Source organism: Streptococcus varani, assembly GCF_001375655.1.
Classification (GTDB): domain Bacteria; phylum Bacillota; class Bacilli; order Lactobacillales; family Streptococcaceae; genus Streptococcus; species Streptococcus varani.
In genome coordinates this window covers 1-51,989 of sequence record NZ_CTEN01000008.1, presented here as the reverse complement: position 1 = coordinate 51,989, position 51,989 = coordinate 1, and the positions used below count along the sequence as shown (strand labels likewise).

The 51,989-nt window shown below is 41.6% G+C and carries 63 protein-coding genes and 16 tRNA genes; 77 read left to right on the top strand and 2 right to left on the bottom strand.

Annotation, left to right across the window (positions count from 1 at the left end):
• The first annotated feature begins 50 nt into the window (after positions 1-50).
• From BN1356_RS12200 to BN1356_RS12700, 37 genes are all read left to right on the top strand, one after another.
• Positions 51-123: transfer RNA gene (locus BN1356_RS12200), tRNA-Val, on the top strand.
• 22 nt (positions 124-145) lie between these two features.
• Positions 146-218: transfer RNA gene (locus BN1356_RS12195), tRNA-Asp, on the top strand.
• Positions 219-246: 28 nt separating this feature from the next.
• Positions 247-319, top strand: a tRNA-Lys gene (locus BN1356_RS12190).
• A gap of 6 nt (positions 320-325) precedes the next feature.
• Positions 326-407 (top strand) — tRNA-Leu (locus tag BN1356_RS12185).
• Positions 408-421: 14 nt separating this feature from the next.
• Positions 422-494 (top strand) — tRNA-Thr (locus BN1356_RS12180).
• Positions 495-507: 13 nt separating this feature from the next.
• A tRNA-Gly gene (locus BN1356_RS12175) sits at positions 508-579 on the top strand.
• 7 nt (positions 580-586) lie between these two features.
• Positions 587-670 (top strand) — tRNA-Leu (locus BN1356_RS12170).
• 7 nt (positions 671-677) lie between these two features.
• Positions 678-751: transfer RNA gene (locus tag BN1356_RS12165), tRNA-Arg, on the top strand.
• 65 nt (positions 752-816) lie between these two features.
• Positions 817-890: transfer RNA gene (locus BN1356_RS12160), tRNA-Pro, on the top strand.
• A gap of 5 nt (positions 891-895) precedes the next feature.
• Positions 896-969 (top strand) — tRNA-Met (locus BN1356_RS12155).
• A 22-nt stretch (positions 970-991) separates the two neighbouring features.
• A tRNA-Ile gene (locus BN1356_RS12150) sits at positions 992-1,065 on the top strand.
• A 6-nt stretch (positions 1,066-1,071) separates the two neighbouring features.
• Positions 1,072-1,161: transfer RNA gene (locus BN1356_RS12145), tRNA-Ser, on the top strand.
• Between the two features lie 14 nt (positions 1,162-1,175).
• Positions 1,176-1,249: transfer RNA gene (locus tag BN1356_RS12140), tRNA-Met, on the top strand.
• Between the two features lie 9 nt (positions 1,250-1,258).
• A tRNA-Phe gene (locus BN1356_RS12135) sits at positions 1,259-1,331 on the top strand.
• A 32-nt stretch (positions 1,332-1,363) separates the two neighbouring features.
• Positions 1,364-1,437 (top strand) — tRNA-Ile (locus tag BN1356_RS12130).
• A gap of 15 nt (positions 1,438-1,452) precedes the next feature.
• Positions 1,453-1,540, top strand: a tRNA-Ser gene (locus BN1356_RS12125).
• A 61-nt stretch (positions 1,541-1,601) separates the two neighbouring features.
• Entirely contained in the window at positions 1,602-2,432 is an 831-nt protein-coding gene (mreC, locus tag BN1356_RS12120; RefSeq protein WP_093651632.1) for a rod shape-determining protein MreC, read from the top strand.
• 15 nt (positions 2,433-2,447) lie between these two features.
• A complete protein-coding gene (mreD, locus tag BN1356_RS12115) occupies positions 2,448-2,951 on the top strand; it encodes a rod shape-determining protein MreD (protein WP_245620351.1) in 504 nt (167 codons plus the stop codon).
• Positions 2,952-3,034: 83 nt separating this feature from the next.
• Positions 3,035-4,225 carry a peptidoglycan hydrolase PcsB gene (gene pcsB, locus BN1356_RS12110; RefSeq protein ID WP_093651630.1) on the top strand — a complete coding sequence of 397 codons (1,191 nt, stop codon included), beginning with the start codon at positions 3,035-3,037 and terminating at the stop codon, positions 4,223-4,225.
• A 105-nt stretch (positions 4,226-4,330) separates the two neighbouring features.
• A complete protein-coding gene (locus BN1356_RS12105; RefSeq protein ID WP_093651629.1) occupies positions 4,331-5,287 on the top strand; it encodes a ribose-phosphate diphosphokinase in 957 nt (318 codons plus the stop codon).
• A gap of 218 nt (positions 5,288-5,505) precedes the next feature.
• Positions 5,506-6,681, top strand: coding sequence for a pyridoxal phosphate-dependent aminotransferase (locus BN1356_RS12100; protein WP_093651628.1), 1,176 nt, complete (start codon positions 5,506-5,508; stop codon positions 6,679-6,681).
• A complete protein-coding gene (gene recO, locus BN1356_RS12095) occupies positions 6,669-7,442 on the top strand; it encodes a DNA repair protein RecO (RefSeq protein WP_093651627.1) in 774 nt (257 codons plus the stop codon). Before BN1356_RS12100 ends, recO begins: the two co-directional genes overlap by 13 nt.
• Before the next feature lie 93 nt (positions 7,443-7,535).
• Positions 7,536-8,540, top strand: a complete 1,005-nt coding sequence (gene plsX, locus BN1356_RS12090; RefSeq protein WP_093651626.1) for a phosphate acyltransferase PlsX — start codon at positions 7,536-7,538, stop codon at positions 8,538-8,540.
• Positions 8,537-8,779 (top strand): phosphopantetheine-binding protein, encoded by a 243-nt coding sequence (locus tag BN1356_RS12085; protein WP_093651625.1) that lies wholly within the window; start codon positions 8,537-8,539, stop codon positions 8,777-8,779. The genes plsX and BN1356_RS12085 overlap by 4 nt, the downstream gene beginning before the upstream one ends.
• 107 nt (positions 8,780-8,886) lie before the next feature.
• Positions 8,887-9,594 (top strand): phosphoribosylaminoimidazolesuccinocarboxamide synthase, encoded by a 708-nt coding sequence (gene purC / locus BN1356_RS12080; RefSeq protein WP_093651624.1) that lies wholly within the window; start codon positions 8,887-8,889, stop codon positions 9,592-9,594.
• Positions 9,595-9,939: 345 nt separating this feature from the next.
• A complete protein-coding gene (locus tag BN1356_RS12075; protein ID WP_093651623.1) occupies positions 9,940-13,665 on the top strand; it encodes a phosphoribosylformylglycinamidine synthase in 3,726 nt (1,241 codons plus the stop codon).
• A gap of 98 nt (positions 13,666-13,763) precedes the next feature.
• The gene (purF, locus tag BN1356_RS12070; protein ID WP_093651622.1) at positions 13,764-15,212 is read left to right on the top strand and encodes an amidophosphoribosyltransferase; all 1,449 of its coding nucleotides are present in this window, start codon (positions 13,764-13,766) and stop codon (positions 15,210-15,212) included.
• A 13-nt stretch (positions 15,213-15,225) separates the two neighbouring features.
• Positions 15,226-16,248, top strand: coding sequence for a phosphoribosylformylglycinamidine cyclo-ligase (gene purM, locus BN1356_RS12065; RefSeq protein ID WP_093651621.1), 1,023 nt, complete (start codon positions 15,226-15,228; stop codon positions 16,246-16,248).
• On the top strand, positions 16,248-16,793 hold the full coding sequence (gene purN / locus BN1356_RS12060; protein ID WP_093651620.1) for a phosphoribosylglycinamide formyltransferase: 546 nt from the start codon (positions 16,248-16,250) through the stop codon (positions 16,791-16,793). The genes purM and purN overlap by 1 nt, the downstream gene beginning before the upstream one ends.
• Positions 16,786-17,568, top strand: coding sequence for a GNAT family N-acetyltransferase (locus tag BN1356_RS12055; RefSeq protein WP_093651619.1), 783 nt, complete (start codon positions 16,786-16,788; stop codon positions 17,566-17,568). The genes purN and BN1356_RS12055 overlap by 8 nt, the downstream gene beginning before the upstream one ends.
• 72 nt (positions 17,569-17,640) lie before the next feature.
• Positions 17,641-18,150, top strand: a complete 510-nt coding sequence (locus BN1356_RS12050) for a VanZ family protein (RefSeq protein ID WP_093651618.1) — start codon at positions 17,641-17,643, stop codon at positions 18,148-18,150.
• Between the two features lie 21 nt (positions 18,151-18,171).
• On the top strand, positions 18,172-19,719 hold the full coding sequence (purH, locus tag BN1356_RS12045) for a bifunctional phosphoribosylaminoimidazolecarboxamide formyltransferase/IMP cyclohydrolase (protein ID WP_093651617.1): 1,548 nt from the start codon (positions 18,172-18,174) through the stop codon (positions 19,717-19,719).
• A 771-nt stretch (positions 19,720-20,490) separates the two neighbouring features.
• The gene (locus tag BN1356_RS12035; RefSeq protein ID WP_093651615.1) at positions 20,491-21,465 is read left to right on the top strand and encodes a LysM peptidoglycan-binding domain-containing protein; all 975 of its coding nucleotides are present in this window, start codon (positions 20,491-20,493) and stop codon (positions 21,463-21,465) included.
• 394 nt (positions 21,466-21,859) lie between these two features.
• Positions 21,860-23,125 (top strand): phosphoribosylamine--glycine ligase, encoded by a 1,266-nt coding sequence (gene purD / locus BN1356_RS12030; RefSeq protein ID WP_093651614.1) that lies wholly within the window; start codon positions 21,860-21,862, stop codon positions 23,123-23,125.
• A 206-nt stretch (positions 23,126-23,331) separates the two neighbouring features.
• Positions 23,332-23,820, top strand: coding sequence for a 5-(carboxyamino)imidazole ribonucleotide mutase (gene purE / locus BN1356_RS12025; protein ID WP_093651613.1), 489 nt, complete (start codon positions 23,332-23,334; stop codon positions 23,818-23,820).
• On the top strand, positions 23,807-24,889 hold the full coding sequence (gene purK, locus BN1356_RS12020) for a 5-(carboxyamino)imidazole ribonucleotide synthase (protein WP_093651612.1): 1,083 nt from the start codon (positions 23,807-23,809) through the stop codon (positions 24,887-24,889). The genes purE and purK overlap by 14 nt, the downstream gene beginning before the upstream one ends.
• Before the next feature lie 11 nt (positions 24,890-24,900).
• Positions 24,901-25,365 (top strand): hypothetical protein, encoded by a 465-nt coding sequence (locus tag BN1356_RS12700; RefSeq protein ID WP_176694288.1) that lies wholly within the window; start codon positions 24,901-24,903, stop codon positions 25,363-25,365.
• Positions 25,366-25,503: 138 nt separating this feature from the next.
• Here the strand turns inward: BN1356_RS12700 and BN1356_RS12010 are convergent, their stop codons facing one another.
• Positions 25,504-26,526 (bottom strand): IS30 family transposase, encoded by a 1,023-nt coding sequence (locus BN1356_RS12010; protein WP_141651815.1) that lies wholly within the window; start codon positions 26,524-26,526, stop codon positions 25,504-25,506.
• A 51-nt stretch (positions 26,527-26,577) separates the two neighbouring features.
• Here BN1356_RS12010 and BN1356_RS12695 point away from each other — a divergent pair, with 51 nt between their 5' ends.
• Positions 26,578-26,718, top strand: a complete 141-nt coding sequence (locus BN1356_RS12695; protein ID WP_176694287.1) for a hypothetical protein — start codon at positions 26,578-26,580, stop codon at positions 26,716-26,718.
• An 11-nt stretch (positions 26,719-26,729) separates the two neighbouring features.
• Here the strand turns inward: BN1356_RS12695 and BN1356_RS12005 are convergent, their stop codons facing one another.
• The gene (locus tag BN1356_RS12005) at positions 26,730-27,752 is read right to left on the bottom strand and encodes an IS30 family transposase (protein ID WP_141651815.1); all 1,023 of its coding nucleotides are present in this window, start codon (positions 27,750-27,752) and stop codon (positions 26,730-26,732) included.
• 23 nt (positions 27,753-27,775) lie between these two features.
• Between BN1356_RS12005 and BN1356_RS12000 the strand changes: the two genes are divergently transcribed.
• The 39 genes from BN1356_RS12000 (at position 27,776) to BN1356_RS11815 (ending at position 51,933) form a co-directional block, all read left to right on the top strand.
• Positions 27,776-28,459, top strand: coding sequence for a hypothetical protein (locus BN1356_RS12000; RefSeq protein WP_141651849.1), 684 nt, complete (start codon positions 27,776-27,778; stop codon positions 28,457-28,459).
• A gap of 1 nt (position 28,460) precedes the next feature.
• A complete protein-coding gene (locus tag BN1356_RS12690; protein WP_176694286.1) occupies positions 28,461-28,610 on the top strand; it encodes a hypothetical protein in 150 nt (49 codons plus the stop codon).
• A gap of 92 nt (positions 28,611-28,702) precedes the next feature.
• A complete protein-coding gene (locus tag BN1356_RS11995; protein WP_093651611.1) occupies positions 28,703-30,175 on the top strand; it encodes a hypothetical protein in 1,473 nt (490 codons plus the stop codon).
• Between the two features lie 17 nt (positions 30,176-30,192).
• The gene (gene purB / locus BN1356_RS11990) at positions 30,193-31,491 is read left to right on the top strand and encodes an adenylosuccinate lyase (RefSeq protein WP_093651610.1); all 1,299 of its coding nucleotides are present in this window, start codon (positions 30,193-30,195) and stop codon (positions 31,489-31,491) included.
• 152 nt (positions 31,492-31,643) lie between these two features.
• The gene (locus BN1356_RS11985; RefSeq protein WP_093651609.1) at positions 31,644-32,555 is read left to right on the top strand and encodes a helix-turn-helix domain-containing protein; all 912 of its coding nucleotides are present in this window, start codon (positions 31,644-31,646) and stop codon (positions 32,553-32,555) included.
• A 209-nt stretch (positions 32,556-32,764) separates the two neighbouring features.
• Positions 32,765-33,763, top strand: a complete 999-nt coding sequence (gene ruvB, locus BN1356_RS11980) for a Holliday junction branch migration DNA helicase RuvB (protein ID WP_093651608.1) — start codon at positions 32,765-32,767, stop codon at positions 33,761-33,763.
• Positions 33,764-33,772: 9 nt separating this feature from the next.
• Entirely contained in the window at positions 33,773-34,387 is a 615-nt protein-coding gene (locus tag BN1356_RS11975) for an HAD-IA family hydrolase (RefSeq protein ID WP_093651607.1), read from the top strand.
• A 115-nt stretch (positions 34,388-34,502) separates the two neighbouring features.
• Positions 34,503-35,069, top strand: coding sequence for a nucleotidyltransferase family protein (locus tag BN1356_RS11970; protein ID WP_245620350.1), 567 nt, complete (start codon positions 34,503-34,505; stop codon positions 35,067-35,069).
• Between the two features lie 230 nt (positions 35,070-35,299).
• On the top strand, positions 35,300-35,608 hold the full coding sequence (rpsJ, locus tag BN1356_RS11965) for a 30S ribosomal protein S10 (protein WP_093651606.1): 309 nt from the start codon (positions 35,300-35,302) through the stop codon (positions 35,606-35,608).
• A gap of 102 nt (positions 35,609-35,710) precedes the next feature.
• Complete coding sequence (gene rplC, locus BN1356_RS11960) at positions 35,711-36,337, top strand: 50S ribosomal protein L3 (RefSeq protein WP_093651605.1); 627 nt, start codon at positions 35,711-35,713, stop codon at positions 36,335-36,337.
• A 24-nt stretch (positions 36,338-36,361) separates the two neighbouring features.
• Positions 36,362-36,985 carry a 50S ribosomal protein L4 gene (gene rplD, locus BN1356_RS11955; RefSeq protein WP_093651604.1) on the top strand — a complete coding sequence of 208 codons (624 nt, stop codon included), beginning with the start codon at positions 36,362-36,364 and terminating at the stop codon, positions 36,983-36,985.
• On the top strand, positions 36,985-37,281 hold the full coding sequence (locus BN1356_RS11950) for a 50S ribosomal protein L23 (protein ID WP_018166199.1): 297 nt from the start codon (positions 36,985-36,987) through the stop codon (positions 37,279-37,281). The genes rplD and BN1356_RS11950 overlap by 1 nt, the downstream gene beginning before the upstream one ends.
• A gap of 17 nt (positions 37,282-37,298) precedes the next feature.
• Positions 37,299-38,132 carry a 50S ribosomal protein L2 gene (gene rplB, locus BN1356_RS11945; RefSeq protein ID WP_093651603.1) on the top strand — a complete coding sequence of 278 codons (834 nt, stop codon included), beginning with the start codon at positions 37,299-37,301 and terminating at the stop codon, positions 38,130-38,132.
• 91 nt (positions 38,133-38,223) lie between these two features.
• Complete coding sequence (rpsS, locus tag BN1356_RS11940) at positions 38,224-38,505, top strand: 30S ribosomal protein S19 (protein ID WP_000533766.1); 282 nt, start codon at positions 38,224-38,226, stop codon at positions 38,503-38,505.
• Between the two features lie 15 nt (positions 38,506-38,520).
• Positions 38,521-38,865, top strand: a complete 345-nt coding sequence (gene rplV, locus BN1356_RS11935) for a 50S ribosomal protein L22 (RefSeq protein ID WP_093651602.1) — start codon at positions 38,521-38,523, stop codon at positions 38,863-38,865.
• A 12-nt stretch (positions 38,866-38,877) separates the two neighbouring features.
• Positions 38,878-39,531 carry a 30S ribosomal protein S3 gene (gene rpsC, locus BN1356_RS11930; RefSeq protein ID WP_093651601.1) on the top strand — a complete coding sequence of 218 codons (654 nt, stop codon included), beginning with the start codon at positions 38,878-38,880 and terminating at the stop codon, positions 39,529-39,531.
• Between the two features lie 3 nt (positions 39,532-39,534).
• On the top strand, positions 39,535-39,948 hold the full coding sequence (gene rplP / locus BN1356_RS11925; protein WP_093651600.1) for a 50S ribosomal protein L16: 414 nt from the start codon (positions 39,535-39,537) through the stop codon (positions 39,946-39,948).
• Positions 39,949-39,957: 9 nt separating this feature from the next.
• Positions 39,958-40,164, top strand: a complete 207-nt coding sequence (rpmC, locus tag BN1356_RS11920; protein ID WP_093651599.1) for a 50S ribosomal protein L29 — start codon at positions 39,958-39,960, stop codon at positions 40,162-40,164.
• 23 nt (positions 40,165-40,187) lie between these two features.
• Positions 40,188-40,448 (top strand): 30S ribosomal protein S17, encoded by a 261-nt coding sequence (gene rpsQ / locus BN1356_RS11915; protein ID WP_093651598.1) that lies wholly within the window; start codon positions 40,188-40,190, stop codon positions 40,446-40,448.
• 24 nt (positions 40,449-40,472) lie between these two features.
• Complete coding sequence (rplN, locus tag BN1356_RS11910; RefSeq protein ID WP_018166206.1) at positions 40,473-40,841, top strand: 50S ribosomal protein L14; 369 nt, start codon at positions 40,473-40,475, stop codon at positions 40,839-40,841.
• 73 nt (positions 40,842-40,914) lie between these two features.
• Positions 40,915-41,220 (top strand): 50S ribosomal protein L24, encoded by a 306-nt coding sequence (gene rplX / locus BN1356_RS11905; RefSeq protein ID WP_093651597.1) that lies wholly within the window; start codon positions 40,915-40,917, stop codon positions 41,218-41,220.
• Between the two features lie 23 nt (positions 41,221-41,243).
• Positions 41,244-41,786, top strand: a complete 543-nt coding sequence (rplE, locus tag BN1356_RS11900) for a 50S ribosomal protein L5 (protein WP_093651596.1) — start codon at positions 41,244-41,246, stop codon at positions 41,784-41,786.
• Between the two features lie 14 nt (positions 41,787-41,800).
• Positions 41,801-41,986, top strand: coding sequence for a type Z 30S ribosomal protein S14 (locus tag BN1356_RS11895; RefSeq protein WP_002936651.1), 186 nt, complete (start codon positions 41,801-41,803; stop codon positions 41,984-41,986).
• Between the two features lie 111 nt (positions 41,987-42,097).
• A complete protein-coding gene (rpsH, locus tag BN1356_RS11890; protein ID WP_093651595.1) occupies positions 42,098-42,496 on the top strand; it encodes a 30S ribosomal protein S8 in 399 nt (132 codons plus the stop codon).
• 296 nt (positions 42,497-42,792) lie between these two features.
• Positions 42,793-43,329 (top strand): 50S ribosomal protein L6, encoded by a 537-nt coding sequence (gene rplF / locus BN1356_RS11885; protein ID WP_093651594.1) that lies wholly within the window; start codon positions 42,793-42,795, stop codon positions 43,327-43,329.
• A gap of 92 nt (positions 43,330-43,421) precedes the next feature.
• Positions 43,422-43,778: a 50S ribosomal protein L18 gene (gene rplR / locus BN1356_RS11880; RefSeq protein WP_093651593.1), complete on the top strand. Its 357-nt coding sequence runs from the start codon at positions 43,422-43,424 to the stop codon at positions 43,776-43,778.
• 17 nt (positions 43,779-43,795) lie between these two features.
• Complete coding sequence (gene rpsE / locus BN1356_RS11875) at positions 43,796-44,290, top strand: 30S ribosomal protein S5 (protein ID WP_093651592.1); 495 nt, start codon at positions 43,796-43,798, stop codon at positions 44,288-44,290.
• 13 nt (positions 44,291-44,303) lie between these two features.
• Positions 44,304-44,486: a 50S ribosomal protein L30 gene (gene rpmD, locus BN1356_RS11870; RefSeq protein ID WP_093651591.1), complete on the top strand. Its 183-nt coding sequence runs from the start codon at positions 44,304-44,306 to the stop codon at positions 44,484-44,486.
• A 134-nt stretch (positions 44,487-44,620) separates the two neighbouring features.
• Positions 44,621-45,061 (top strand): 50S ribosomal protein L15, encoded by a 441-nt coding sequence (gene rplO, locus BN1356_RS11865; RefSeq protein ID WP_093651590.1) that lies wholly within the window; start codon positions 44,621-44,623, stop codon positions 45,059-45,061.
• Positions 45,062-45,074: 13 nt separating this feature from the next.
• Positions 45,075-46,385 carry a preprotein translocase subunit SecY gene (gene secY / locus BN1356_RS11860; RefSeq protein WP_093651589.1) on the top strand — a complete coding sequence of 437 codons (1,311 nt, stop codon included), beginning with the start codon at positions 45,075-45,077 and terminating at the stop codon, positions 46,383-46,385.
• Positions 46,386-46,528: 143 nt separating this feature from the next.
• Positions 46,529-47,170 (top strand): adenylate kinase, encoded by a 642-nt coding sequence (locus BN1356_RS11855; protein WP_093651588.1) that lies wholly within the window; start codon positions 46,529-46,531, stop codon positions 47,168-47,170.
• Positions 47,171-47,290: 120 nt separating this feature from the next.
• Positions 47,291-47,509, top strand: a complete 219-nt coding sequence (gene infA / locus BN1356_RS11850) for a translation initiation factor IF-1 (protein ID WP_002936627.1) — start codon at positions 47,291-47,293, stop codon at positions 47,507-47,509.
• Between the two features lie 24 nt (positions 47,510-47,533).
• A complete protein-coding gene (gene rpmJ, locus BN1356_RS11845) occupies positions 47,534-47,650 on the top strand; it encodes a 50S ribosomal protein L36 (protein ID WP_093651587.1) in 117 nt (38 codons plus the stop codon).
• An 18-nt stretch (positions 47,651-47,668) separates the two neighbouring features.
• The gene (rpsM, locus tag BN1356_RS11840; RefSeq protein ID WP_093651586.1) at positions 47,669-48,034 is read left to right on the top strand and encodes a 30S ribosomal protein S13; all 366 of its coding nucleotides are present in this window, start codon (positions 47,669-47,671) and stop codon (positions 48,032-48,034) included.
• Between the two features lie 17 nt (positions 48,035-48,051).
• Positions 48,052-48,435 carry a 30S ribosomal protein S11 gene (gene rpsK, locus BN1356_RS11835; RefSeq protein WP_093651585.1) on the top strand — a complete coding sequence of 128 codons (384 nt, stop codon included), beginning with the start codon at positions 48,052-48,054 and terminating at the stop codon, positions 48,433-48,435.
• A gap of 43 nt (positions 48,436-48,478) precedes the next feature.
• The gene (locus BN1356_RS11830; protein WP_093651584.1) at positions 48,479-49,417 is read left to right on the top strand and encodes a DNA-directed RNA polymerase subunit alpha; all 939 of its coding nucleotides are present in this window, start codon (positions 48,479-48,481) and stop codon (positions 49,415-49,417) included.
• Positions 49,418-49,431: 14 nt separating this feature from the next.
• Positions 49,432-49,818, top strand: coding sequence for a 50S ribosomal protein L17 (gene rplQ / locus BN1356_RS11825; protein WP_093651583.1), 387 nt, complete (start codon positions 49,432-49,434; stop codon positions 49,816-49,818).
• Positions 49,819-50,060: 242 nt separating this feature from the next.
• Positions 50,061-50,762, top strand: a complete 702-nt coding sequence (locus BN1356_RS11820) for a hypothetical protein (RefSeq protein ID WP_245620349.1) — start codon at positions 50,061-50,063, stop codon at positions 50,760-50,762.
• Between the two features lie 148 nt (positions 50,763-50,910).
• Complete coding sequence (locus BN1356_RS11815; protein WP_141651815.1) at positions 50,911-51,933, top strand: IS30 family transposase; 1,023 nt, start codon at positions 50,911-50,913, stop codon at positions 51,931-51,933.
• The last annotated feature ends 56 nt before the right edge of the window (positions 51,934-51,989 follow it).

Genomic DNA, 51,989 nt, shown 5'->3' with positions numbered 1-51,989 from the left:
ATACGGTAGTCGCTTAGCAGAATAAACAGACAGCAGTGTCTGTTTCCCAAGGGAGTTTAGCTCAGCTGGGAGAGCATCTGCCTTACAAGCAGAGGGTCAGCGGTTCGATCCCGTTAACTCCCATTTTCTTTTTTATGGAAGAAGAGGTCCTGTAGTGTAGCGGTTATCACGTCGCCCTGTCACGGCGAAGATCGCGGGTTCGATTCCCGTCAGGACCGTCGAAACAGAGTTTCGAAGAAAAGGTAAGACTCGTTAGCTCAGTTGGTAGAGCAATTGACTTTTAATCAATGGGTCGCTGGTTCGAGCCCAGCACGGGTCATTTTATGCGGGTTTGGCGGAATTGGCAGACGCACCAGATTTAGGATCTGGCGCTTTCGGGCGTGGGGGTTCAAGTCCCTTAACCCGCATAGTAAAGAAATAGGCCGGCTTAGCTCAGTTGGTAGAGCATCTGATTTGTAATCAGAGGGTCGCGTGTTCAAGTCATGTAGCCGGCATAAGAGGAAAGATGCGAACGTAGTTCAGTGGTAGAACACCACCTTGCCAAGGTGGGGGTCGCGGGTTCGAATCCCGTCGTTCGCTTTAAGAGGCCGGGGTGGCGGAACAGGCAGACGCACAGGACTTAAAATCCTGCGATGGCAACATCGTACCGGTTCGATTCCGGTCCTCGGCATAAGAGCGCACCCTTAGCTCAATTGGATAGAGTACCTGACTACGAATCAGGCGGTTAGAGGTTCGACTCCTCTAGGGTGCATGACTCGCTTAATGGAGACATTAGGGGAGGTTTATTTTTACTAGCCACTAGTAAAGAAGAGATATCGGGAAGTAGCTCAGCTTGGTAGAGCACTTGGTTTGGGACCAAGGGGTCGCAGGTTCGAATCCTGTCTTCCCGATTAATGGCGGTGTAGCTCAGCTGGCTAGAGCGTCCGGTTCATACCCGGGAGGTCGGGGGTTCGATCCCCTTCGCCGCTATTTTTTTACCTTGTTGGTTGTTGGACCTTTAGCTCAGCTGGTTAGAGCTCTCGGCTCATAACCGAGTGGCCGTAGGTTCAAGTCCTACAAGGTCCATTATTTGGAGGATTACCCAAGTCCGGCTGAAGGGAACGGTCTTGAAAACCGTCAGGCGTGTAAAAGCGTGCGTGGGTTCGAATCCCACATCCTCCTTAAAATATTGTTAACGCGGGATGGAGCAGCTAGGTAGCTCGTCGGGCTCATAACCCGAAGGTCGTAGGTTCAAATCCTGCTCCCGCAATTAAATTATGGCTCGGTAGCTCAGTTGGTAGAGCAATGGATTGAAGCTCCATGTGTCGGCGGTTCGATTCCGTCTCGCGCCATTGGTATTTTTATATCAATCCAAGTTATACTTGGGCGCGTAGCTCAGATGGTTAGAGCGCACGCCTGATAAGCGTGAGGTCGGTGGTTCGATTCCACTCGTGCCCATTAGTTTTAAGAGATGGAGAATTACTCAAGAGGCTGAAGAGGACGGTTTGCTAAATCGTTAGGTCGGGCAACTGGCGCAAGGGTTCGAATCCCTTATTCTCCGTAGTTAACGAGATTATCTTAGGATATTCTCGTTTTATTGTATCTAAATATTGAGGTGCTATATGAATCCCTACAAAAAATCTAAATTAGTTGTTGTTTTTTCTATTTTGTTGGTTTTTTCTTTATCTTTTCTCTTCTTAACTGTTAAACAGGATATGAAAATTCCCTATTTAACAGATGGGATTAGGCAGTCTATGTCAAGTATTGATGATATTATTTCTAAACCATCTCATTTTTTTTCTAATCAAAAAGATGTTGTAAACGAACTGATGTTTGCTTATAAGGAGAATCAAGAATTAAAAGAAACTTTAGCTGGTTTGGAAAATAGTATTTCTGAGATGGAATCGTTAAAGAAGGAAAATGAGAGTTTACGTCAAAATTTAAATATGAAAGAGCAGCATATGGATAAGCCTTTGTTTTCTGCTTTAGTCTCTGTTCGAAGTCCTAAATCTTGGAATCAAGAACTCATTTTAAATATTGGTCAAAATGCTGGTTTAAAGGATGACATGTTAATTGTTGCAAACGGTTCTTTGATTGGAACTATTGAATCTTTGGCTAGTGATTCGACTAAAGTTAAATTATTGACGAATTCTGATGATTTTTCTAAAATTCCTGTCAAAATTTCTCTTGAATCAACGGAAGTTTATGGTATTCTTTCAGGTTATGACACTGATACTCATTCATTTATTGTTAATCAATTAAATAGTGATGTGCACATCTCTGAGGGATCTAGTGTGGTTACTAGTGATTTGGATGGGGGGACGCCTTCTAATATTCCTGTTGGAAAAGTTTCTTCAGTGAGGACTAGTTCTAGTAATTTGAATAGAGAATTATTCATTCAGCCTTCTGCTAATTTTTCTAATATATATGCTGTGACAGTAGTGGGGCAATAAGGAATGAATAGAAAAATGATTACTTACCTAGCTCCCCTAATTGTCTTTTTAGCTTTTCTCTTGGATGGCCAGTTGACAACACTTCTCATCAATTTGGCACCTGGTTCTATTTCCATTTCAAGTCATATTCTTTTGATGGTAGGTATCTTTCTTTCCTTCCATCTGCCGTTGGCGTATAGTTTGATTTTATTTAGTATTATTGGTATGATTTATGATCTCTATTACTTAGGGATTATTGGTATTGCTATTACTTTGATGCCCTTATCGCTCTATCTAATCTATTATTTTTATCAAAATATGAAATACAGCATGGTCACTAATCAAATTATATTAATAGTCATCATCTTTATTTTTGATTTTTTTGCATTTTTGTTAGCTAGACTTTTCTTTTTAACAAATTTGTCTATGTTTATCTTTGTTTTTTATGATTTGATGCCAACCTTGCTCTTTAATTTTCTTTTTCTCCTTTTCTTGCAACCCTTATTAAGACGAGTTTTTTTAATCACAAACAAGACATAGAATTGTAATAAACGCGTAACATATAAACGCGTTTTTTCTGTTAGAATAATAAAGTCAGAAAGAATAGAGGAGTTTATCTATACATGAAGAAAAAAATCTTAGCAGCCCTTTTATTGACTACTGTTGCTTTGTCAAATCTTGGCAATGTTGCGTTGGTAAAAGCTAATGATACGGATAGCCAAATTGCGGCTCAAGATAGTAAAATCAATGAAATTGCTGGTAAACAAGAAGCAGCTCAAACAGAAGTTGATGCGATTCAATCAAAAGTAGACACCATTCGTGCTGAGCAAAGTCGTTTGACAGCTGAAAACGAAAAATTAGAAGCAGAATCAAAGAAATTGATTGCTGAGATTGAACAATTAACTGCTGATATTGTTTCACGTGACTCAGCTCTCAAAGAGCAAGCTCGTAGTGCGCAAACAGATGCTTCAGCTTCTAGTTATATTAATACCATCTTGGACTCTAAATCGGTTGTGGATGTAGTTTCTCGTGTAAATGCAATGCGAGAGATTGTTACAGCAAACAATCGCATGTTGGAAAAACAAAAAGTAGATAAAGAAGAACTAGCTAAAAAACAAGAAGAAAATCAAAAAGCGATTAATATTGTTTGGGAAAACCAACAAAAGTTAGCTGATGATAAGAAAGTTCTTGAAACACAAGAAGCAGCCCTCAAAGTTGCACAATTAAGTTTAGCAGCTGAGAAAGCTACTGCTGAAGATAAAAAAGCAGAACTAGTTGCTCAAAAAGAAGCAGCCGAAGCAGCAGCTAGAGAAGCAGCAGCTCGCCAAGCTGCTTATGAGGAAGAGCAAAGACAAGTACGCTTGCAACAACAGCAAGCAGTTGCACCAGTAGCTAGCTCTGTAGTAGCGACACCGGCAGCACCAGTAGTAACGCCAGTTGTATCTACACCAGCTGAGACTCCAGCTCCAGCCGCTCCAATCGTTTATAGTGCAGGTAACACTTATCCAGTTGGCGAATGTACTTGGGGTGCTAAGGCTGTGGCTCCGTGGGTTGGAAACTACTGGGGCAATGGTGGTCAATGGCTTGGTAGTGCCCGTGCTGCAGGCTTCCGTACAGGTTCTACACCACAAGTTGGTGCTGTAGCAGTATGGACAGGTGGCTATTATGGTCACGTAGCCGTTGTTACAGATGTAAATGGTTCACAAATTCAAGTGGTCGAATCAAATTATGCAGGAAACAGATCAGTAGGTAACTACCGTGGTTGGTTTAACCCAGCTGCTGACGGAGTTACAGGTTACATCTATCCAAATTAAGATTATTACAGATAAAAAATGTGGTTCGCCACATTTTTTTTGATTTAATTGAAAAATGATTAAAAAAGCGTTAAAATAGTATAGAAGAAAAAATAGGAGGCTATCATGGCGTTTTCTGACTTAAAGTTGTTTGCACTTTCGTCAAATCAAGAGTTGGCAGCGAAGGTTGCAAAGCAAATTGGACTTTCACTTGGGAAGTCTACAGTTCGTCAATTTTCAGATGGTGAAATTTCGGTCAATATTGAAGAATCAATTCGTGGCAGTCACGTTTACATTCTCCAATCAACGAGTTCACCTGTTAATGATCATTTAATGGAAATTTTGATCATGGTAGATGCCTTGAAACGAGCATCTGCTGAGTCAGTGAATGTTGTTATTCCTTATTATGGATATGCACGTCAAGATCGTAAGGCACGGGCACGTGAACCAATTACGTCAAAATTGGTTGCCAATATGTTGGAAACTGCTGGTGTTGATCGGCTATTGACGATTGATTTACATGCGGCACAGATTCAAGGTTTTTTTGATATTCCTGTTGATCATTTGATGGGCGCTCCCCTGATTGCAGATTATTTTGAGCGTCGTGGAATGATGGGAGAGGGCTATGTTGTCGTTTCTCCAGATCATGGTGGTGTGACTCGTGCTCGTAAGTTGGCTCAATTTTTGAAAACACCAATTGCTATTATTGATAAACGCCGTAGTGTCAATAAGATGAACACTTCTGAGGTGATGAATATCATTGGAAATATCGAGGGCAAGACTTGTATCTTAATCGATGATATGATTGACACGGCTGGCACTATTTGTCATGCGGCCGATGCTCTTCAAGAAGCTGGTGCAGTGGAAGTATATGCTTCTTGTACCCATCCGGTTTTATCAGGTCCCGCTATGGATAATATTTCTAAATCAGCTATTAAGAAATTGGTTGTTTTGGATACGATTGAAATTCCTGAGGAACGGTTGATTGATAAAATTGAACTGATTTCAACAGCGGATCTATTAGCAGAAGCCATTATTCGGATTCATGAGAAGCGTCCTTTATCTCCTCTATTTAACAACTAGAGAACAATTTAAAGTGAGAAGAGTTTTAACCCTTGGTTAGCTCTTCTTTTTATAGTTTTAATTTTCTGAAAATTGTATTATAATAGAAAGGCGAAAGTAATACTCAAAGAAAATCAAAAATAGATGAGGCAAAGCGACGCAGACATACCTAGCGGTAGGTAAGGAGTTTTAACAAAATCTAATTTTGATTTTCAAAGAGTATAAAGTGAGGTAGTAGAATGGATTTGAACCAACGTTTTAACAAACAATTAGATCGGATTGAAGTTTCTATGATTCGTCAATTTGATCAGTCGATTTCAGATATTCCTGGTATTTTGAAACTGACTTTGGGAGAGCCTGATTTTACGATTCCTGAGCATGTGAAGAACGCTGCAAAGGCTGCTATAGAGGCTAATGAGGGTCACTATACGGGTATGGCAGGGCTCTTGGAATTGCGACAAGCTACATCAGAGTTTCTCAAAGAAAAATATAATTTATCCTATGCCGCCGATCAGCAGATTTTGGTCACTATCGGTGCGACCGAGGCCCTATCAGCATCACTTGTTGGCATCTTGGAAGCAGGGGATACCGTTCTTCTTCCAGCACCAGCTTATCCTGGCTATGAGCCTATTGTCAATATGGTTGGAGCTGACATCGTTGAAATCGATACAACAGGAAATGATTTTGTCCTGACACCTGATATGTTGGAAGCAGCTATTTTGGAGCAAGGAGACAAGCTTAAGGCAGTCATTCTTAACTATCCAGCTAATCCAACTGGGGTCACCTATTCCCGTCACCAAATCAAAGCTTTTGCTCAGATCTTAAAGAAATACCCTATTTTCGTCCTTTCTGATGAGGTTTATGCCGAGCTAAACTATACAGAGGATTCTCATGTATCCATTGCGGAATACTTGCCAGAGCAGACAATCTTGATTCAAAGTTTATCAAAATCTCATGCCATGACCGGTTGGCGAATTGGGATGATTTGTTCCTCACCGATGATTATTCGTCAATTGATTAAGAGTCATCAGTATTTGGTTACTGCTGCAGCAACACCTATGCAGTTTGGTGCTATCGAAGCCCTAAAAAACGGGAAGGATGATGCTTTGCCAATGCGGGATGAGTATCGGGTCCGCAGGGATTATATCATTGAGAAAATGACGGAATTAGGTTACCATATTATTAAACCAGATGGGGCTTTCTATATTTTTGCTAAAATTCCAGCTGATTACAATCAGGATTCGTTTGCTTTCTTGCAGGATTTTGCGCGTAAAAAAGCAGTGGCCATGATTCCAGGTGCCGCCTTTGGCAAATATGGGGAGGGCTATATCAGACTTTCTTATGCAGCTAGCATGGAAACGATCAAAGAAGCAATGAAGCGTCTTAAGGAATACATGGAAGAATGCAAGGGATAGAAACAAAGGGCTTGGTCCTTTACAATCGAAACTTTCGTGAGGATGATAAGCTGGTCAAGATTTTTACGGAGCAGGCTGGCAAACGCATGTTTTTTGTTAAACACGCGAGGAAGTCTAAGCTGATAGCAGGAATCCAGCCCTTAACTGTAGCGGATTATAGTCTGAAGTTAAATGAAGAGGGCTTGGGCTATATCGATGATGTTCATCAAATCAAGACCTTTAAACGGATTCATGAAGATATCTTTACCTTGTCCTATGCTTCTTATATTGTGTCTTTAGCTGATGCTTGTATGCAGGATGGCATCGCTGATGCCGGACTCTTTGCCTTTCTGGAGAGGACCTTGGATTTGATGGAATCTGGATTGGATGCGGAAGTTCTGACCAATATCTTTGAGATTCAGATTTTGGGTCGTTTTGGTGTTTCGCTGAACTTTCATGAATGTGCCTTTTGCCATCGCGTCGGTCTTCCTTTTGATTATTCTTATCAGTATTCAGGGGTGCTTTGTCCCCAGCATCTTCATGAGGATCCGAGACGGTCACATATAGATCCTAATGTTCTCTACTTGCTGGATCAGTTTCAATCGATTTCTTTTGCAGATTTAGAGACCATTTCTATCAAAGCAGAGATGAAGCAGAAATTGCGGATTTTTATTGATCAACTCTATGAGGAATATGTCGGGATTCATTTAAAAAGTAAGAAATTCATTGATGATTTGGATAAGTGGGCTCATATTATGAAAACAAAAGAGGATAAAAAATAGATTAGATTGCTTGTGTGGGCAATCTTTTTAAAAACGAAAATGTCCAGGAAATATGCTATAATATAGCCAGTAGTTTTAGTGAGGAGTCTAAGAATGAAGAAAATTGCCGTTGACGCTATGGGCGGCGACCATGCCCCAAAAGCCATTGTAGAAGGGGTTAATCAAGCCCTAGCCATTTTTTCAGATATTGAAATCCAACTTTATGGGGATGAGGCGAAGATCAAGCACTATTTGACAGCGACTGAGCGGGTCAGTATCATCCATACAGATGAAAAAATTAATTCGGATGATGAACCTGCCAAAGCTATTCGTCGCAAGAAAAATGCTTCTATGGTATTGGCGGCCCGTGCGGTGAAAGAAGGAAGGGCCGATGCGGTCTTGTCTGCTGGGAATACTGGAGCCCTTCTGGCAGCTGGACTTTTTGTAGTCGGCCGTATCAAGGGGATTGAGCGTCCTGGTTTGCTATCAACCTTACCGACAGTCGATGGTCAAGGTTTTGATATGTTAGACTTGGGTGCTAATGCGGAAAATACAGCTAGCCATCTCCACCAGTATGCCGTCTTAGGTTCCTTTTACGCGGAAAATGTTCGTGGGATTGCTAAGCCTCGTGTTGGTTTGCTCAATAATGGAACAGAAGAAAGTAAGGGCGATCCTTTACGGAAAGAAACCTATGCCCTTTTACTAGCTGAAGATAGTATCCACTTTGTAGGTAATGTGGAGGCGCGTGAACTCTTAAATGGTGTCGCAGATGTGATTGTAGCGGATGGTTTCACGGGAAACGCTGTTTTAAAAACAGTTGAGGGAACAGCTATGTCCATTATGGGGCAGCTCAAATCTGCCATTGAAAAGGGTGGTTGGAAAGCTAAGATTGGCTATCTTTTCATGAAAGACGCCTTGCGTTCATTGAAGAAAACCTTGGATTATTCAGATGCTGGCGGAGCAGTCCTCTTTGGTCTGAATGCCCCAGTTGTTAAGGCCCATGGGTCTAGTGATGCCAAATCTATTTTCAGTACGATCAAACAAGTTCGGACTATGTTAGATAGTCAAGTTGTCAAAAAGTCGGTTGAAAAATTTTCGATCAAGGAGGATTCACAATGACAAAAGATGAAATTTATGCCAGAATTCAAAAAATCTTAGTAGAGCAAAAAGGAGAAGACTTCCTTATCAGCCCAGACCTATCTTTGAACGATCAGATTGCTGAAGATTCTGTGGAAGTGATGGAATTTGTCATTAGTTTGGAAGATGAATTTGGAATGGATATTTCGGATCATGATATTGAAAATCTGACAACTCTTTCAGATATTGTTTCCTACATCCAAAATAAAAACGTACGCTAAAAACGTACGTTTTTTATTATATAACAACTTATATTCTGTTTATTATTTTAATTTGTTTATCAGTGTGGTATAATCAAGAAAAAATATAAGTTAAAGGCGAACGATAATTGAAAAAAGAATTGATTTATTCGGGGAAGGCAAAAGATCTCTATAGTTCAGAAGATGAGAATTTGATTGTTTCGGTTTACAAAGACCAGGCAACGATGCTTAATGGTGCTCGTAAAGAGGCTATTGTTGGCAAGGGAGCTCTTACCAATCAGATCTCATCTCTTATTTTCCAAAGATTAGCGCATGCAGGTGTGGCGACGCATTTTGTTAAGCAGTTATCTGATAGGGAGCAAATGAATCAAAAAGTTGATATCATTCCCTTAGAAGTGGTTTTGCGAAATGTTTCTGCTGGTTCCTTTGCTAAGCGTTTTGGGATGGAGGAAGGCGAGCCATTGGAGCAGCCAATCATTGAGTTTTATTACAAAAGCGATGAGCTGGATGACCCTTTTATCAATGATGATCATATTCGACTATTGAAGATTGCAAATCAGGAAGAAATCTCTTACCTTAAATCAGAAACCTATCGCATCAACGAACTGTTGAAGGATTGGTTTTCACAGGTTGGGCTCAATCTCATTGACTTTAAATTGGAGTTTGGCAAAGATAGGGATGGAAAGATTATCTTAGCAGATGAGTTTTCACCTGACAATTGCCGTCTCTGGGATGAAAATGGAAACCACTTGGATAAGGATGTTTTTCGTAGAAACCTAGGTTCCTTAACCGATGTTTATAAAATGGTTTTGGAAAAATTGAAGGAACTGGATTAGAGAAAGGAAGAAAGCCCTTAAAATAAAAGAGAAAATCAGTATAGAGATTGCTTCTACTAAGAATTAGAAACAATCTCCGTACTATAGTCAAATGAATTAACTTTAGAACTAGGAACTGAGGTGCAGGCAGCTCCAACAGTCAGGGAAGTGACTGTTGGAGACGGGAAATAAAAACTGCCGAAAGTCAGTTCACCTTACAGTCAGGGGAGTGACCGTTGGAGGTTGGTAATAGAAGGAACTCAGTTTCTCTCAACTGAAGTATGGCAAGCCGATAGTGACACCGTATTAAAGTTAATTCAAAAGACTATATTTTGGTTATTATCTTGATGGGCCGGGTATCTTAAAATGAACAAACGGATTTTTGTCGAGAAAAAAGACAGTTTTTCTATTAAATCACAAGCTCTTTTAAAAGAACTGATTCATCATTTGCAACTGTCTAGTTTGACTGACTTACGGATAGTGCAGGTTTACGATGTGTTCAATCTAGCAGCTGATTTGGTTGATCAGGTAGAACAGCATATTTTTTCCGAACAGGTGACGGACAATCTGTTAGAGGAGGCGGTTCTCCAAGCCGACTTGGCCAACTATGCCTTTTTTGCCATTGAATCGTTGCCTGGTCAATTCGACCAGCGAGCTGCTAGTTCTCAAGAAGCCTTGCTTCTGCTTGGTTCTTCAAATGATGTGAAAGTGCATACGGCTCAACTTTATTTGGTCAATAACGATATCACTGAACCTGAGTTGGCCGCAATCAAACATTATTTGCTCAATCCAGTTGATTCTCGCTTTAAAGATATTGAAGCTGGAATAAAAGAACATGCTTTTTCGGAATCGGATAAAAGGATTCCAAGTTTGGATTTCTTTGCTACCTATTCAGCTGATGATTTTACAAACTACAAGAGCCAAGAAGGTTTGGCTATGGAAGTGGACGACCTCCTGTTCATTCAAGAGTATTTTAAGTCCCTTGGTCGCGTGCCAACGGAGACAGAGTTGAAAGTTTTGGATACCTACTGGTCTGATCACTGCCGTCATACCACTTTTGAAACTGAGTTGAAGCAGATTAACTTTTCTGCTTCAAAATTTCAAACTCACCTGCAGGCTACCTATGATAAATACTTGGCCATGCGTGAGGAATTGGGACGTTCGGATAAACCACAGACCCTTATGGATATGGCGACTATTTTTGGTCGTTATGAGCGTGCCAATGGGCGTTTGGATGATATGGAAGTATCGGATGAAATCAACGCCTGCTCGGTAGAAATTGAAGTAGATGTGGATGGAGTCAAGGAAGCTTGGCTTCTCATGTTCAAGAATGAAACGCACAATCATCCGACAGAAATTGAACCATTTGGTGGAGCTGCGACTTGTATTGGCGGAGCTATCCGTGATCCCTTGTCAGGACGGGCCTATGTTTATCAGGCGATGCGTATTTCTGGTGCAGGGGATATTACCAAAACGTTGACAGAGACAAGACCAGGGAAACTGCCACAACAGGTCATTTCCAAAACAGCGGCGCACGGTTATTCTTCCTATGGGAATCAAATCGGTTTGGCCACGACCTATGTGAGGGAGTATTTCCATCCAGGTTTTGTTGCCAAACGCATGGAGTTAGGAGCCGTTGTGGCTGCAGCTCCTAAGGGCAATGTGGTTCGGGAGAAGCCTGTCGCTGGTGACCTGGTTATTCTACTTGGTGGAAAGACGGGTCGTGACGGGATTGGTGGAGCTACTGGATCTTCAAAAGTTCAAACAGCGGAATCAGTTGAAACGGCTGGTGCAGAAGTGCAAAAAGGGAATGCTATTGAGGAGCGCAAGATCCAACGTCTCTTCCGTAATGGAGATGTGACGCGCCTCATCAAAAAATCCAATGACTTCGGTGCAGGTGGTGTTTGTGTAGCCATCGGTGAGTTGGCGGACGGTCTGGAAATTGATTTGGACAAGGTACCGCTTAAGTATCAGGGGCTCAATGGTACGGAAATTGCTATTTCTGAATCACAGGAGCGCATGTCTGTGGTGGTAAAACCTGAGCATGCGACTATTTTTATCGCAGCATGTGCTAAGGAAAATATTGATGCGGTGGTAGTTGCTAAGGTCACGGAAAAACCTCATCTAGTTATGACTTGGAACGGACAAACCATTGTGGATATCGAGCGTTCTTTCTTAGATACTAATGGCGTGCGCGTGGTAGTGGATGCTAATGTGGTAGATAGCTCAGTAGAAATGCCTGAGGTGCGAACTACTTCGCTGGAAAATTTAGAAAGTGATATTCTGGCCGTCTTGTCTGATCTCAATCATGCTAGTCAGAAAGGACTTCAAACCATCTTTGATAGCTCAGTCGGTCGTTCAACCGTCAATCAGCCTATCGGTGGGCGCTATCAAATGACACCAAGTGAAAGCTCTGTACAGAAATTACCCGTACAAAGAGGCGTTACCAAGACAGCTTCTGTCATAGCCCAAGGCTTCAACCCTTATATTGCTGAATGGTCACCTTATCACGGAGCTGCCTATGCCGTCATCGAAGCGACAGCTCGCTTGGTGGCTACAGGTGCCAATTGGTCCCAATCTCGCTTCTCGTATCAGGAATATTTCCAACGGATGGACAAGCAGGCTGACCGCTTTGGACAACCTGTTTCAGCCTTACTGGGTTCCATTGAAGCACAGATTCAGCTGGGACTCCCATCCATTGGTGGTAAAGATTCTATGTCTGGAACCTTTGAAGAGTTGACGGTACCACCAACCTTGGTAGCCTTTGGGGTGACAACTGCTCATGTGGATAAGGTCTTATCGCCAGAATTCAAAGAAGCTGGTCAGTATATCTATTATTTGCCAGGTCAAACAATCTCAGAAAAGATTGATTTTGATTTGATGAAAACGAACTTTGCCACATTTGAGGCGATTCAGACAAAATATGCCATCACGGCTGCCTCAGCTGTCAAGTATGGGGGGGTGGTGGAATCGCTAGCTCTCATGTCCTTTGGGAATCGGATTGGCGTGAATGTTGAACTGGTTGACCTTGACATGAGCTTGACAGGTCAGTTGGGAGGCTTTGTCTTTACTTCAAGGGAAGAAGTTGCAGATGCCATCCAGATTGGCCAAACAATCAGTGACTTTACGCTTATTGTCAATGGACTTTCATTGCCTGGCAAGAAGTTACTGGCAGCCTTTGAGGGGAAACTGGAAGGAGTCTATCCGACAGAGTTCCAACAGGCTACTGATATCAAGGCAGTTCCAAGAGTGGTGTCCGAAGTTCCTCTCCAAGCTCCGGAAACCATAGAAAAACCCTTGGTTTACATTCCCGTTTTTCCAGGAACTAACTCAGAATACGATTCAGCTAAAGCCTTTGAAGAGGCCGGTGCACTTGTTACGGTAGTTCCTTTTGTGACTCTGAATGAAGCTACCATTGCCGAGTCGGTCGATACCATGGTGAAAACTATCGAAAAAGCGAATATCTTCTTCCTTGCAGGCGGCTTCTCAGCAGCAGACGAGCCAGATGGGTCGGCTAAATTCATCGTCACTATCTTACGCAATCAAAAAGTAGCGGCAGCCATAGAGGCATTTATTGAAAAAGGCGGTCTCATTATTGGTATCTGTAATGGTTTCCAAGCTTTGGTTAAATCTGGGTTCTTGCCTTATGGTAATTTTGAGGACATATCTGCAAGTAGTCCAACTCTTTTTTACAATGATGCCAATCAACATGTGGCAAAGATGGTCGAAACCCGCATCATCAATACTAACTCGCCTTGGTTAACAGGCGTTCAAGTTGGTGATATTCATGCCATACCGGTCTCACATGGGGAAGGGAAGTTTGTCCTCAGTGATGAAGAATTTGCTTGCTTATGTGAAAACGGGCAAATCTGGAGTCAGTATGTGGATTTTGATGGTCAGCCAAGTATGGATTCTAAGTACAATCCTAATGGCTCCAGCCATGCTATCGAAGGAATAGTGAGTGAAAATGGGCAAATTATCGGTAAGATGGGGCATTCAGAACGCTGGGAAAAGGATCTTTTCAAAAATATTCCTGGAAATAAAGATCAGAAACTCTTTGCTTCAGCGGTTGCTTATTTTACAGGCAAGTAAAGTAGACTATTTTGGAGCTGTACGACTAGAGTAATGGCAGAGAATTTGTCGAGCAAATAATGAGTTTTATCTCACTTTCATGAAAAAAGGAAAAAACAATGACATACGAAGTTAAATCGCTCAATGAGGAATGTGGTCTGTTTGGCATTTGGGGACATGCAGATGCAGCTAAGGTGACCTATTTTGGGCTTCACAGCCTGCAACACCGTGGTCAAGAGGGAGCAGGCATTATTTCGAACAACCAGGGTCAACTGCTGGCCCATCGTGATACTGGTTTGCTTTCTGAGGTCTTTAAAGTTCCGGAAGATTTGGATAAACTCACCGGTTCGGCAGCTATTGGTCATGTTCGCTATGCAACGGCTGGCGAAGCTTCCATCAGCAATGTTCAACCTTTTCTCTATCGTTTTACGGAGGAGCAATTTGGACTCTGCCATAATGGAAATTTGACCAATGCTATCAGTCTCAAGAAGGTCTTAGAGGGACAAGGAGCCATTTTTAACGCGTCGTCGGATACGGAAATTCTCATGCATCTCATTCGCAGAAGTCACAATCCAAGCTTTATGGGTAAGGTCAAAGAAGCTCTTAATACAGTCAAGGGTGGCTTTGCCTATCTCTTGATGACTGAGAATAAGCTGATTGCTGCCTTGGATCCCAATGGTTTTCGTCCGCTATCGATTGGAAAAATGAAAAATGGAGCTTGGGTAGTGTCATCCGAGACCTGTGCTTTTGAAGTGATTGGTGCTGAGTGGGTGCGGGATGTCAAGCCAGGGGAACTTGTCATCATTGATGATTCTGGCATTACATTCGACACTTATACGGATGAAACGCAGCTGGCGATTTGTTCCATGGAGTACGTCTACTTTGCCAGACCGGATTCTACCATCCACGGGGTCAATGTTCATACAGCCCGCAAACGAATGGGAGCCCAGTTGGCTCGTGAATTTCAGCATGAGGCAGATATCGTAGTCGGTGTACCCAATTCGTCCTTGTCAGCGGCTATGGGATTTTCAGAAGCTTCTGGATTACCAAATGAAATGGGGCTGATTAAAAATCAATACAGCCAGCGGACTTTTATCCAGCCAACCCAAGAATTACGGGAGCAAGGTGTTCGTATGAAACTATCTGCCGTATCTAGTGTGGTGAAAGGCAAGCGCGTGGTTATGGTGGATGACTCAATTGTACGTGGGACAACCTCTCGCCGCATTGTTCAGTTACTCAAGGAAGCGGGAGCATCGGAAGTCCATGTAGCGATTGGGAGTCCAGAGCTCAAGTATCCTTGCTTCTACGGCATCGATATCCAGACTCGGCGGGAGTTGATTTCAGCTAATTATACAGCAGAAGAAATCTGTGAGATTATTGGAGCAGATAGTTTGACTTACCTATCATTGGAAGGGTTGATTGACTCTATTGGTATTGAAACCAATGCTCCAAATGGTGGGCTCTGCGTAGCTTACTTCGATGGTAACTTTCCAACCCCCTTGTATGACTATGAAGAACCCTATCTTAAGAGCTTGAAGGAAAAAACAAGCTTTTACCTGGAAAAGTAAAAAAGGAAATCGTATGATAGAAAAAAATGCATATGCCAAAGCAGGAGTGGACGTTGAGGCGGGTTATGAAGTTGTGGAGCGCATCAAAAAACACGTCGCACGTACCGAGCGCCTGGGCGTCATGGGAGCACTTGGCGGATTTGGTGGCATCTTTGATTTAAGTCAACTGGATGTCAAGGAGCCTGTCTTGGTTTCAGGGACAGACGGTGTGGGAACCAAGCTGATGCTGGCTATCCAGTACGACAAACATGATACCGTTGGCCAAGATTGTGTAGCCATGTGTGTCAACGATATCATCGCAGCTGGGGCAGAACCTCTCTACTTTTTGGACTATATCGCGACTGGAAAAAATAATCCTGCTAAACTAGAACAGGTGGTGGCTGGTGTAGCGGAGGGCTGTGTTCAAGCTGGAGCCGGTCTCATTGGTGGTGAAACAGCTGAAATGCCGGGCATGTATGGTGAGGGTGACTATGACCTAGCTGGTTTCGCAGTGGGGATTGCGGAAAAATCGCAAATCATCGACGGCTCAAAAGTAGCCCAAGGAGATATTCTTTTGGGACTCGCTTCAAGTGGCATTCATTCGAATGGCTATTCTCTAGTTCGCCGTGTCTTTGCGGACTACTCCGGTCATGAAATCTTACCAGAACTAGAAGGCAAGCCACTGAAAGATGTGTTGCTGGAGCCGACCCGAATCTACGTCAAAACTGTCTTACCCTTGGTTAAAGAAGGACTAGTCAATGGGATTGCCCATATCACTGGCGGTGGCTTTATCGAAAATGTACCCCGTATGTTCGGTCATGATTTAGCTGCGGAAATAGAGGAAGACAGGATTCCAGTTCTACCAATCTTCAAAGCCCTTGAAAAATATGGTAACATCAACCATGAAGAGATGTTTGAAATTTTCAATATGGGCATCGGTCTCATGCTAGCAGTTAAGCCTGAGAATGTGGACCGCATCAAGGAGTTGGTGGATGAACCGGTTTATGAACTTGGACGGATTGTTGAAAAAACGGATGCTAGTGTGGTGATTCGCTAATGAAAAAAATCGCTGTGTTTGCCTCTGGTTCTGGCTCTAATTTTCAGGTTATTGCTGAGAATTTTTCGGTTGAATTTGTTTTTTCAGACCATCGGGACGCCTACGTTCTGGAAAGAGCTGAAAAATTAGGAGTCTTATCCTATGCCTTTGAGCTCAAGGAGTTCGATGACAAAGCATCCTATGAAGAGGCTATTATCGATTTGCTAGACCTGCATCAGATAGACTTGGTTTGCTTGGCTGGTTATATGAAAATCGTCGGACCTAAGCTTTTGTCCGCTTATGAGGGTCGCATGATCAATATTCATCCTGCCTATCTACCAGAATTTCCAGGAGCTCATGGGATTCTAGACGCTTGGGAGGCAGGTGTCCCAGAAAGCGGCGTCACCATTCATTGGGTAGATTCAGGTGTGGACACCGGGCAAATCATCAAACAGGTGCGCGTGCCACGGTTGCCAGACGATACGATAGAAAGTTTTGAAAATCGAATTCACCAAGCGGAGTATGCAGTCTACCCGCAAGTGATTAAGGAGATTTTACATGATTAAATTGAAAAATCCCCAGCTGGCTGCAGACCTCTTTTCCGGATGGGAGGAAACTATCATCTGGACTTGTTTGCAGGGCGAAATGGGAGAAATTTGGGCGGACAGAACTGAAAATCCTCATTCTGCCTTGGCCTTATTTGGCAAATTCGGGTCCTTCGGATTTCTAGCGGGTCAAGCGAATCTCGATTTCATCGAGCATTGTCGAGGAAAAGATGTCATTTTCGTTCCGCAAGACCAAGCCTGGGTCGATTTGATAGAAGAGCATTATGGAGATAGTGCCAAAGCTTTTACCCGCTATGCGACTAAGAAGGACACGATTTTTGATAGAGAAAAGTTGGAAAAGATCCTTGCTACTTTGCCAGCAGAGAACGAACTCAAACTGATAGATGAAAAGCTCTATGAGGTTTGCTTATCTGAACCTTGGTCACAAGATTTGGTAGGTAATTATGATAACTATGATCATTATGTAAAAGCAGGTCTTGGTGTAGCCATTCTATACGAAGATCAGCTGATTTCGGCAGCTTCCTCTTTTTCTTCCTACGATATAGGATATGAGATTGAAATCGATACCCACAAGGATTTCAGGCGAAAAGGTTTGGCAACCATTGTCGCAGCCAAGTTTATCATAGAATCTTTAAATAGAGACCACTATCCAAGTTGGGATGCCCATAATCAGGCATCGCTAGCCCTCGCTCAGCAACTAGGTTATGAATTTTCTCATGAATACCTGGCCTATGAGATGAAGTGGAAATGTCACCAAGAACCGAAAAAAATTTGACCACTGGCGAAAAAGGCAGTAGACTTTAGGCAAGAGCTTATTCCAAATCTAAAAGTCAAGAGGAGCTTCCATATGTTATCGTCTAAAAAAACCAGTCGCTATTTATTTTATGCTTATCTTATTTTATTAACTTGGTGTATTTTATTTAAATTTGAAACTCGCTTGGAGTTTTTGGGTTTTTTCAGTAGTCCGAGAGTGATAAACTGGCTTCCTTTTGCGGAACCGATGATTGTTAACGGGAATATTGTCTGGGCTGAGATGGCCTTTAATCTTCTCTTCTTCATTCCTTTTGGTGTTTGTATTCCTCTTATAAGGGAGGGGAGGTCACCTTGGAAAATAATAGGTGCTGGTTTCTCGCTCAGTTTACTCTATGAGTTGCTGCAATTTATCTTAGCTATCGGCATGGCTGATGTGACAGACCTGATTTTTAATACCTTGGGAGTTGTTTTGGGTTTATTGGTCTATCACCTATTTTTAAAAATAACGAAGACCCAGACTAGAAAGTGGGTTAACACAATAGGCCTGATTTTTGTCGGCCTTCCTCTCATCGTTTTGATTTTATTAGTGATAGTTGGACTGTAATTGATTTTAAAAGGAGAAAACATGACAAAACGTGCTTTAATCAGCGTATCTGACAAGGCGGGCATCGTAGAATTTGCCAAAGAGCTCAAAAACTTTGGATGGGACATCATCTCAACAGGTGGTACCAAGGTTACTCTTGATAATGCAGGGATAGAAACCATTGCCATTGACGATGTGACCGGCTTCCCTGAAATGATGGATGGTCGCGTTAAGACCCTCCACCCGAAGATCCACGGCGGACTTTTGGCTCGTCGTGATGTGGATACCCACTTGCAAGCAGCGACCGACAACAATATTGAACTCATCGACCTGGTTGTGGTCAACCTCTATCCCTTCAAGGAGACCATTCTGCGTTCATATGTGACCTACGATTTGGCGGTGGAAAACATCGACATCGGCGGTCCTTCCATGCTCCGTTCGGCGGCAAAAAACCACGCCAGTGTGACTGTCGTGGTGGATCCAGCTGATTACGCACTGGTCTTGGAGCAACTGGCTGAAAATGGGGAAACCAGCTATGAAACCCGTCAGCGCCTAGCAGCAAAAGTCTTCCGTCACACCGCTGCTTATGATGCCCTCATTGCAGAATATTTCACCGCACAAGTTGGTGAGACCAAGCCTGAAAAGCTGACCATCACCTATGATCTTAAACAGCCAATGCGCTACGGAGAAAACCCACAACAGGATGCGGATTTCTACCAAAATGCCTTGCCAACAGAGTATTCTATTGCAGCTGCTAAACAGCTCAACGGTAAGGAACTCTCTTTCAATAACATTCGCGATGCGGATGCGGCCATTCGTATTATCCGTGATTTCAAAGACCGTCCGACTGTTGTAGCTCTCAAACACATGAACCCTTGTGGCATTGGGCAGGCAGATGACATTGAAACGGCTTGGGATTATGCCTATGAAGCAGATCCAGTTTCCATTTTTGGCGGTATCGTTGTTCTCAATAGAGAAGTAGATGCTGCGACGGCTGAGAAGATGCATCCGATTTTCTTAGAAATCATCATCGCACCGAGCTACTCGGAAGAAGCGCTAGCTATTTTGACCAACAAGAAGAAAAACCTACGTATCCTGGAACTGCCATTTGATGCTCAAGATGCCAGCCAAGTGGAAGCAGAGTACACAGGTGTAGTTGGCGGACTCCTAGTTCAAAACCAAGATGTCATCGAGGAATGCCCAGCAGACTGGCAGCTGGTGACGGAACGCCAACCTGATGAACAAGAAGCGCGTGCCTTAGAATTTGCTTGGAAGGCTATCAAGTACGTCAAGTCTAACGGCATAATTATCACCAATGACAAGATGACTCTAGGAGTGGGACCTGGCCAAACCAACCGTGTGGCTTCTGTCCGCATCGCTATCGACCAAGCCAAAAACCGACTTGAAGGTGCTGTGTTGGCATCGGATGCCTTCTTCCCATTTGCAGATAATATCGAAGAAATTGCAGAAGCTGGCATCAAAGCCATCATCCAACCAGGGGGCTCCGTCCGCGACCAAGATTCCATCGATGCTGCCAACAAGCACGGCATCGCCATGGTCTTTACCGGCGTGCGACATTTTAGACACTGATCTTAAAGGAAAATCACTTGTTTTGATTCGTCATTTTAGTATAATCTTGTGTGACAGCATTCTAGTTAATAGATTGAAGAAAAAGTCCATTTTGGACCGAAACTTCAATCTTTTTTTCTTGTTTTCGATCCGTAAATTTTAAGTAAATTTAGAGCCTATATATGCCTTCTGATTGCATTTCACTCGGTCTTCTGCCTGAATTTATACGTAGATGACATAAGCTGGTATTAAAATGAGCAAGTAAGTTCCCAGCCAGATGAGGAAAGAATGCCACCATCTCCATCTTTCAAGTCGTTTATCCAAATATAGATATGTGACAGCGAATAGGGGACATTGAATAAGAGAAATAATGAAGGCATAAAAGTTAATAAAGATGAGCCAACTAGTAGCAGGGTCGCTCGTACTGAGGATGAATATGTAAGTCCACATGACTAGCTGCAAAGAGAGAGTGCCCAAAAACCATATTTCAAAAAATTTCATATAGAACTCCTTATCTCAGAAACCTATTTAAAAACTGATTCGAATACTTTATTTTAACACAAATTAATAAGATGTCCGAGAGTTTCTCAAAACCTATTTAGGGCAACTTACAATTTATAAGCGTTTTTCTGTGTCAAATATATCATGCATATTAGGGCTATATTACAGAAAAGTCTACAAGTAACAGTCGAGTTAAGCTTTTGTGAAATAGCACTAGATAGTACCAATCTATGATTTTTTTATGCTAGTATGTTTCTATACTAAAAAATGAAAAGGTAGTAACAAATAAATATGAAGAAACAAATTGTTTTAGCATCAACTTTGGCCCTAACTCTCTTAGCATCAGCAAGAGCGCAAGCAAATGTGGTATCGCAACCTTGGATCCCTCGCTCTGTTGAGGAGATTCGTGCGGATATTAGCTCTGACCAAGAAGGGAAAACCTACACTATCCAGTATGGGGATACCTTGTTTTCTATCGCTTACGCAATGGAAATCGATATGAATTTTTTAGCACAAGTCAACCAAATCAGTAATTTAAACTTAATTTTCCCAGATACAACACTCAAAACAAAGTATGATCAAAACTATGAATTGGTAGAAATTGAAATTGAACAACCTGATACATCTGCAGTTGTAGATCTTCAAAATAAGCAAGTGGTGGTGGAAGATGAGGTAGTCGCGATTCCGGAAGCACCAGCTCCGGAAGTTCCGGCCACTGAAGCACCTACCACAGAATCACCAGTAACCGAAGCTCCAGCTACTGAAACACTAATCACAGAAGTCCCCACAAGCGAAGTCCCTGTCATAGAAGAAGCGGTTACCGAAATACCTATTACAGAAACTCATGCAACATCAGTTTCGGCAACCGAAGTTCCGACTTCCGCACCAACACAAGCCGCTGTACCGACAACTACTGTGAACACAAGTGGCTTACAGCCAAAAGCGGCAGCATTTATGAATGAAATTGCGAGCATCTATGGAATCACAAGCTTTTCAACCTTCCGCCCTGGTGATCCACAGGATCACGGAAAAGGTTTAGCTGTGGACTTTATGGTACCAATCAGTTCAGCTTTAGGTGACCAAATTGCTGATTACACAGCAGCTAATATGGCCTCTCGGGGTGTATCCTACATCATTTGGAAGCAACGCTTCTACGCACCATTCAACAGCATTTACGGACCAGCCTACACATGGAACCTCATGCCAGACCGTGGCAGCATCACAGAAAACCACTATGACCATGTTCATGTGTCATTTAATCCGTAAGATGAATTTTCAGTGAAGTGAAAAAATATTAAAAAATTGATAAAACTTTCAGTTGATTGAAAGTTTGAAGATAAGTATTACACCCTAATCGGAAAGATTGGGGTGTTTTTGTGTGATGGGAATAGTGTAATTTTAAAAAGATAGAATAAGCTCTTATCTATCCAATTGGGAAATAAAATCTGTATTTTAAACATAAATAGGGATTTGATTATTTATCTTTCTAAAAAAACGAACCTTTGTTTAGGATATTTGAAAAAAACATCGCACAAAACAATTAAAACGAACAAATATGTTATAATGTTTTTATATAATTCGTCAAATAACTATTTTTACAAATAAAACTCAAATTTTGTTTAATTCCAATCGTTTTTCTTGATAGTGAGGTGTTGTAGCTATGAAATTATTAGTTGTTGGTTCGGGTGGTCGTGAGCACGCCATTGCGAAGAAGTTGTTGGAATCTCCGCAGGTGGAGCAAGTTTTTTTGGCTCCTGGAAATGATGGTATGACCTTGGATGGATTGGATTTGGTTCCAATTGCTATTTCCGAACATTCCAAACTGATTGATTTTGCCAAAGAAAAGGACATTGCCTGGTCTTTCATCGGTCCGGATGATGCTCTTGCAGCTGGCATTGTGGATGATTTTAATGCGGCGGGGCTCAAAGCCTTTGGTCCCACTAAACTAGCTGCGGAGCTGGAGTGGTCTAAGGATTTTGCCAAAGAAATCATGGTCAAATACGGCGTCCCAACAGCAGCTTACGGCACTTTCTCTGATTTCGAGCAAGCCAAAGCCTACATCGAAGAGCAGGGTGCTCCCATCGTGGTCAAAGCTGACGGTTTGGCACTGGGCAAAGGCGTGGTCGTGGCTGAAAGTGTGGAGCAAGCGGTAGATGTGGCTCGTGACATGCTTTTGGACAACAAGTTCGGCGACTCCGGTGCCCGCGTGGTCATCGAGGAGTTTCTGGACGGTGAGGAGTTCTCCCTCTTTGCCTTTGTCAATGGCGACACCTTCTATATCATGCCGACCGCTCAGGACCATAAGCGTGCCTACGACGGCGACAAGGGGCCAAACACTGGTGGCATGGGGGCTTATGCACCGGTTCCCCACTTGTCAGATGACCTCATCAACCAGTCCATCGAAACCATCGTCAAGCCAGTCCTTAAGGGCATGATTGCCGAAAACCGTCCTTATCTGGGCGTCCTTTACTGCGGTCTTATCGTGACGACTGACGGACCTAAGGTTATCGAGTTCAACGCTCGCTTCGGCGACCCTGAAACTCAGATTATCCTGCCTCGTCTGACTTCTGATTTTGTCCAAAACATCAGCGACATCCTAGACCAGAAACCAGCAGAGCTGACCTGGACCGATCAAGGCGTGACGCTTGGTGTGGTGGTTGCCTCAAAGGGCTACCCTCTCGATTATGAGAAAGGCGTGATCTTACCAGAAAAGACAAGTGGCGATATCATCACCTACTATGCCGGGGCTAAGTTTGATGAAAAAGGCCAAGCACTGCTTTCAAACGGCGGACGAGTTTACATGCTGGTCACCACAGCTGATAGCGTCAGAGAAGCTCAAGAAAAAATTTACTCAGAGCTGAAAGCTCAAAATACAGAAGGCCTCTTTTACAGAAATGATATCGGAAGCAAAGCTATAAGAGAGTAAGTTCTGAAAAGTCAATTAATTATTAGAGTAAAATTGGTGGCCGAAGGGTACCCGCTTGATAATGGGTGCCGTAGTGAAAAGACCATAACTTAACAGTTATGGCGAGGGAAACTTTGAGACTTTAGGCTCAAAGTTTAGGAATGAAACCGAAGGTTTGCTTCCGACCCCACTACCTAAGCCCATTATCAAAAAAGAAAGAAGTAAATATGAAACCAGTAATCTCCATCATCATGGGCTCCAAATCCGACTGGAGCACCATGCAAAAAACCGCCCAGGTTCTAGATAACTTCGGCGTTGCCTACGAGAAAAAAGTCGTCTCTGCTCACCGCACGCCAGACCTCATGTTCAAACATGCGGAGGAAGCGCGTGGTCGTGGCATCAAAGTCATCATCGCAGGAGCAGGCGGAGCAGCTCACTTGCCAGGCATGGTAGCAGCTAAAACGACCTTGCCAGTCATCGGCGTACCCGTTCAATCGCGAGCTCTTTCTGGCCTCGACTCACTTTATTCTATCGTACAAATGCCAGGTGGCGTGCCAGTCGCAACCATGGCGATCGGTGAGGCAGGTGCAACCAACGCAGGCCTAACTGCTCTTCGCATCTTGTCTATTGAAGATGCTAAAATCGCCCAAGACCTAGCTGATTTCCATGCAGAACAAGGCCGTATCGCAGAGGAGTCAACAAATGAGCTGGACTAAAACAATCGGTATTATCGGAGGCGGCCAACTGGGTCAGATGATGGCCATTTCTGCCATCTACATGGGCCACAAGGTGATCGCACTGGACCCAGCTGCGGACTGCCCTGCCTCTCGCGTGGCAGAAATCATCGTGGCGGATTATGATGATGTGGAGGCCCTGCGTCAACTGGCTGAGAGATGCGATGTCCTCACCTACGAATTTGAAAATGTGGATGCGGATGGACTCAATGCGGTCATCAAAGAAAACCAACTGCCTCAAGGCACCGACCTCCTGCGCATCTCCCAAAACCGTATTTTTGAAAAAGACTTCTTGGCAAAAAAAGCCGGAGTTCAGGTGGCACCCTACAAGGTCATCAAGTCCAGTAGCGACCTGGCAGACCTGGATTTGACAAAAAAATACGTCCTCAAAACCGCAACAGGTGGCTACGATGGACATGGGCAAATGGTCATTGCATCCCAGACAGATTTACCTGCCGCAACTGATTTAGCGGATACAGCGGATTGTGTTCTGGAAGAATTTGTTTACTTTGACTTGGAAATTTCCGCTATCGTATCAGGAAATGGGCAAGATGTAACGATCTTCCCAGTTCAAGAAAACATCCACCGCAACAACATTCTCTCAAAAACGATTGTACCAGCCCGCATTTCAGATGAGCTAGCTGAAAAAGCGCAAGCCATGGCGGTGCAAATTGCCAAAAAGCTGGAGTTATCAGGAACCCTTTGTGTGGAAATGTTTGCGACCGACCATGACATCACTGTTAATGAGATTGCACCCCGCCCCCACAACTCGGGCCATTATTCTATCGAAGCTTGCGATTTCTCCCAGTTTGATACTCATATCTTGGGCATTTTAGGCATGCCATTGCCACAAATCAAGCTGCATGCACCAGCCGTCATGCTCAATGTCTTGGGCCAGCACATGGAAAAAGCGCAAGCCTTTGTTCAAGAAAACCCTAGCGCTCATCTTCATTTATATGGTAAAATAGAAGCGAAACACAACCGCAAGATGGGGCATGTGACGGTGTTGGGAGAGGAAGCAGATGAATTTGGAACTAGTCTGGATTTTTAAAGGAGAATTTTATGGGTGAGTTATCTATTAAAAGGAATGAACTTTCTATAAAAGGCAGAAATGTAGATAATCAGTTATCCATCAATTTCTTAAAGAATAACAACATGGAACAAGTAAGTAGGTATTTTTCAACGGTAGTTAATTCATATAAAGAAATTAAGAAAAAGATTAATCCGGAAGAAGTATATGTTGTTCGATTTACACAGGAGCAGTTAAAGAAGTTTCAGAAAGGTGAAATTGATTTTCAGAGGACTGCAGATAGAAAATCACTATTGCCAAATTTTGTTACAAAAGGAACAAATAATGAGATAGTTTCAAAGGCTAGGTTAGAAAAAATAATTCTAGACAATCCTGAAGCTTTACAAAATGTTATTTCCAATGTCAATCAATTAGTTAATGCTCAAAAAATTGCAGATTTAGAAATTTTATTAACCGCATGTTGTCAAGTCAAGTGCAACAAGTTGATTGATAACTAGAGATCCAGAGGTTAAGCTATTTGGGCTATCCCAAATAGGAATTTTGAAGATTGGTATTGAAGAAGTCGTCTCGGGCGCTCATTTCGCATGTTGTCAAGTCAAGTGCAACAAGTTGATTGATAACTAGAGATCCAGAGGTTAAGCTATTTGGGCTATCCCAAATAGGAATTTTGAAGATTGGTATTGAAGAAGTCGTCTCGGGCGCTCATTGATGGCTGTGATATAGTTGTCAAGTTCTTCAGAGGTTAGTGAATTAAAAGAGTTTCCTTTAGGGATATATTCTCTGAGGAGACCATTGAAGTTCTCATTTGTACCTCTCTCATGTGAAGAATATGGATGTGCAAAGTAAACATCAACAGCTTCCAAGTCTGAGAGTAAACTAAATTCAGAACCATTATCAGCTGTAATGGATGCAATAGGATACTGACTTGTAAGTTGTTTGACAGCACAATTAATGGTATGGGACTGTTTGTCTTCTAGCTTAACTCCTAGTGCATAGCGTGTCTGGCGCTCTACCAAAGTCAAAACAACAGCTTCACCTTTGGTTTTCTTTCCAAGAACCAAGTCAATCTCCCAATGACCAAATTCAGAACGGTCATTGATACACTCAGGACGTTCTTCGATAGACTGACCTAAAGTTTTCTTATTCGTCTTAATGACTGGCTTAGAACGTTTCCTGATACTGACCATCTTAGGTAAATCGATTGGTTTTATAACTAACAGCCCCTCTTTGATATAGCGATAAATGGTTTTGGTAGAGGGAACAACCTCCTCAGGATGATTTGCTTTATAAGTCTGAACGAAACTATCTACGCTATGAAGACGAATTTTAGCTTTCAAGGCATATCCTAATTGCTCAATGAATTTAGCGGAGCAGTCATTCAACTTGAGATAAGAGCACTTTTGACGATTGGATTCATAGACACGCTGTCCGCTATCAGCGAAATAGGCACTGAAATAGGTACGTTTCCCATTCTTATCCTGTACCTGATCCACCGAACCACGTTTGATTTCTCGACTGATTGTCGACCGGTGACGACCTAGAAGACGAGCGATTTCAGCCGGTTTCTTTCCCATTTTAAGATAAGCAGCCATTTCGCCACGTTCCGAGGCTGAGAGATGAGAATAGGTTGATTTTTTGGTAGAATGAGTGTTGGACATGTTCATCTGCTTTCTATACTGAGTTGGGGAATTCTAGTATATCAGACGAACATGTCTTTTTTGTTGCACTTCATTTTACAAAATGTTATTTCCAATGTCAATCAATTAGTTAATGCTCAAAAAATTGCAGATTTAGAAATTTTATTAACCGCATGTTGTCAAGTCAAGTGCAACAAGTTGATTGATAACTAGAGATCCAGAGGTTAAGCTATTTGGGCTATCCCAAATAGGAATTTTGAAGATTGGTATTGAAGAAGTCGTCTCGGGCGCTCATTGATGGCTGTGATATAGTTGTCAAGTTCTTCAGAGGTTAGTGAATTAAAAGAGTTTCCTTTAGGGATATATTCTCTGAGGAGACCATTGAAGTTCTCATTTGTACCTCTCTCATGTGAAGAATATGGATGTGCAAAGTAAACATCAACAGCTTCCAAGTCTGAGAGTAAACTAAATTCAGAACCATTATCAGCTGTAATGGATGCAATAGGATACTGACTTGTAAGTTGTTTGACAGCACAATTAATGGTATGGGACTGTTTGTCTTCTAGCTTAACTCCTAGTGCATAGCGTGTCTGGCGCTCTACCAAAGTCAAAACAACAGCTTCACCTTTGGTTTTCTTTCCAAGAACCAAGTCAATCTCCCAATGACCAAATTCAGAACGGTCATTGATACACTCAGGACGTTCTTCGATAGACTGACCTAAAGTTTTCTTATTCGTCTTAATGACTGGCTTAGAACGTTTCCTGATACTGACCATCTTAGGTAAATCGATTGGTTTTATAACTAACAGCCCCTCTTTGATATAGCGATAAATGGTTTTGGTAGAGGGAACAACCTCCTCAGGATGATTTGCTTTATAAGTCTGAACGAAACTATCTACGCTATGAAGACGAATTTTAGCTTTCAAGGCATATCCTAATTGCTCAATGAATTTAGCGGAGCAGTCATTCAACTTGAGATAAGAGCACTTTTGACGATTGGATTCATAGACACGCTGTCCGCTATCAGCGAAATAGGCACTGAAATAGGTACGTTTCCCATTCTTATCCTGTACCTGATCCACCGAACCACGTTTGATTTCTCGACTGATTGTCGACCGGTGACGACCTAGAAGACGAGCGATTTCAGCCGGTTTCTTTCCCATTTTAAGATAAGCAGCCATTTCGCCACGTTCCGAGGCTGAGAGATGAGAATAGGTTGATTTTTTGGTAGAATGAGTGTTGGACATGTTCATCTGCTTTCTATACTGAGTTGGGGAATTCTAGTATATCAGACGAACATGTCTTTTTTGTTGCACTTCATTTTACAACGCGGGAAATTTTATTAACAGAAGTTAAGCAAATTAGTTTGGAAATAAAACAGGGTCAGAAAAATGATAGGCGCGCTAAAATATTAGGTGCAGAAAGTACAATCAATCAGGCCTTGCAGATACCGGACGAAGATCCCCATAAACAAAGTTTGCTTCTACACGCAATAAGTGATTTAAACGAAGGGCGAGAGTCTATTATTAAGGAATTTGAAATTGAGGTAAATAAACAGATTTCAATTCCTAATTCAAAAGTTGGTATATTATTTAAATCTATGTTTGATGAGAAATTTAATGAAGAGATTTCAAACAGTTTTAATGAGTTAAATGACCAACTTTCCTATATTGTAAAATCCAGTGATTTATTAGCGAAAACTTATTCTGTTACAGGGCATCCCCAGATGGTTGATACTATTTTTTATCCAGTAAAGCAATTGGTTGAAGAAAATCATGAATATGTTTCGCAACTTGTTGAACTTCAAGATTTTAAAAACGATGAAGAATCACGTCAAATAAAATGGTGTGTTGAACCGGAAGAATTTATTGCTCAAATTGAAATACTAGAGCCACTACAAGAAGACATGATAACAATTGAGTTTACTGGTGAAGAGCTTTTGAATGGAGTATAAAATGGATAAGAAACAAATTCATAAAATTGGGAAGCAGATAAATAAACCTATTAAATTTATTAAGAAAAATGCAGGAATGATTGCAACAGTCTTCGTTTCAGTCGGAGTGCCTGCAATTTTGGATAAATTTGTAGGAAAAGGGAAAAAATAACAACCTTGATTTAATAAACTAAATGTCTAAAGTTTTTTGGTTAAGCAGAAAAATGCAGAATTAGTAGATTATGGAAAATGTGGAAATGCACCTTGTTTAATACTGGTTTTGATAAAGACCAGACTGCTAAAGATAGGAAAGGAATTTATATTTATATGAGTAATATCATTGGACAGTCAAGAGATTCGTTACAAATAGTGGAATCTTCTCCATTCGAAAATTATTTAAAAAGTTTTGGCTTACCTTTTGAAAACGTGATTGCATCTACTGCGGACAAGTACCGAGTTTCAAGCAATCTACCTGATTTATTAAATACAATTCCTCAGAGTCATAGGCAGAACGCAATGTATATGTCTGAATTTATTTCAAGTGTAGCTATTGGGCGTTTTGATTCTGCACTAAATGATTTATGGAATGAAGTGGTAGAAACTCTTAGAAATAAAGCTGATTCGTATGGATTGGACTTATTTTTCGATAGTGCCGTTTCAGGAGATAAACGTAGTTTTTTCTCCAGTAAAGATGACTTCATTATGCTGAAAGATATTGTGTTGGTTCAGACTTGTGGTAAATTAGAGATTATTTCCGAAATAACTCAGAAAAAACTACTTCATATATTAGATATGAGAAATAATATTGGTGGATCTCATCCCACAAGAGAAATTATTAGCCCACTTTTACTTTTGGGTTGGGTTGAAGATTGCATTAATAATGTTTTTTTAGACGAAACTAGTTCAAACTCGCTAGAGGTGAAAAAAATCATAAATGGTATTGGCCAAAATGGTCTTAATATTGATGATAATTATTTATTGCAATTAGATGGTAAGATAAAAGATATTTCCATAACTCTAACCAATAATTTATTGAAGATTTTATTTAAAAAATATGTAAGTTCACAAAATGATATTTTGACGAATAACATCAGAAAGATTGCTCCAACTGTTTGGATTAACTCAGATGATAGGATGAAATATGAATTGGGATTGGATATCGATTCGTATTCTTTGAATCTTGAAAAAGATAAAGAGACAAAAGCAAAGGAATTTTTCGATATTTGCGATGGGAATAGATACAAATCTAACGGTACTCGCAGTATAGCTCTTAGCGTCATGATTGATGAACTTGAAAATATCCACTACTCGTTTGATAATTTCTATCATGAGGGTCCAAAGGCCAAAGATATTATGTCATATATTGAACAATCGGCCGACATTCCCGATTCAGTGGCAGAAAAACTACTTTCAGTTATTCTAACCTGTCGGTTAGGCAATTCTTATGATGTAGCTAGAAGCGCAGTTCAATATTATGACAGATTGTTTGATATTTTGAATCAAGATCAAGTGAAAACTTTATTGAAATATTTATTCAATCAAAAGCAGCAACTCAGTCAGAACTTAAATTCAACTCAAGATGATATTTTAAAAGAAATATTGACTAGGTTACATGCGAAGACATATACATCGGATAGAATTAAGGATACATTAAATTATCTCATTAATAGTAATGGTGATTTTGTCAATAAAAAAATTCTTACAAGAGATTTTCGTCGACATATTGAATTGCTGTAAAAAATTAAGGAGCAAAAATGCTAGAACGTTATTCTCGCCCTGAAATGGCGAATATTTGGTCGGAAGAAAATAAGTACCGTGCTTGGTTGGAGGTGGAAATCCTCGCTGACGAAGCTTGGGCTGAGTTGGGTGAAGTTCCTAAGGAAGATGTGGCGAAAATCCGAGAACATGCGGACTTTGACATCGACCGCATCCTTGAAATCGAGCAGGAAACCCGTCACGATGTGGTGGCTTTTACCCGTGCGGTTTCTGAAACCCTCGGTGAGGAGCGCAAGTGGGTGCACTACGGTCTGACTTCGACCGACGTGGTGGACACGGCTTACGGCTACCTCTACAAGCAGGCAAACGACATCATCCGTCGCGACCTGGAGAATTTCAAAAACATCGTCGGCGACAAGGCCAAAGAGCACAAGATGACCATCATGATGGGTCGGACCCACGGTGTTCACGCCGAGCCAACGACCTTCGGTCTCAAACTGGCCACCTGGTACAGCGAAATGAAGCGCAATATCCAGCGTTTCGAGCAGGCAGCCCAGGCAGTAGAAGCAGGAAAAATTTCTGGAGCGGTCGGCAACTTTGCCAACATCCCGACTTTCGTGGAGAAATATGTCTGTGACAAATTAGGTATCCGTGCCCAGGAAATCTCCACCCAGGTCCTGCCACGCGACCTCCACGCCGAATACTTCTCAACCTTGGCCATTATCGCCTCATCCATCGAGCGCATGGCTACTGAGATTCGCGGCCTGCAAAAATCAGAACAGCGCGAAGTGGAAGAATTTTTCGCTAAGGGGCAAAAAGGCAGTTCGGCTATGCCTCACAAACGCAATCCCATTGGGTCTGAAAACATGACCGGTTTAGCTCGAGTCATCCGTGGGCACGCAGTCACAGCCTATGAAAATATTGCCCTCTGGCATGAACGTGACATTTCACACTCATCAGCAGAACGCATCATCGCGGCGGACACGACCATTCTGATCAACTACATGCTCAACCGCTTCGGAAACATTGTCAAAAATCTGACGGTTTTCCCAGAAAACATGATCCGCAACATGAATTCTACCTTTGGCCTCATTTATAGCCAACGCGTCATGCTCAAACTGATTGAAAAAGGCATGACCCGCGAAGAAGCCTATGATTTGGTGCAACCGAAAACCGCTCACTCATGGGATAACCAAGTGGATTTCAAACCGCTTTTGGAAGCTGACAGCAAAGTCACAAACCTTCTCACCCAAGCTGAAATCGACGAACTCTTTGATCCGACTTATTATACACAACGGGTAGAGGAAGTATTTGAGCGTATCGGCTTGGCAGACTAAGCAATCTTTATAACCTATCTAAAACAAAATAGATGGGTTTTTGTAAAAATATACATAAAAAGCCAAAAGATGCAAAAAAATCAAAAATAATTGAATATTTTTTCGGTATTATGTATACTAGTGCTATCAAATTGATTTACTAAGGAGTAGTTGTGGATAATAAAGAGTTTGGCAAAAGGGTACGTTCACTTCGTGAGAGCAAAGGAATCACAAGAGAATCTATGTGTGGCGATGAAACTGAATTTTCCATAAGACAGTTGGCGAGAATTGAAAGTGGGGAGTCAAAACCTACCTTTACAAAGATAACATTTATAGCAACTGGTTTGGGGATGTCGTTATATGAGCTGATGCCAGATTATGTCGACTTGCCTGAAGATTATCTCAATTTAAAGTATGATATCCTTCGAACTCCCACTTATGGGGAAAACAAGAAGATTGACTGGCGGGATCAGATATTAACTGAAATTTATGATAACTATTATGATGATTTGCCAGAGGAAGAGCAACTTGCGGTTGATACCATTCAATCCTTTTTTGATGTGCATGATACCAGTGAAGCTATATATGGAAAAGAAATCTTGGAAGAATATTTTTTCCAAATTTCACACAAAGATGCCTACAGTATCAATGAGCTGTTGATGATTCGTCTGTTTTTAGAACATGCACGAATGACAGAATTAAGTAAATTTCCTAAGGAGAATGCAGTTTTCCAGCATTTGTTGAAGACTTTGCCTTGTCAGGTGAATGTTGTTAGACCTAAAGATTTATTCATTTTGAGAGATGTCCTTTTTGTGATGGTTGGTGTTGCAGGTTCTAAAGAACAGAATGATTGCATTCCAGCATTTATTCAAACTATTGAACAAATCATGAACAGGACTCAAGATTATCAAAAATTACCGATTTTGAAGATGATAAGTTGGAAGTATAAATTATATGTTGATAAGAACAAAAAAGATGCAGAACAACTTTATGAAGCTGCGAAGTTATCAGCGGGAATGATTGGGGATCCAAATCTTCTTGAAAAAATTGAAAATGAATGGGAAAGCGATAGTAAGAGCAGTTAGTTTGTAGACATTTTTGTCATGTTGAAAAACCTTAGATAAATCTATAATAATCTCATAAAACAAAAGGAGATTATGAAAATGTTTAAGTTTTTTACAACAATGATTGCGAGTTCTGGTGGCTGGGGAATATGGTGGTTCTAATTTAACTCTATAATCTACAAAGATAGGGCCCTCTCCCTATCTTTTTCATTTTCTGCTATAATAAGACCATGAACAGAATTTTAGACAAAGAATTAATGGGCGATGAGGAAGTGGTTGAGCGCACCCTTCGTCCGCAGAAATTAAATGAATATATCGGTCAGGACAAGGTCAAAGAGCAACTGAAAATCTTCATCGAAGCCGCAAAAATGCGAGATGAGGCACTGGATCATGCTCTACTTTTTGGACCTCCAGGTTTGGGGAAAACAACCATGGCCTTTGTTATTGCCAATGAACTGGGTGTGAACATCAAACAAACCAGTGGTCCAGTTATCGAAAAAGCTGGAGACTTAGTGGCTATCCTTAATGACTTAGAGCCAGGGGATGTTCTCTTTATTGATGAAATCCACCGCATGCCCATGGCTGTGGAGGAGATTCTCTATTCGGCGATGGAAGATTTTTATATTGACATCATGATTGGAGCTGGAGAGGCCAGTCGATCTGTCCACTTAGATTTACCACCTTTTACCCTCATCGGTGCTACAACACGGGCGGGTATGTTGTCCAATCCCCTACGAGCTCGTTTTGGAATTACCGGCCATATGGAATACTATGAACTGGATGATTTGACCGAAATTGTTGAGCGGACGGCAGACATCTTTGAAATGGAGATTACACATGAGGCTGCCATAGAATTAGCTCGCCGTTCTCGTGGGACTCCTCGGATTGCCAACCGACTTCTGAAGCGCGTGCGAGATTTTGCCCAAATTGTTGGTGACGGACTCATTGATGATGCGATTACGGACAAGGCTCTCTCCATGCTGGATGTAGACCGTGAAGGCTTGGATTATGTAGACCAAAAGATTCTTAAGACCATGATTGAAGTCTACGGAGGCGGTCCGGTAGGTCTGGGCACTCTCTCTGTCAATATCGCAGAAGAACGCGACACGGTCGAGGATATGTACGAACCCTACTTGATTCAAAAAGGCTTCATCATGCGGACTCGGACAGGTCGTCTAGCGACAGCCAAAGCCTACGAGCATCTCGGTTATCCTTATCAAGACAAGTAGGAGGCTATGATGGAGAAAAATATAGCTTTCATCTGGGATTTAGACGGCACTCTTTTTGATTCATATGATGCTATCCTTGCAGGTCTAGAAGAAACCTATGAGCATTTTGGCCTAGATTTTGACAGACCAGCCATTAAAGAATACATTCTAAAATTCTCTGTCAAAGATTTAATCAAGGAAGTAGCGGATAAAGAAGGTTTGGACTACGATGACATGCAGGCCTTTCGAGCCAATTCCCTCCGTGAGAAAAATGCGGCCATTCATCTTATGCCAGGTGCGCGTGACGTGCTGGATTGGACAGTGGAACAGGGGATTTCAAATTTTGTCTACACTCACAAAGGTAAAAATACACATCAATTATTGCAAAACTTAGGGATAGCTACCTATTTCAAAGAAGTTCTAACAGCTGATTCGGGCTTTGCCCGCAAACCAGATCCCGAGGCTCTTAATTATTTAATTGAAACCTACCGACTTGAAAAAGACTCTACCTATTATGTAGGCGATCGACTTTTAGATGTCCAAACGGCCTTACGCGCTGGAATCGGGTCTATTAACCTAGTAGTTGATACGATTGAAAAAAATCAAAAAATTATCTGCTTGTCCGATATTCTAGGCCTTTTTTAAGGAAAGGTTAAGGAAAACTCGTTATAATCAATACATTCTTTTTCATATATCTCCTGAAAGAAGCCGGTCTCAAGAAGATGGGCTTCTTTCTTTGTCATTGTGATATAATAACGACATGACAATGACACGAAATCAAATCCTTCATTCTCTTGCCAGTGACAAGGACATTCAAACGATTTTGAAGATACTTCAAGAACTAGATTTAAAAGACTCTTGGCTCTGTGCGGGGGTTGTCCGCAACTTTATCTGGAATATTTTATCAGACAAACCAGGTTTTGATTGGCAAACAGATGTAGACATTATTTTCTACGACCAGAAGTTGACATGGGAAGATACGAATATTATAGAAGAAAAACTGAAAGAGTCTTACCCTGACTATCGCTGGGAGGTGAGAAATCAGGTATATATGCATCGCTATAATCCCAATACACAACCTTACACGAGTTCTCGAGATGCCATGTCTAGATACCCTGAAACTTGTACAGCTATTGGTCTTCGATTGGATGCTCTTGGTCAATTAGAACTCTTTTGTCCCTATGGTCTAGATAGTATCCGCTCTTTTGAAATCCGTCCGACGCCTACTTTTAAAGAAGATCAAGAACAGCTGGCTATTTACAAAAGAAGGTTGGCTAAGAAGGACTGGTTTATCAAGTGGCCACAACTCTCTATCTACTGTGAATAGTGAAGGGATCTGTTAATTTGAGCAGGTCCTTTCTTTTTTTTTTTGAAAAAATTATTCAAAATCCTTGCAATGGTGGCTCTCATTTGTTATACTACTACGGTGCCGTAAAAATACGGCTTTAGCTTTGATGCAAGAGGTTGCGACACGCTCGGTTGCATTGCCACGCAACTGCCTGTTGGTTTTCTTGCGGAGCTAGCCTATTATCTTAAATAGACGAAAAGGAGAATAAGATGGCAAACAAAAAAATCCGCATCCGCTTGAAAGCGTACGAGCACCGTACACTTGATACAGCTGCTGCTAAAATCGTAGAAACTGCAACGCGCACAGGTGCGACAGTTGCTGGACCAGTTCCACTTCCAACTGACCGCAGTCTTTACACAATCATTCGTGCGACTCACAAGTACAAAGACTCTCGTGAGCAATTCGAAATGCGTACACACAAACGCCTTGTTGATATCATCAACCCAACTCAAAAAACAGTTGACGCTTTGATGAAATTGGACTTGCCAAGTGGTGTTAACGTAGAAATCAAATTGTAAGATTTGATACGGAGCACAAAAAACGCTCCTTAAAAACTTTTTTGAGCACAAAAACGCTCATAAAAAACTTTTAAAATTATTAAGAAAAGGAAATATTTTCTCATGACAAAAGGAATCTTAGGGAAAAAAGTGGGAATGACTCAAATCTTCACTGAAGCTGGTGAATTTATCCCTGTAACTGTCATCGAAGCAACTCCAAACGTTGTGCTTCAAGTGAAAACTCTTGAAACAGACGGATATGAAGCTGTTCAAGTTGGTTTCGACGACAAACGCGAAGTATTGAGTAACAAACCTGCCAAAGGCCATGTAGCAAAAGCTAACACAGCTCCTAAGCGCTTCATTCGTGAATTTAAAAACATTGAAGGCTTGGAAGTTGGTGCAGAAATCACTGTAGATACATTCGTAGCCGGAGATGTTGTGGATGTAACGGGTACCTCAAAAGGTAAAGGTTTCCAAGGTGTTATAAAACGCCATGGTCAATCACGTGGTCCTATGGCTCACGGTTCTCGTTACCACCGTCGTCCAGGGTCAATGGGACCTGTTGCTCCTAACCGCGTTTTCAAAAACAAACGCTTGGCAGGGCGCATGGGTGGTAACCGTGTAACAGTTCAAAACCTTGAAGTGGTACAAGTTGTTCCAGAAAAGGACGTTATCCTTATCAAAGGTAACGTACCAGGTGCTAAGAAATCTCTTATCACTATCAAGACAGCAGTTAAAGCTGCTAAATAATAAGGAAAGGGGAAATCAGTCGAAATGGCAAATGTAACATTATTTGATCAAACCGGTAAAGAAGCTGGTGAAGTTGTTTTGAACGACGCAGTATTCGCTATCGAGCCTAACCAAGCTGTTGTTTTCGATGTCATCATCAGTCAATGCGCTAGTCTTCGTCAAGGTACTCATGCAGTTAAAAACCGCTCAGCAGTACGTGGCGGTGGACGCAAACCATGGCGTCAAAAAGGAACTGGACGTGCGCGTCAAGGTTCTATTCGCTCACCACAATGGCGTGGCGGTGGTGTAGTCTTCGGACCAACTCCACGTTCATACGCTTACAAACTTCCACAAAAAGTTCGTCGTTTAGCACTTAAATCTGTTTACTCAGAAAAAGTTGCTGACAACAAATTTGTAGCTGTTAACTCTCTTGAATTTGCAGCTCCAAAAACTGCTGAATTTGCAAAAGTTCTTGCAGCCTTGAGCATTGATTCAAAAGTCCTTGTTATTCTTGATGAAGACAACGAATTTGCAGCTCTTTCAGCTCGTAACCTTCCAAACGTGAAAGTTGCAACTGCTGAAACTGCAAGTGTACTGGACATCACAAGCGCAGACAAACTTCTTGTAACTCAAGCAGCTATCTCTAAGATCGAGGAGGTTCTTGCATAATGAATTTGTATGATGTTATCAAAAAACCTGTAATCACAGAAAGCTCAATGGGCCAACTTGAAGCAGGCAAATATGTATTTGAAGTGGATACTCGTGCACACAAACTCCTCATCAAACAAGCTGTTGAAGCAGCTTTTGAAGGCGTTAAAGTAGCTAACGTAAACACAATCAATGTGAAACCTAAAACAAAACGTGTTGGACGTTATGTAGGTCGCACAAACAAAGTTAAAAAAGCTATCATTACTCTTACAGCTGATTCTAAAGCAATCGAGTTGTTTGCAGCTGAAGCTGAATAATCAAAGGAGGAATTAACGTGGGTATTAAAGTTTATAAACCAACGACAAATGGCCGTCGTAACATGACTTCTTTGGATTTCGCTGAAATCACAACAAGCACACCTGAGAAATCATTGCTTGTTTCTTTGAAGAAAACAGCAGGCCGTAATAACAATGGTCGTATCACAGTTCGTCACCACGGTGGTGGACACAAACGTCACTACCGTTTGATCGACTTCAAACGGAACAAAGACGGTATCGAAGCGGTTGTTAAGACTGTTGAGTATGATCCAAACCGTACAGCTAACATCGCTCTTGTTCATTATACTGACGGTGTGAAAGCGTACATCCTTGCTCCAAAAGGTCTTGAAGTTGGGCAACGTATCATCTCAGGTCCAGATGCTGACATCAAAGTCGGTAACGCACTTCCATTGGCGAACATTCCAGTTGGTACTGTTGTACACAACATCGAATTGAAACCAGGTCGTGGTGGTGAGTTAGTTCGTGCTGCTGGTGCATCTGCACAAGTACTTGGTCAAGAAGGTAAATATGTTCTTGTTCGTCTTCAATCTGGCGAAGTTCGTATGATCTTGGCATCTTGTCGTGCAACTATCGGTACTGTAGGTAACGAACAACATGGATTGGTGAACCTTGGTAAAGCAGGACGTAGCCGTTGGAAAGGTATCCGCCCAACAGTTCGTGGTTCTGTAATGAACCCTAACGATCACCCACACGGTGGTGGTGAAGGTAAAGCACCAGTTGGACGTAAAGCGCCATCTACTCCTTGGGGTAAACCAGCGCTTGGTCTTAAAACTCGTAACAAGAAGGCTAAATCAGACAAACTTATCGTTCGTCGTCGCAACCAAAAATAAGGTTAAATTAGCCTCTTAACATCCGCCAACTCGGTAGCTAGTTTGACTAGCAAGCCGTTGTGGTACATACTTTAAAGGAGAAAACTACAAAATGGGACGTAGTCTTAAAAAAGGACCTTTCGTCGATGAGCATTTGATGAAAAAAGTTGAAGCTCAAGCAAATGACGAAAAGAAAAAAGTAATCAAAACTTGGTCACGTCGTTCAACGATTTTCCCAAGTTTCATCGGCTATACAATCGCAGTTTATGATGGACGTAAACATGTTCCTGTTTACATCCAAGAAGACATGGTAGGTCACAAACTTGGTGAATTCGCACCAACACGTACTTACAAAGGTCACGCTGCAGACGACAAGAAAACACGTAGAAAGTAATAGGAGGACAACACAATGGCAGAAATTACTTCAGCTAAAGCAGTTGCTCGCACAGTACGTGTTTCACCTCGTAAATCACGTCTTGTCTTGGATAATATCCGTGGCAAAAGTGTAGCAGATGCAATCGCAATTTTAAAATTCACTCCAAACAAAGCAGCTGGGATCATCGAAAAAGTCTTGATGTCAGCAGTAGCTAACGCTGAAAACAACTTTGGTTTGGAAAAAGCTAACTTGGTAGTTAGCGAAGCTTTCGCAAACGAAGGACCAACTCTTAAACGTTTCCGTCCTCGTGCAAAAGGTTCAGCTTCACCAATCAACAAACGCACAGCTCACATCACTGTAGTTGTGGCAGAAAATTAAGGAGGTAAAAACGTGGGACAAAAAGTACATCCAATTGGTATGCGTGTCGGCATCATCCGTGATTGGGATGCCAAATGGTATGCTGAAAAAGAATACGCGGATTACCTTCATGAAGATCTTGCAATCCGTAACTTTATCAAAAAAGAATTGGCTGACGCAGCGATTTCTACTATTGAAATCGAACGTGCAGTAAATAAAGTGATCGTAAGTGTGCACACAGCTAAACCTGGTATGGTTATCGGTAAAGCTGGTTCAAATGTTGACGCACTTCGCGCACAATTGAACAAATTGACTGGAAAACAAGTACACATCAACATCATCGAAATCAAATCTCCAGATTTGGACGCTCACCTTGTTGGTGAATCAATTGCTCGTCAATTGGAGCAACGTGTTGCTTTCCGTCGTGCTCAAAAACAAGCCATCCAACGTGCAATGCGCGCTGGTGCTAAAGGTATCAAAACACAGGTTTCTGGCCGTTTGAACGGTGCAGATATCGCCCGTGCTGAAGGTTACTCAGAAGGAACTGTTCCTCTTCATACCCTTCGTGCTGATATCGACTATGCTTGGGAAGAAGCTTTGACAACATACGGTAAACTCGGCGTTAAAGTTTGGATCTACCGTGGTGAAGTTCTCCCAGCTCGTAAAGACGCTAAAGGAGGCAAATAACAAATGTTAGTACCTAAACGTGTGAAACACCGTCGCGAATTCCGCGGAAAAATGCGCGGTGAAGCTAAAGGTGGTAAAGAAGTATCATTTGGTGAATATGGCCTTCAAGCTACTACTAGCTCATGGATTACAAACCGTCAAATCGAAGCAGCTCGTATCGCGATGACTCGTTATATGAAACGTGGTGGTAAAGTTTGGATTAAAATCTTCCCTCACAAATCATATACTGCGAAAGCTATCGGTGTTCGTATGGGTTCTGGTAAAGGTGCTCCAGAAGGTTGGGTATCACCAGTTAAACGTGGCAAAGTAATGTTTGAAGTTGCAGGCGTTTCTGAAGAAATCGCACGCGAAGCATTCCGTCTTGCTGGCCACAAATTACCAGTCAAAGTTAAATTCGTAAAACGTGAAGCAGAATAAGGAGAAGACATGAAACTTCAAGAAATTAAAGATTTTGTTAAAGAACTTCGTGGCCTTTCTCAAGAAGAACTTGCTAAGAAGGAAAACGAGTTGAAGAAAGAACTCTTCGATCTTCGTTTCCAAGCTGCTGCTGGTCAACTTGAGCAAACTGCTCGTTTGAACGAAGTTAAAAAGCAAATTGCACGTATCAAAACAGTGCAATCTGAAAACAAATAATAGACTAGGGAAGGAGAATTTCAATGGAACGCAATAATCGTAAAGTCCTTCTTGGACGTGTAGTGTCTGACAAAATGGACAAAACAATCACAGTTGTAGTTGAAACGAAACGTAATCACCCAGTCTATGGTAAACGTATCAACTACTCTAAAAAATACAAAGCACATGATGAAAACAATACTGCCAAAGAAGGCGATATCGTTCGTATCATGGAAACTCGTCCACTTTCAGCTACAAAACGTTTCCGTCTTGTAGAGGTTGTGGAAGAAGCAGTTGTCATTTAATCAAACTGAAAGGAGAAAACGAATATGATTCAAACAGAAACTCGTTTGAAAGTTGCTGACAACAGTGGCGCACGTGAAATCTTGACAATCAAAGTTCTTGGTGGTTCAGGACGTAAATTTGCAAACATCGGTGATGTGATCGTTGCTTCAGTAAAACAAGCTACTCCTGGTGGTGCGGTTAAAAAAGGTGACGTTGTTAAAGCAGTTATCGTTCGTACTAAAACAGGTGCTCGTCGCGCTGATGGTTCTTACATCAAATTTGACGAAAATGCAGCAGTTATCATCCGTGAAGACAAAAACCCTCGCGGAACTCGTATCTTTGGCCCAGTGGCACGCGAATTGCGTGACGGCGGTTTCATGAAAATCGTTTCATTGGCACCAGAAGTACTTTAATGAACACAAACTAAGTCCCCTGCATTCCTGATGCAGGGTGCCCATTCGGGCGTAAGAATTATAGGAGAAAAAAATGTTTGTAAAAAAAGGCGACAAAGTTCGCGTAATCGCTGGTAAGGACAAAGGCGTTGAAGCTGTAGTCGTAACAGCACTTCCAAAAGCTAACAAAGTGGTTGTTGAAGGTGTAAATATCATCAAGAAACACCAAAAGCCAAACAACGAAAACCCTCAAGGTGCTATCGTTGAAAAAGAAGCTCCACTCCATGTATCAAACGTTCAAGTTCTTGATAAAAATGGTATTGCGGGCCGTGTTGGTTACAAACTTGTAGACGGCAAAAAAGTTCGCTACAACAAAAAATCAGGCGAAGTGCTTGATTAATCACGAAGGAAAGGAGAAGTATAATGGCAAATCGTTTAAAAGAAAAATATCTTAATGAAGTAGTTCCTTCTTTGACAGAACAATTCAACTACTCATCAGTTATGGCTGTACCAAAAGTTGATAAGATTGTTTTGAACATGGGTGTTGGTGACGCTGTTTCTAACGCCAAAAACCTTGAGAAAGCTGCTGAAGAATTGGCACTTATCTCAGGTCAAAAACCACTTATCACAAAAGCTAAGAAATCTATCGCCGGCTTCCGTCTTCGTGAAGGGGTAGCGATTGGTGCGAAGGTCACTCTTCGTGGCGAACGTATGTATGAATTCTTGGACAAATTGGTTTCAGTATCACTTCCTCGTGTACGTGACTTCCACGGTGTTCCAACAAAGTCATTTGACGGACGTGGTAACTACACACTTGGTGTGAAAGAGCAATTGATCTTCCCAGAAATCAGCTTCGATGACGTTGATAAAACTCGTGGTATGGATATTGTTATCGTTACAACTGCTAACACTGACGAAGAATCACGTGCTTTGCTTGCTGGCCTTGGAATGCCGTTTGCGAAATAAGAGGGAGAGAATAAATGGCTAAAAAATCTATGATTGCTAAAAACAAACGCCCAGCTAAGTTCTCGACACAAGCTTATACACGTTGTGAGAAATGTGGACGTCCACACTCAGTATACCGCAAATTCAAACTTTGCCGTGTATGCTTCCGCGACTTGGCTTACCTTGGACAAATCCCAGGCGTAACAAAAGCATCTTGGTAATTTGATGATGCATCAGCATTAAACTAGCAAAGTCTAACTTTGCACTGCCCATAGGGCAACATTAACTAGCAAGTGATTTGATCAAACTGCTAGTAAGAGGAGAAATAAACAATGGTTATGACTGACCCAATTGCAGACTTTTTAACACGTATTCGTAACGCTAACCAAGTGAAACACGAAGTACTTGAAGTACCTGCATCAAACATCAAAAAAGGGATTGCTACAATCCTTAAAAACGAAGGTTTTGTAAAAAACGTTGAATTCATCGAAGATGACAAACAAGGTATTATCCGTGTGTTCTTGAAATACGGAACAAACGGTGAGCGTGTTATCACCAACTTGAAGCGTATCTCAAAACCAGGTCTTCGTGTTTATTCAAAACGCGATGATATTCCTAAAGTTCTTAATGGACTCGGAATCGCTATTATCTCTACATCTGAAGGTCTCTTGACAGACAAAGAAGCTCGTCAAAAGAACCTTGGTGGTGAGGTTATCGCATACGTTTGGTAATTTTGTGCCTTCCAATTCCGTTATGTGTCGGTCTTAGGAGGTTTTGTCGTACGCCAGTATAGCCTACTTCCTTCTGCCTAGACACATCTAGGACTAGAAACCTACAAAATGCACAAACACACTCATTTGAACACGGGCTAAAGCCGGTATGAAAAAGATAAACGTTCCTAGAAGCTAAAGCTTCTTCGTCAAGTTTCCTATTTTCACTTTGGCTTTTATACGCCCTTTGTATCATGAGTTACCCCGTGAAAACTGGTCGTTTATCGGCCTGACAATTTAACAGGAGAAAAATAAATATGTCACGTATTGGTAATAAGGTGATTACTTTGCCTGCTGGTGTTGAGATTTCTCAAAACAACGGCGTGGTGACTGTAAAAGGCTCTAAGGGTGAACTCACTCGTGAATTCCCTACAACTATCGAAATCCGTGTGGAAGGTGCAGAAGTAACGCTTCACCGTCCAAACGATTCAAAAGAAATGAAGACTATCCACGGGACTAGCCGTGCTAACCTTAACAACATGGTTGTTGGTGTTTCTGAAGGCTTCAAAAAAGAACTTGAAATGCGTGGTGTCGGTTACCGTGCTCAATTGGCTGGTAACAAATTGACACTTGCAGTTGGTAAATCACACCCGGATGAAGTGATTGCGCCAGAAGGCATTACATTTGAAGTGCCATCACCAACACTTATCCATGTGTCTGGTGTTAACAAAGAGGTTGTTGGTCAAACAGCAGCTTACATCCGTAGCCTTCGTGCTCCTGAACCATATAAAGGTAAAGGTATCCGCTATGTTGGTGAATTTGTTCGCCGCAAAGAAGGTAAAACTGGTAAATAATAGGTTCTGGCAGACCTTGCTTTGCCACTTCCAATTATTTCTAAAAACAACTCGTCTCATAGAGACATACTAATCATTAAGAGGTGAAAATTGTGATTTCAAAACCAGATAAAAACAAAGTCCGCCAAAAACGCCATCGTCGCGTTCGCGGAAAACTCTCTGGAACTGCTGCTCGCCCACGTTTGAACATTTTCCGTTCTAATACAGGCATCTACGCTCAAGTGATTGATGACGTAGCGGGTGTAACGCTCGCAAGCGCTTCTACTCTTGATAAAGAAGTTTCAAAAGGAACTAAGTCAGAACAAGCCGTTGTTGTAGGTAAACTCGTTGCTGAACGCGCAGTCGCTAAAGGTATTTCTGAAGTGGTCTTTGACCGCGGTGGATATCTCTATCACGGACGTGTGAAAGCTTTGGCTGACGCAGCTCGTGAAAACGGATTGAAATTCTAATAGGGGGACACTAAGAAATGGCATTTAAAGATAACGCAGTTGAAATTGAAGAACGCGTAGTAGCCATCAACCGTGTTACAAAAGTTGTTAAAGGTGGACGTCGTCTTCGCTTTGCAGCTCTTGTGGTTGTTGGTGACCGTAACGGACGTGTAGGTTTTGGTACTGGTAAAGCTCAAGAAGTACCAGAAGCTATCCGTAAAGCAGTTGAAGCTGCTAAGAAAAACATGATCGAAGTACCAATGGTTGGTACAACAATTCCTCACGAAGTTCTTTCAGAATTCGGTGGAGCAAAAGTATTGTTGAAACCAGCTGTTGAAGGTTCTGGAGTTGCTGCTGGTGGTGCAGTTCGTGCCGTCATCGAATTGGCAGGTGTTGCAGATATTACATCTAAATCACTTGGTTCAAACACTCCAATCAACATCGTTCGTGCAACAGTTGAAGGCTTGAAACAATTAAAACGTGCTGAAGAAGTTGCCGCGCTTCGTGGTATCTCTGTTTCAGATTTGGCTTAAGAAAGGGGAACTCATGGCTCAAATTAAAATTACTTTGACGAAGTCTCCAATCGGCCGTATTCCATCACAACGTAAAACTGTTGTGGCACTTGGTCTTGGCAAGTTGAATTCTTCAGTCGTTAAAGAAGACAATCCAGCTATCTTGGGAATGGTGAACGCTATTTCTCACTTGGTAACTGTTGAAGAAGTTAAGTAAATAAAAGATAAAACGGGCTTAAGTCGCATGGAAATATCCTTGCGACTTAAAGTCAATCGTATAGGCGAGTTTTTCAGCTGAGGCCTTACCCAGTTGAAAGGCGCTAGCATTTTACAAATAAGGAGAAATAAATAATGAAACTTCATGAATTACAACCTGCAGAAGGTTCACGTAAAGTTCGCAACCGTGTAGGTCGTGGTAGCTCATCAGGTAATGGTAAAACATCTGGTCGTGGTCAAAAAGGTCAAAAAGCTCGTAGTGGCGGTGGTGTACGTCTCGGTTTCGAGGGTGGACAAACTCCATTGTTCCGTCGTATTCCAAAACGTGGTTTCACAAACATCAATGCGAAAGAATATGCTGTTGTGAATCTTGATCAATTGAACATCTTCGAAGATGGCACTGAAGTAACTCCAGTAGTTCTTAAAGAAGCTGGTATTGTTCGTGCAGAAAAATCAGGTGTTAAAATCCTTGGTAACGGGGAATTGACGAAGAAATTGACAGTGAAAGCTGCTAAATTCTCTAAAACAGCTGAAGAAGCAATCACTTCAAAGGGTGGTTCTGTAGAAGTCATCTAAGGGGTGGCCGCCTATGTTTTTCAAACTATTAAGAGATGCTTTAAAAGTTAAAAATGTAAGAAGTAAAATTTTCTTCACTATTTTTATACTTTTCGTTTTCCGAGTTGGAACTCACATTACAGTGCCTGGTGTCAACGCTAAAAGTTTAGAAGCTCTTTCTAATCTTCCATTCTTAAATATGTTGAGTTTGGTATCTGGTAATGCCCTCAAAAACTTCTCGGTCTTTGCTCTTGGGGTTAGCCCATACATCACCGCATCCATCATTGTACAACTTTTACAAATGGATATCTTGCCAAAATTCGTTGAATGGGGCAAGCAAGGTGAAGTTGGTCGTCGTAAATTAAACCAAGCGACGCGTTACATATCTCTAGTTTTAGCCTTTGTTCAATCAATCGGTATCACTGCTGGTTTGAACGCCTTATCGGGTGCTCAACTAACCACCATGACACTCAACTGGCAGGCTTATGTCATGATTGGTTCTATCCTGACTACAGGTTCTATGATTGTAACCTGGTTGGGTGAGCAAATTACGGATAAGGGCTACGGCAATGGAACCTCTATGATTATCTTTGCAGGGATTATTTCTTCTCTGCCAACGACAATTTCTGAAATTTACGAAGACCGCTTTGTTAATATTGCTGCTAGTCGTATAACAGAATCTATTATTTTTGTCCTTATCCTTGTGATAGCAGTCTTGGCCATTGTTTACTTTACGACATTTGTCCAACAGGCTGAATATAAAATTCCTATTCAATATACGAAACGCGCACAAGGGGCTCCTTCTAGCTCATATCTACCGCTGAAATTAAATCCAGCTGGTGTCATTCCTGTCATCTTTGCCGGATCGATTACAGCAATTCCAACTTCCATCGTACAATTCTTTGCAAGTCAAAATCAGAGCTATTCTTGGTTAACAACGCTTCAGGAATTCTTTGACTATACATCAGTAAAAGGTATGATTGTGTATGCTTTGTTGATCATTCTCTTTACCTTCTTCTATACTTTTGTGCAAGTAAATCCTGAAAAGACTGCTGAAAATCTTCAAAAGAGTGGTGCCTATATCCATGGTGTTCGCCCAGGTAATGGGACAGAAGTTTACTTCTCAAAACTCTTGAAGCGTTTGGCAACTGTTGGTGCACTTTTCCTTGGATTTGTTGCTCTATTACCAATTCTTGCTCAGAATCTTTTAGGACTTTCTTCTAACATTTCATTCCTCGGTACTAGTTTGATTATCATTATCATGACTAGTCTTGAAGGGATCAAACAGTTGGAAGGTTATCTCTTGAAGAGGAAATATGTTGGTTTTATGGACATTACAGAATAGAATACAGGTTGACGTTGTCAACCTTCTATTTTGTTTTTAGATAAGTTTGTCAGACGGGTAAACTTATGTGAAAGCAAAAGCAAAACTACAACTAATAAACTGAAAAACAAGTGGCATTGTTTAGAATCTTTAAAGGAGTTATCATGAATCTTTTGATTATGGGTTTGCCGGGTGCCGGAAAAGGTACACAGGCAGCAAAAATTGTTGAGAAATTTGGTGTAGCCCACATTTCTACTGGTGATATGTTCCGAGCAGCTATGGCGAATCAGACTGATATGGGGCTTTTGGCCAAATCTTATATTGATAAAGGGGATCTCGTTCCTGACGAAGTTACTAATGGTATCGTTAAAGAACGGTTGGGACAAGCTGATATAAAAGAAAAAGGATTCCTTTTAGACGGCTATCCACGCACTATTGAACAAGCTCATGCTCTGGATGCAGCCCTTGCTGATCTTGGAATTCAATTGCAAGGTGTTATCAATATCGAAATTGATTCATCTAAACTCTTGGAACGCTTGAGTGGTCGGATTATCCATAAAGAAACTGGCGAAACCTTCCACAAGGTTTTCAACCCACCGGCAGCTGGATACAACGAAAATGATTATTATCAACGCGAAGATGACAAACCAGAATCTGTCAAACGTCGCTTGGAAGTGAACATGGCACAAGGTGATCCGATTATTGCTCACTACCGTGAAAAAGGATTGGTCCATGATATTGAAGGCGATCAGGACATTGAAATAGTCTTTTCTGATATTGATAAAGTTTTATCAAATCTAGTGTAATTCAATTGATTTGGCTTGCATTTTCAAATAGAAAGTGATAAAATAGCCTAGTCTGACTTATAATTGTTACCTCTGTGTTCAGAGGGCATCAAATCGAAATTTAGAGGGGGAAACTTTTGCATGGCAAAAGAAGATGTGATTGAAATTGAAGGCAAGGTAGTTGATACCATGCCAAATGCTATGTTTACTGTTGAGTTGGAAAATGGCCACCAAGTTTTGGCAACTGTATCCGGTAAAATCCGTAAAAACTACATCCGTATTTTGGTCGGTGACCGTGTTACTGTCGAACTTAGTCCATATGATTTGACACGTGGACGTATCACATACCGCTTTAAATAATCGAAATACTTGGAGGGATTAAACATGAAAGTAAGACCATCGGTCAAACCTATTTGCGAATACTGTAAAGTAATTCGTCGTCATGGTCGTGTTATGGTTATTTGCCCAGCAAATCCAAAACACAAACAACGTCAAGGTTAATAATAGAAAGGAGAACAAATGGCTCGTATTGGTGGAGTAGATATTCCAAATGATAAACGTGTAGTGATTTCATTGACTTACGTGTACGGTATCGGTCTCGCAACATCTAAAAAAATTCTTGCTGCTGCAGGTATTTCAGAAGATATCCGCGTGAAGGACCTTACATCTGATCAAGAAGATGCAATCCGTCGCGAAGTAGATACTATCAAAGTCGAAGGTGATCTTCGTCGTGAAGTTAACCTCAACATCAAACGTTTGATGGAAATCGGTTCATACCGTGGTATCCGTCACCGTCGTGGACTTCCTGTCCGTGGACAAAACACTAAAAACAATGCTCGCACTCGTAAAGGTAAAGCTGTTGCGATTGCTGGTAAGAAAAAATAAAATAGGAGGTAGAAAAATTGGCTAAACCAACACGTAAACGTCGTGTGAAAAAGAATATCGAATCTGGTATTGCACATATTCACGCAACATTTAACAACACTATTGTTATGATTACTGATGTGCATGGTAATGCTCTTGCTTGGTCTTCAGCTGGTGCTCTTGGTTTCAAAGGTTCTCGTAAATCTACACCATTCGCTGCACAAATGGCTTCAGAAGCAGCTGCTAAATCTGCACAAGAACACGGTCTTAAAACAGTTGAAGTTACAGTAAAAGGCCCAGGTTCAGGTCGTGAGTCTGCTATCCGCGCTCTTGCTGCCACTGGTCTTGAAGTAACAGCAATTCGTGATGTGACTCCTGTACCACACAATGGTGCTCGTCCTCCAAAACGTCGCCGTGTATAATCATACAAACGATACACAGCTTTTCGTTTAGAGGGAGTAAGAAATGATTGAGTTTGAAAAACCAACTATAACAAAAATTGATGAAAATAAAGATTACGGAAGATTTGTTGTTGAACCTCTCGAACGTGGTTACGGCACAACTCTTGGTAATTCGCTTCGTCGTGTACTTCTTGCATCACTACCAGGTGCTGCAGTAACAGCAATTAAGATTGACGGTGTTCTCCACGAATTTGATACTATTCCAGGTGTCCGTGAAGATGTTATGCAAATTATTTTGAACATTAAAGGCATCGCAGTAAAATCTTATGTTAAAGACGAAAAGACAATTGAACTTGATGTAGTAGGACCAGCAGAAGTAACTGCAGGGGACATTCTGACAGACAGCGACATTGAAATTGTAAACCCTGACCATTATCTTTTTACCCTCGGTGAAGGTGCAAGCTTTAAAGCGATACTGACTGTTAATACAGGTCGTGGCTATGTACCAGCTGAAGGAAACAAAAAAGATGAAGCTCCAGTGGGTACATTGGCAGTAGATTCTATCTACACGCCAGTTGTAAAAGTCAACTATCAAGTTGAACCAGCTCGCGTTGGTAGCAACGATGGATTTGACAAATTGACACTTGAAATCATGACTAACGGCACGACTATTCCTGAAGACGCACTTGGTCTTTCAGCGCGTATTCTGATGGAACATCTAGGTCTCTTCACAGATCTTACAGATATTGCTAAATCAGCAGAAGTAATGAAAGAAACCGAACCAGCTTCAGACGATAGAATGTTGGATCGTACAATCGAAGAATTGGATTTATCTGTTCGTTCATACAATTGTTTGAAACGCGCAGGAATCAATACTGTCTTTGATTTAACTGAGAAAACTGAGCCTGAAATGATGAAAGTTCGAAATCTTGGACGTAAGAGTTTAGAAGAAGTTAAAATTAAATTGACTGATCTTGGTCTAGGATTAAAAAAAGATAAATAATATAGGAGGAACTAATGGCATACCGTAAACTAGGACGCACTAGCTCACAACGTAAAGCAATGTTGCGCGATTTGACTACTGACCTTTTGATCAACGAATCAATCGTTACAACTGAAGCTCGTGCTAAAGAAATCCGTAAAACAGTTGAAAAAATGATTACACTTGGTAAACGTGGCGATTTACACGCACGTCGTCAAGCTGCTGCATATGTTCGTAACGAAATTGCATCTGAAAACTTTGATGAAGCAACTGATAAATATACATCAACAACTGCTCTTCAAAAATTATTCTCAGAAATTGCACCTCGTTATGCAGAACGCAATGGTGGATACACTCGTATTCTTAAGACTGAACCACGTCGTGGTGACGCTGCACCAATGGCGATTATCGAACTTGTATAAAATCATCAATTTTGTTGAGTGTTATGATGATGGAATCTATTCAGATTCTTAGTCTAGCTCTGGTCTACCGCCGATTTAATCGGCGGTAACACTCATCATCATAATGAAAAAACGTAACGCTTGTTTACGAAATAATTTCAAAATAGAAATTATTTCGTAAGCAGGCGTTTTTCACATGCCAAAAATGTCCTTTCTGAAAGACCTGTATTCAGCTATACTCGTTTAAAGAAAAGGAGAACGTTATGAGATTTGAAGAAGTTTACCGTAGTGTCCAAGGGATTGTACATAAAACGCGTCGGGAATACTACATAAAACTATGGGACAAAAGTGATTGGGACCAAGAGGGGATGATTATCTTGCATCAGTTGCTCCAACAGGAACCTGGTATCGAAAAAGAAGCCATTCGCCTCTATACCTACTTCAAGGTGAAGTTCCGTAACTATGTCAAGGATAAAGAAAAGGAGAACGTTATGAGATTTGAAGAAGTTTACCGTAGTGTCCAAGGGATTGTACATAAAACGCGTCGGGAATACTACATAAAACTATGGGACAAAAGTGATTGGGACCAAGAGGGGATGATTATCTTGCATCAGTTGCTCCAACAGGAACCTGGTATCGAAAAAGAAGCCATTCGCCTCTATACCTACTTCAAGGTGAAGTTCCGTAACTATGTCAAGGATAAAGTCCGCCGCCAAGAAAGCCAAAAGCGTAAGTTTGATCGTATGAACCACGAAGACATCACTGAACTTAGTCACCTAGTCGCTGAAGATGGTCTTCTCAGTGATGAAAAAGTCCTCTTGCAGGATATGCTAGAAAGTTATCGTAACACCTTAGGGCCATCGGACCAGATCAAATACCAGTCACTCATTAGCGGACAACGTTTCAAAGGTCGCAGTAAAATGCTTCAGGAATTGAAAGTCCACCTCTCGGATTTTCAAGATTAAGAGCTGGGGGGGAGTAGCTCCCTCCCCAGTCTTAAAAAAACCAAATATATTTTAAAAAAGACCCGCGTTGTAAAATGAAGTGCAACAAAAAAGACATGTTCGTCTGATATACTAGAATTCCCCAACTCAGTATAGAAAGCAGATGAACATGTCCAACACTCATTCTACCAAAAAATCAACCTATTCTCATCTCTCAGCCTCGGAACGTGGCGAAATGGCTGCTTATCTTAAAATGGGAAAGAAACCGGCTGAAATCGCTCGTCTTCTAGGTCGTCACCGGTCGACAATCAGTCGAGAAATCAAACGTGGTTCGGTGGATCAGGTACAGGATAAGAATGGGAAACGTACCTATTTCAGTGCCTATTTCGCTGATAGCGGACAGCGTGTCTATGAATCCAATCGTCAAAAGTGCTCTTATCTCAAGTTGAATGACTGCTCCGCTAAATTCATTGAGCAATTAGGATATGCCTTGAAAGCTAAAATTCGTCTCCATAGCGTAGATAGTTTCGTTCAGACTTATAAAGCAAATCATCCTGAGGAGGTTGTTCCCTCTACCAAAACCATTTATCGCTATATCAAAGAGGGGCTGTTAGTTATAAAACCAATCGATTTACCTAAGATGGTCAGTATCAGGAAACGTTCTAAGCCAGTCATTAAGACGAATAAGAAAACTTTAGGTCAGTCTATCGAAGAACGTCCTGAGTGTATCAATGACCGTTCTGAATTTGGTCATTGGGAGATTGACTTGGTTCTTGGAAAGAAAACCAAAGGTGAAGCTGTTGTTTTGACTTTGGTAGAGCGCCAGACACGCTATGCACTAGGAGTTAAGCTAGAAGACAAACAGTCCCATACCATTAATTGTGCTGTCAAACAACTTACAAGTCAGTATCCTATTGCATCCATTACAGCTGATAATGGTTCTGAATTTAGTTTACTCTCAGACTTGGAAGCTGTTGATGTTTACTTTGCACATCCATATTCTTCACATGAGAGAGGTACAAATGAGAACTTCAATGGTCTCCTCAGAGAATATATCCCTAAAGGAAACTCTTTTAATTCACTAACCTCTGAAGAACTTGACAACTATATCACAGCCATCAATGAGCGCCCGAGACGACTTCTTCAATACCAATCTTCAAAATTCCTATTTGGGATAGCCCAAATAGCTTAACCTCTGGATCTCTAGTTATCAATCAACTTGTTGCACTTGACTTGACAACATGCGAA

What these genes read in the sequence shown, in the direction of transcription:
- BN1356_RS12105 (WP_093651629.1), top strand. Translation starts at nt 4,331, where the DNA reads ATGGCGTTTTCTGACTTAAAGTTGTTTGCACTTTCGTCAAATCAAGAG.
- rpsM (WP_093651586.1), top strand. Translation starts at nt 47,669, where the DNA reads ATGGCTCGTATTGGTGGAGTAGATATTCCAAATGATAAACGTGTAGTG.
- mreC (WP_093651632.1), top strand. Translation starts at nt 1,602, where the DNA reads ATGAATCCCTACAAAAAATCTAAATTAGTTGTTGTTTTTTCTATTTTG.
- rpsJ (WP_093651606.1), top strand. Translation starts at nt 35,300, where the DNA reads ATGGCAAACAAAAAAATCCGCATCCGCTTGAAAGCGTACGAGCACCGT.
- purM (WP_093651621.1), top strand. Translation starts at nt 15,226, where the DNA reads ATGATAGAAAAAAATGCATATGCCAAAGCAGGAGTGGACGTTGAGGCG.
- BN1356_RS12050 (WP_093651618.1), top strand. Translation starts at nt 17,641, where the DNA reads ATGTTATCGTCTAAAAAAACCAGTCGCTATTTATTTTATGCTTATCTT.
- ruvB (WP_093651608.1), top strand. Translation starts at nt 32,765, where the DNA reads ATGAACAGAATTTTAGACAAAGAATTAATGGGCGATGAGGAAGTGGTT.
- BN1356_RS11830 (WP_093651584.1), top strand. Translation starts at nt 48,479, where the DNA reads ATGATTGAGTTTGAAAAACCAACTATAACAAAAATTGATGAAAATAAA.
- rplN (WP_018166206.1), top strand. Translation starts at nt 40,473, where the DNA reads ATGATTCAAACAGAAACTCGTTTGAAAGTTGCTGACAACAGTGGCGCA.
- rplQ (WP_093651583.1), top strand. Translation starts at nt 49,432, where the DNA reads ATGGCATACCGTAAACTAGGACGCACTAGCTCACAACGTAAAGCAATG.
- rplD (WP_093651604.1), top strand. Translation starts at nt 36,362, where the DNA reads ATGGCAAATGTAACATTATTTGATCAAACCGGTAAAGAAGCTGGTGAA.
- pcsB (WP_093651630.1), top strand. Translation starts at nt 3,035, where the DNA reads ATGAAGAAAAAAATCTTAGCAGCCCTTTTATTGACTACTGTTGCTTTG.
- secY (WP_093651589.1), top strand. Translation starts at nt 45,075, where the DNA reads ATGTTTTTCAAACTATTAAGAGATGCTTTAAAAGTTAAAAATGTAAGA.
- BN1356_RS11820 (WP_245620349.1), top strand. Translation starts at nt 50,061, where the DNA reads ATGAGATTTGAAGAAGTTTACCGTAGTGTCCAAGGGATTGTACATAAA.
- BN1356_RS12085 (WP_093651625.1), top strand. Translation starts at nt 8,537, where the DNA reads ATGACAAAAGATGAAATTTATGCCAGAATTCAAAAAATCTTAGTAGAG.
- BN1356_RS11975 (WP_093651607.1), top strand. Translation starts at nt 33,773, where the DNA reads ATGGAGAAAAATATAGCTTTCATCTGGGATTTAGACGGCACTCTTTTT.
- BN1356_RS12100 (WP_093651628.1), top strand. Translation starts at nt 5,506, where the DNA reads ATGGATTTGAACCAACGTTTTAACAAACAATTAGATCGGATTGAAGTT.
- BN1356_RS12055 (WP_093651619.1), top strand. Translation starts at nt 16,786, where the DNA reads ATGATTAAATTGAAAAATCCCCAGCTGGCTGCAGACCTCTTTTCCGGA.
- BN1356_RS12695 (WP_176694287.1), top strand. Translation starts at nt 26,578, where the DNA reads ATGTCTTTTTTGTTGCACTTCATTTTACAAAATGTTATTTCCAATGTC.
- rpsH (WP_093651595.1), top strand. Translation starts at nt 42,098, where the DNA reads ATGGTTATGACTGACCCAATTGCAGACTTTTTAACACGTATTCGTAAC.
- infA (WP_002936627.1), top strand. Translation starts at nt 47,291, where the DNA reads ATGGCAAAAGAAGATGTGATTGAAATTGAAGGCAAGGTAGTTGATACC.
- mreD (WP_245620351.1), top strand. Translation starts at nt 2,448, where the DNA reads ATGATTACTTACCTAGCTCCCCTAATTGTCTTTTTAGCTTTTCTCTTG.
- purE (WP_093651613.1), top strand. Translation starts at nt 23,332, where the DNA reads ATGAAACCAGTAATCTCCATCATCATGGGCTCCAAATCCGACTGGAGC.
- purN (WP_093651620.1), top strand. Translation starts at nt 16,248, where the DNA reads ATGAAAAAAATCGCTGTGTTTGCCTCTGGTTCTGGCTCTAATTTTCAG.
- purB (WP_093651610.1), top strand. Translation starts at nt 30,193, where the DNA reads ATGCTAGAACGTTATTCTCGCCCTGAAATGGCGAATATTTGGTCGGAA.
- purD (WP_093651614.1), top strand. Translation starts at nt 21,860, where the DNA reads ATGAAATTATTAGTTGTTGGTTCGGGTGGTCGTGAGCACGCCATTGCG.
- rplE (WP_093651596.1), top strand. Translation starts at nt 41,244, where the DNA reads ATGGCAAATCGTTTAAAAGAAAAATATCTTAATGAAGTAGTTCCTTCT.
- BN1356_RS12690 (WP_176694286.1), top strand. Translation starts at nt 28,461, where the DNA reads ATGGATAAGAAACAAATTCATAAAATTGGGAAGCAGATAAATAAACCT.
- rpmD (WP_093651591.1), top strand. Translation starts at nt 44,304, where the DNA reads ATGGCTCAAATTAAAATTACTTTGACGAAGTCTCCAATCGGCCGTATT.
- BN1356_RS11950 (WP_018166199.1), top strand. Translation starts at nt 36,985, where the DNA reads ATGAATTTGTATGATGTTATCAAAAAACCTGTAATCACAGAAAGCTCA.
- rpmJ (WP_093651587.1), top strand. Translation starts at nt 47,534, where the DNA reads ATGAAAGTAAGACCATCGGTCAAACCTATTTGCGAATACTGTAAAGTA.
- rpmC (WP_093651599.1), top strand. Translation starts at nt 39,958, where the DNA reads ATGAAACTTCAAGAAATTAAAGATTTTGTTAAAGAACTTCGTGGCCTT.
- purH (WP_093651617.1), top strand. Translation starts at nt 18,172, where the DNA reads ATGACAAAACGTGCTTTAATCAGCGTATCTGACAAGGCGGGCATCGTA.
- BN1356_RS12005 (WP_141651815.1), bottom strand. Translation starts at nt 27,752, where the DNA reads ATGTCCAACACTCATTCTACCAAAAAATCAACCTATTCTCATCTCTCA.
- BN1356_RS11855 (WP_093651588.1), top strand. Translation starts at nt 46,529, where the DNA reads ATGAATCTTTTGATTATGGGTTTGCCGGGTGCCGGAAAAGGTACACAG.
- BN1356_RS12700 (WP_176694288.1), top strand. Translation starts at nt 24,901, where the DNA reads ATGGGTGAGTTATCTATTAAAAGGAATGAACTTTCTATAAAAGGCAGA.
- plsX (WP_093651626.1), top strand. Translation starts at nt 7,536, where the DNA reads ATGAAGAAAATTGCCGTTGACGCTATGGGCGGCGACCATGCCCCAAAA.
- rplX (WP_093651597.1), top strand. Translation starts at nt 40,915, where the DNA reads ATGTTTGTAAAAAAAGGCGACAAAGTTCGCGTAATCGCTGGTAAGGAC.
- rplO (WP_093651590.1), top strand. Translation starts at nt 44,621, where the DNA reads ATGAAACTTCATGAATTACAACCTGCAGAAGGTTCACGTAAAGTTCGC.
- BN1356_RS12035 (WP_093651615.1), top strand. Translation starts at nt 20,491, where the DNA reads ATGAAGAAACAAATTGTTTTAGCATCAACTTTGGCCCTAACTCTCTTA.
- rplV (WP_093651602.1), top strand. Translation starts at nt 38,521, where the DNA reads ATGGCAGAAATTACTTCAGCTAAAGCAGTTGCTCGCACAGTACGTGTT.
- purF (WP_093651622.1), top strand. Translation starts at nt 13,764, where the DNA reads ATGACATACGAAGTTAAATCGCTCAATGAGGAATGTGGTCTGTTTGGC.
- purK (WP_093651612.1), top strand. Translation starts at nt 23,807, where the DNA reads ATGAGCTGGACTAAAACAATCGGTATTATCGGAGGCGGCCAACTGGGT.
- BN1356_RS12010 (WP_141651815.1), bottom strand. Translation starts at nt 26,526, where the DNA reads ATGTCCAACACTCATTCTACCAAAAAATCAACCTATTCTCATCTCTCA.
- rplF (WP_093651594.1), top strand. Translation starts at nt 42,793, where the DNA reads ATGTCACGTATTGGTAATAAGGTGATTACTTTGCCTGCTGGTGTTGAG.
- rpsQ (WP_093651598.1), top strand. Translation starts at nt 40,188, where the DNA reads ATGGAACGCAATAATCGTAAAGTCCTTCTTGGACGTGTAGTGTCTGAC.
- rplC (WP_093651605.1), top strand. Translation starts at nt 35,711, where the DNA reads ATGACAAAAGGAATCTTAGGGAAAAAAGTGGGAATGACTCAAATCTTC.
- recO (WP_093651627.1), top strand. Translation starts at nt 6,669, where the DNA reads ATGCAAGGGATAGAAACAAAGGGCTTGGTCCTTTACAATCGAAACTTT.
- BN1356_RS11815 (WP_141651815.1), top strand. Translation starts at nt 50,911, where the DNA reads ATGTCCAACACTCATTCTACCAAAAAATCAACCTATTCTCATCTCTCA.
- BN1356_RS11895 (WP_002936651.1), top strand. Translation starts at nt 41,801, where the DNA reads ATGGCTAAAAAATCTATGATTGCTAAAAACAAACGCCCAGCTAAGTTC.
- BN1356_RS11970 (WP_245620350.1), top strand. Translation starts at nt 34,503, where the DNA reads ATGACAATGACACGAAATCAAATCCTTCATTCTCTTGCCAGTGACAAG.
- rpsE (WP_093651592.1), top strand. Translation starts at nt 43,796, where the DNA reads ATGGCATTTAAAGATAACGCAGTTGAAATTGAAGAACGCGTAGTAGCC.
- rplP (WP_093651600.1), top strand. Translation starts at nt 39,535, where the DNA reads ATGTTAGTACCTAAACGTGTGAAACACCGTCGCGAATTCCGCGGAAAA.
- rpsS (WP_000533766.1), top strand. Translation starts at nt 38,224, where the DNA reads ATGGGACGTAGTCTTAAAAAAGGACCTTTCGTCGATGAGCATTTGATG.
- BN1356_RS12075 (WP_093651623.1), top strand. Translation starts at nt 9,940, where the DNA reads ATGAACAAACGGATTTTTGTCGAGAAAAAAGACAGTTTTTCTATTAAA.